This is a genomic window from Streptomyces sp. NPDC053665 (assembly GCF_055585285.1).
Genome location: NZ_JBVJKK010000002.1, coordinates 227484 through 283910, shown reverse-complemented (window position 1 = coordinate 283910; position 56427 = coordinate 227484). Strand labels below are relative to the sequence as shown.

Sequence of the window (56427 nt, the reverse complement as noted above, 5' to 3'; positions counted from 1 at the left end):
GCCTCCAGGTCGTGCTGCGAGTAGGTGCGGAACGCCACGTGCGTGTCCGTGCCCTCCACCCCGGGGATCTTGCTGATCCGGCCGGGGATGACCTCGGCCAGGTCCTCGTGCCGGCTCACCCGGACCATCGCGATCAGGTCGTAGGTGCCGGTGACCGAGAAGACCTCGCTGACGTTCTCCAGCGCCGCGATCGACTCCGCGATCTCGGGGATCCGGTCCACGCTGGTCTTGATGAGGACGATCGCGGTGATCACGGCTGGTTCTCTCCCTCGGGGGCCGGAGCAGGGGCGGTCCTCACTCTAGTCGGGCCGGTCGGACGGCCGTAGCGCACGGACGCGTAGCCGAAGCCCAGCCCGAATCCGATCAGGTGGGCCAGGTAGGCCACCCCGGGCCCGTCCGAGGCACGCCCCGCCGCCAGCCATTGCAGGCCCGCCCAGAACGGCAGCACGACCCACGCCGGGAAGCGCACCGGCAGGAAGAACAGGAACGGCAGGAGACTGGTCACCCGGGCCCGCGGGAACAGGTACAGGAACGCGCCGAGGACGGCGGAGATCGCCCCCGAGGCCCCGACCAGGGACTGCCCCGAGTCCGCGTTGGCGACGGCGTAGCCGAGCAGGGCCAGGCAGCCGCAGCCGGTGTAGAACAGCAGGAACTGCACGCGGCCCATGCGTTCCTCGGTCATCGCCCCGAAGACGTAGAGGAAGAGCATGTTGCCGAGCAGGTGCACCCAGCTGCCGTGGACGAACAGCGCGGTCACGGGGGTGAGGACCGAGCCGCCGGTATGGGCGGAGCCGTCGAACAGCTCCGCGGGGACCACCCCCCAGCGGCGGAAGTAGGCCCGCTGCGCCGCCAGCAGCTCGTCGCCCGTGCCGTACGCCGGATTCAGGCCCGAGCCGGGCCCGGCCAGGAAGACCAGGCAGCACAGGGCGATCAGCGAGTACGTCACCGGTGCCGACGCCCCTCCGGCCGCCCTGCCGGCCCGGACGAACGACGCACTCCACTTGCGGATCATGACTACAGAGCATGACGTAAGGGGACGCAGCCGGACAGACCGCCTCGCCGCCGTGGACACGTGGGCGGCGGGCACCCCCCAGGCCGTAGGGTTACGAGCCACACGCACCGGGGATGCCGGTGGCGTCACGGACACTAGAGGAAAGAGAACAGGTCACGATGACGGTTCCCCTGCCGACCGCCGGGACGCGCTGGCGCTGCACCCTCTGCGGCAACCTCACGCGGTTCGACGTCACCCGCTCGTCGAAGGTCGTCGAGTACGTCCACCTCGACCTGGCCGGAGAGCCGAAGGTCGAGGAGCGCGAGGTGCTCAGTGAGACCATCGAGTCGGTGCGCTGCCGCTGGTGCAACGCGGTGGACCAGGTGGAACTCGTGGACAGGCCGGGCGCCGGCTCCTGAGCATGGGGGTCCCCCCGCTCGGGCGAAGCCAGGAGTGGGGGAGGGTCCCGCACGGATTGGGGTGTGACGGATGGTGGAGACCACGGGCGGGGAGCCGGGCGACGGCGCCGCCGAGGTGCTCGACCGTCCGCTGCCCGACGGCGTGCGCCGCCGGGTCGTGCAGATCGTCGCCGACGGCTTCGGTTCGCTGACCGTCGGCGAGCTGCCCGCCCAGTTGCGGCAGTACGCCCGCTTCGCGCCCAACCGGCGGGCCAAGTTCGCCGGCAACGCCATGGCCTCGGCGCTGGAGACCGACCCGCTGTTCCGCCAGCGCATCGGGGAGAAGCTCAGGGAGACCCAGCCGGAGCTCACCGGCGCCCTCGACTCCGGCTCCCCGCCCCCGGCCGCGGACCCGCTCGACGTGGCGGCCGCGGCGTACGTACTGCGCCCGCCCGGCTGGGTGAAGCTGGTCGCGGCCGCCGGCGAGGAGGCCCAGCGGGCCGACGCCGAGCGGGCCGACGAGGAGAGCCGGGCCGAGCTGGAGCGGCTGCGCGCGGAACTCGACCGGGCCCGGGAGGCGACCCGGTCCGAGACCGAGCGGCTGCGCGCGGAGCTGGAGTCGGCCAGGAGGGAGGGCGAGGCGCTGCACCGCAAGCTGCGCGCCGCCCTCAGCGACGTCAAGCGCGGCGAGGCCGCCCTGCGCAAGGCGCACGGCGAGATCGAGGCCGCGCGCGCCGAGGGGCACGCCCAGGTCTCCGCCGCCGAGAGCGAGACCCGGCGGCTGAAGGCGCGGCTCGGCGAGACCGAGGCGGCCCTGGAGGCCGCCCGGCGGGCCGCGCGTGAGGGCCGCAGTGTGGAGGACATGCGGGTGCGGCTGCTGCTGGACACCCTGCTGGACGCCACCCAGGGGCTGCGCCGCGAGCTGGCCCTGCCGCCGGTGTCCGTCCGCCCGGCCGAGACGGTCGACGCGGTCGAGCCGGGCCGGATGACACCCAAGGACATCGCCGCCCGCGCCCTGTCGGAGAACGACCCGCAGGTCCTCGACCAGCTCCTCGCGCTGCCGCAGGCGCACCTCGTCGTCGACGGGTACAACGTCACCAAAACGGGTTATCCGCAGATGCCGCTGGAGAAGCAGCGCCTGAGGCTGCTGGGGCAGCTCTCCCAACTGGCCGCGCAGAGCGGCGCCGAGGTGACCTGCGTCTTCGACGGGGCCGAGCTGGCCGCGCCGGTGCTGCTCGCACCCCCGCGCGGGGTGCGGGTGCTGTTCTCGAAGCCGGGCGTCACCGCCGACGAGCTCATCCGGCAGCTGGTGCGCGCCGAACCCCCGGGCCGTCCCGTCATCGTGGCCTCCACCGACCGGGAGGTGGCCGACGGGGTCGCCCGCGCCGGTGCCCGGCCGGTGGCCTCGGCGATGCTCCTCAAGCGCCTTACGTGAGTCTGTAGGGCGTACGCCCGCATGCGCAACGTCCGGGCGTGATGCCCGAATTGGCGGGGCCTGTGGGCCACGGTGCGTCAAGCGCCTCTCACCGCCTGTGAGTCCAGGGGAAAAGATGGCTTACCGTGACGCGAATTTTCATCTGAGGATTTGAACTGATCACAGGAAGGTCACTAGGGTCGGCCCCAACCTCCGCTCGGGTGATCACTCATCGGGAGAGACGGCGGAGGGGCCAGAAGGAGCTTTTCACCCGTGGCGTCCCACCGTCGTCCGAAGCAGCCCAGCCGCGCACGTGTGACCGTGCTGACCACCGCCGCCGCCGCTGCCGTCGCCTTCAGCTCGCAGGCCGCCAACGCGGCCCCCAGTGAGAAGCCGAGCAAGGACGAGGTCAAGACCAAGGTCGACAAGCTCTACGAGGAGGCCGAGAAGGCCACCGAGAAGTACAACGGCGCCAAGGAGAGGCAGGAGAAGCTCCAGAAGGAGATCTCCACCATCCAGGACAGCGTCGCCCGCGGCCAGGAGGAGCTCAACGAGCTGCGCGACAGCCTCGGCCTCGCCGCCGCCTCCCAGTACCGCACCGGCACGATCGACCCGTCCGTCCAGCTGTTCCTCTCCGCGGACCCGGACGACTACCTCGACAAGGCCTCCACGCTCGACCAGTTGAGCAGCCAGCAGGTCGAGGCGCTGAAGAAGGTCCAGGACAAGCAGCGCGAACTCGCCCAGGAACGCGCCGAGGCCGCCGAGAAGCTCAAGGACCTCGCCTCCACCCGGACCGAACTCGGCAAGAAGAAGACGGAGGTGCAGGGCAAGCTCGCGGCCGCGCAGAAGCTGCTCAACAGCCTCACCGCCGCCGAGAAGGCCGCGCTGGCCGCCGAGGAGACCCGCGCCACCCGCGCCAGCGAGCGCGACGCCCTCGACGTCGACGTGCCGCCCGGCTCGGGCCGCGCCGCCGCCGCGTTCGCCTTCGCCCAGAGCCAGCTCGGCAAGCCCTACGTCTACGGCGCCACCGGCATGAGCTCCTTCGACTGCTCCGGCCTCACCTCCCGGGCCTACGCGGCGGCCGGCGTGCAGATCCCGCGCACCTCCGAGGCGCAGACCGGGGCCGGCACCAAGATCTACTCGGTCAGCCAGCTCAAGGTCGGCGACCTGGTGTTCTTCTTCAACGACCTGCACCACGTCGGCCTCTACGCGGGCAACGGGCAGATCATCCACGCCCCCCGCACCGGCACGGTCGTCCGCTACGAGTCGATGAACACCATCGGCGGCCCCTTCATGTTCGGCGTCCGGGTCTGACACCCGGACCGCGCGAACCGGTCCGGCTTCCCCCGGACCCGGAGATCATGTCCGCCGTTCGGGGGAATCCCGACAGCCCCGAGTGAGCCCACGCCCCGCCGGTGACCTGCGTCAGCGGCGGGGCGCCGCGCCGCGTACCCCCGGACGGTCGTTGGCGGTCACCCGCCGCGGGGCTACTGTCTGCCGCGTCCATTCCGCCAGCGGAAGGAGAGCGGCTTCCCGTGGGGTCCCATCGCCGCCTTGCACCGTCCCGGCCCGACCGGGGCGCCGGTGCCGCGTTCGGTCTGCTGTCCGTGGCGGCCGCCGCACTGACCACGGTCCCGGCCGCCGCCGCACCGCACGACGACACCCGGGCCACGGTGGACCGCCTCTTCGAGCAGGCGGAGCGGGCGACCGAGGCCTACAACGAGGCGGACGAGCGCGCCGACGCACTGCGCGAGGAGGTCGGCACCGCCCGGGACCGGATCGCCCGCCAGCAGCAGCGCATCAACTCCCTGCGCGAGTCGCTCGGTTCGCTGGCCGGGGCCCAGTACCGCTCGGGCGGAGTCGACCCGGCCGTCGAGCTGCTGTTCTCCGACGACCCGGACGACTACCTCGACAGGGCCGCCCGGCTCGACCGCCTCACCGCCCACCAGGCCGGTGAACTCAAGGAGTTGCAGGGCGCCTTGCGCGAACTCGCCCAGGACCGTGAGGAGACGGCGGACAAGCTCCGCGAACTGGAGCGCAGCCGCAAGGCCGTCGCCGCCCACAAGAGGACCGTCGAGCACAAGCTCGTCACCGCCCGGCGGCTGCTCGACTCCCTGTCCGACGGCCAACGCGAGGCCTACGACCGGGCCTCCCGCGCCGGCCGCACCGACCTGCCCGCCCCCGGCGGCGCCGCCGCCTCGGGCCGCGGGGCCGCTGCCGTCGCCGCCGCCCGCAGCGCCCTCGGCAAGCCCTACGTCTGGGGCGCCAACGGGCCCACCGGCTTCGACTGCTCGGGCCTGATGCAGTGGTCGTACGCGCAGGCCGGGGTGGCCCTGCCGCGCACCTCGCAGGCCCAGCGCTTCGCGGGCCGGCAGGTCCCGCTGTCCGAGGCGCGCCCCGGCGACCTGGTCGTCTACCGGTCCGACGCCAGCCACGTCGGGATGTACATGGGCAACGGCCAGGTGATCCACGCGCCCTACCCGGGAGCGCCCGTGCGCTACGACCCGGTCGGGATGATGCCGGTCTCCTCGGTGACCAGGGTCTGACCGGACCGGCCGGGCGCCCGTACGATCGGGAGGTGGCTGGTCGAAGGTCGGGGTCCGCGGTGCTGGTGCTCGTCCTGCTGCTCGTGGCCCTGGCCGGCTGCGGCGGGCCGTCCACCGCCGACAGCACCACCATCGACGTCCAGCGGCTGCTGGACCGCCGGGCCGCGGCCGTCCTGGACCGCGACGCACGGGCCTGGGCCCGCACCGGCACGGGAGGCGACTTCGGCCGGCTGCGCGCGGTGCCCCTGACCGCCTGGTCGTACCGCCTGACCGACCTGCGCCGCACGGGCGGCACGGCCACCGCCGACGCCGAGCTGCGCTACCGCCTCGCCGGGTACGACCGGGCACCGGTCACCGCCCGGCGCACCCTGCGGCTGAGCCGGGACGCGGACGGGGGATGGACCGTCGACGCCGAGCGGCCCGCCGAGAAGGCCGCGCAGCAGCTCTGGGACCAGGGGACCGTGCGGCTGGTCCGGGGCGAGCGCAGTCTCGTCCTGGGCGTCGGGCAGTCCGCCGGCGCGCTGCGCGACTTCGCCGGACTGGCCGACCGCGCGGTGCCGGCCGTGACGGACGCCTGGGGCGCGGACTGGAGCGGCCGGGTCGTCCTCCTGGTGCCGGGATCGCTGACGGCGATGGCGGGCCTGCTGGGCTCGCCCGCCTCCTCCTACCGGGGCATCGCGGCGGTCACCACCGGGGAGACCGGCGCCCCCGGCCGGTCCCCGGCCGACCGGATCATCGTCAACCCGGAGGCGTTCGCCCTCCTCGGCGGCCCCGGGGAGCAGGTCGTCGTCACCCACGAGACCACGCACGTCGCCACCCGCGCCCACACCGGTGCCGCCACCCCCCTGTGGCTGTCCGAGGGGTACGCCGACTGGGTCGGCTACCGCACGGCGGGCCGGGCCCCCGCCGAGGCCGCCCCGGAGCTGTCCCGGGCGGTGCGCCGGGGCGAGGTCCCGGCCGGACTCCCCTCGGACCGGGACTTCGGCTTCACGGGCGACGCGGGCCGGCTGGCCCGGTCCTACGAGAGCGGCTGGACGGCGTGCCTGATGATCGCGGGCCGCTGGGGAGAGGCCCGGCTGCGCGCCTTCTACCGGGCCGTCGGGGAGCACGGGACACGCGAGGGGGCGGTGGAGGGGGCGATGCGCGACGTCCTGGGCACGACGCCGCAGGCGTTCACCCGTGAGTGGCGGTCGTACCTGCGGGATCAGCTGGGCTGACCGGGCGGGAGCAGGTCGCCCGCCTCACGGCGCGCACCGGCGGGCTCCGGCTCGCCGGCCACCCCGGACGGGTCGCGGTCGCCGCGCGCGGAACCGGCGGGCACCCGGGCGGAAGCCGCCCCGGGGACCGTCGCGCGCCACAGGGCGCGCGCCGCGAGCAGCGTGGCGGCCACCAGCAGGCCGTTGCGCAGGAACAGCAGGGTCAGCCCCAGGGCGTTGCTCGCCACCACGTCGGCGAAGTACAGCGGGAACTCCAGCACCGTCACGAAGCACGCCAGCAGCACCAGCACCACGGGCAGGCGCATCCGGCTTCCGGGGAAGCACAGGCACACCGCCGCCAGACCGACCAGCCACACCATGTACTGCGGGCTGATCACCCGGCTCGTGGTGGTGAACATCAGCACGGCCACGAAGGCCGCGTCGGCGAGGGTGTGCTCCTCGAAGCGCCGGGCCAGCAGCCGCCACAGCACCAGCCAGCCGAAGGCCGCTCCGGTGAAGAACAGCGCCCCCGTGCTCACCTCGCTCACGTACGGGCCGAGGAACTCGATGGAGCCGTAGTTGAGCTTGATCTCGCCCTGCCAGCCGAAGTGCCGGGCGACGTGGAAGACCAGCGCGCCCAGCGACTCCACCTCCGTGCCCCGGTCCCGCTGGAAGGTCAGGAACGCGAACGGCCCCGGCATGGTCAGCAGGAACAGCGCCGACACCAGCAGGCCCGTGCCCAGGGCCGACACCCAGGCGCTGCGGCGGCGCGCGGCCAGCAGCAGCATCGCCGGCCACACCTTCAGCAGCGCGCCGAAGGCCGCCAGCACGCCGAGCGTCCTCGGGTGCCGGACACCCGCGAGCAGGGCGGCCACCGCGACGGCGGTGACCATAACGTCGTAGCGGGCGTAGACGGTCGGGCCGAGCAGCGGGACGCCGGCGACCCACACCCAGGCGCCGCGCGGGGACCGGCCCGGGCGGCGCCCGGCGTAGGCCAGCAGCACCAGGACGAGCAGGTCGGTGACGCAGACCAGGACGAAGAACGCCGTCGCGTAGTCGAGGAAGGGCAGCAGGCCGGGGGAGAGGATCGCCAGCGCGGCGGCCGGCGGGTACTGCCAGGTGACGTCCTCCAGCGGGAACGTTCCGCCGCGCAGCACGCCGTACCAGCCCTGGTAGATCACGTGCACGTCGCTGGTGACGTCCGGGCCGGGGAAGACGTACACCTTCAGCACCCACAGCAGCAGCAGCGTCCTCGTGAGACACCAGATCACCGGCAGCCATGCCAGGGACCGCCTCGCGCCCGTCGTCTCCACGTGATCCCTGTCCGTTCGGCTGCCGCGTCGAGGGGGCCGTGAGGGGCCCGCCGCCTGTGAGCGTGCCACACCCGCCGCGCCGGGGGGACCCGCGGGGCCGTTCGGTAGGGTCGGCGGCGTGCGCAAGACCCTGATCGTGACCAACGACTTCCCGCCCCGGCCCGGTGGCATCCAGGCGTTCCTGCACAACATGGCGCTGCGGCTGGACCCGCAACAGCTGGTCGTCTACGCCTCGACGTGGAAGCGCGGCAGCGAGGGGATCGAGGCGACCCGCGCCTTCGACGCCGAGCAGCCCTTCACCGTCGTACGCGACCGCACGACCATGCTGCTGCCGACGCCGGGGGCGACCCGGCGGGCCGTGGGACTGCTGCGCGAGCACGGGTGCACGTCGGTGTGGTTCGGCGCGGCCGCCCCGCTCGGCCTGATGGCCCCGGCCCTGCGCGAGGCGGGCGCCGAGCGGCTGGTGGCCACCACGCACGGGCACGAGGCCGGCTGGGCCCAACTGCCTGCCGCCCGGCAGCTGCTGCGCCGCATCGGCGACGCCACGGACACGCTGACCTACCTCGGCGAGTACACCCGCTCGCGGATCGCGACCGCGCTGACTCCGCAGGCCGCCGCGCGCATGGTGCAATTGCCGCCGGGCGTCGACGAGAAGACCTTCCACCCCGGGTCGGGCGGCGACGAGGTGCGCGCCCGGCTGGGTCTGACGGACCGGCCCGTGGTGGTCTGCGTCTCCCGGCTGGTGCGGCGCAAGGGCCAGGACACCCTGATCCGGGCCCTGCCCCGCATCCTGGCGGCCGAGCCGGACACCGTGCTGCTGATCGTCGGCGGCGGGCCCTACGAGAAGGACCTGCGGCGGCTGGCCCACGAGACGGGCGTCGCCGCCTCGGTCCGCTTCACCGGCTCCGTCCCCTGGTCCGAGCTGCCCGCGCACTACGGCGCCGGCGACGTCTTCGCCATGCCCTGCCGGACCCGGCGCGGCGGCCTCGACGTCGAGGGCCTCGGCATCGTCTACCTGGAGGCCTCGGCGACGGGCCTGCCGGTGGTGGCCGGGGACTCGGGCGGCGCCCCGGACGCGGTCCTCGACGGCGAGACCGGCTGGGTGGTGCGCGGCGGCTCCCCGGAGGACGCCGCCGACCGCATCGTCACGCTCCTCGGCGACGCGGAGCTGCGCCGCCGGATGGGCGAGCGGGGCCGGGCGTGGGTCGAGGAGAAGTGGCGCTGGGACCTGCTGGCGGAGCACCTCGAGCAGCTGCTGTAGAGGGTGCCCGCCCCGCGGGTGCCCGGCGTCACTTGGCGTAGATCGCCTCGATCTCGTGCGCGTAGTCCTTCGCCACCACGTTCCGCTTCAGCTTCAGCGAAGGCGTCAGGTGGCCCGACTCCTCCGTGAACTGGTGCGACAGGATGCGGAACTTGCGCACGGACTCCGCCTTGGACACCGCGGCGTTGCCGTCGTCGATCGCCGCCTGGATCGCGGCCAGCAGGTCCGGGTCCTCGCACAGCGACGCCGCCGTGGAACCGGCCGGCTTGCCGTGGTCGCTGCACCAACGGCCGAGGAACTCCTCGTCGATGGTGACCAGGGCGCCCACGAACGGCCGTCCGTCGCCCACCACCATGCACTCCGCGACCAGGGCGTGCGCCCGGATGCGGTCCTCGATCACGGCCGGGGCGACGTTCTTGCCGCCGGCGGTGACGATGATCTCCTTCTTGCGGCCGGTGATCCTGAGGTAGCCGTCCTCGTCGAGCGTGCCGATGTCACCGGTGTGGAACCAGCCGTCGGCCAGCGCCTCGGCGGTCGCGCCGGGGTTGTTCCAGTACTCCTTGAACAGGTGCTCGCCGTGCAGCAGCACCTCGCCGTCGTCGGCGATGCGGACCACCGAGCCGGGCAGCGGCTGGCCGACCGTGCCGATCTTCTGCCGGTCCCAGGGGTTGAACGCGGTGGCCGCGCACGACTCGGTCAGGCCGTAGCCCTCCAGGACCGTGAAGCCGATGCCGCGGAAGAAGTGCCCGAGCCGCTCGCCGAGCGGGGCGCCGCCGGAGATGGCGAACTCGCCCCGGCCGCCGAGGACCGCGCGCAGCTTGCTGTAGACGAGCTTGTCGAACGCCTTGTACTTGATCTTCAGACCGAAGGACGGGCCCGAGGGGGTGTCCAGCGCCCTGCTGTACGCGATCGCCGTGTCGGCGGCCTTGTCAAAGATCTTCCCCTTGCCGTCGGCCTGCGCCTTGGCGCGCGCCGAGTTGTAGACCTTCTCGAAGACGCGCGGCACGCCCAAGATCAGTGTCGGGCGGAACGCGGCCAGCTCGTCGGTGAGGTTCTTGATGTCCGGCACGCAGCCGAGCTTGATCGGCGCCATCATGGGCGCGATCTGCACCAGCCGGCCGAAGACGTGCGCGAGCGGCAGGAAGAGCAGCACCGAGCACTCGCCCGTGCGGAACAGCGGACGCAACCGCTCCACGATGTTGCCGCACTCGGCGAAGAAGCTGCGGTGGGTCAGCACGCAGCCCTTGGGGCGGCCGGTGGTGCCCGAGGTGTAGACGATGGTCGCCGGGTCGTCGGCCCGGGCGATCGAGCTGCGCTCCTCCACCGTCCGGTCCGTGACGTCCTGGCCGAGCCGGCCCAGCTCGTCGAGGCCGCCGCCCTCGATCTGCCACACGTGCTTGAGCGCCGGCAGGCGGTCGCGCACCGACTCGACGGCGGCGGTGTGGGCGTCGCTCTCCACGACGCAGGCGGTCGCGCCCGAGTCGCCGAGGATCCACTCCACCTGCTCGGGCGAGCTGGTCTCGTACACCGGCACGGTCACCGCGCCCGCGCTCCAGATGGCGAAGTCCAGCAGCGTCCACTCGTAGCGCGTGCGCGACATCAGGCCCACCCGGTCACCCGGCTGCACCCCGGCGGCGATGAGCCCCTTGGCCGCCCGGTGCACCTCGGCGAGGAACGCGGTGGCCGTGACGTCCTGCCAGCTGCCGCCTGCCTTGCGGGCGATCACGGCGACGTCCGGGTGCTGCGCGGCGTTTCTGCGGACGATGTCGGTCAGATTTCCGTCCGCAGGGACCTCGTACAAAGCCGGAAGGCTGAACTCGCGCAAGACTGCTGCTCCTCATAGGGCACCGGCGCCACGACGGTGTGTGCTGCGACGGTGCGGTCCAAGGCTCGGGCAGGTACTCAGGCATTCACATGTTGAAATGCAGAGCACGACTGGACTGCCCGGACGTTACCCGCCGGTATGGCTTCTCCGACAGGGGGTCCCATCGAGATGTTCGCTGCGTCACACGGTCGGGCGTTCCTTCGCGCACAGTAGTCCACCGCCAAAACGACTGGCCAGTAACCGCAGGTAGGACCGCCACTGTTCACAGGCGCAGCGCGCGACCTACCCTTGATCGTCATGGCACCCACACCAGCCGGACGCCCCACCACCCGCGTGCACGTGGTCAGCGACGTGCACGGCAACGCCCGCGACCTGGCCCGGGCCGGCGACGGCGCGGACGCCCTGATCTGCCTGGGCGACCTCGTCCTCTTCCTCGACTACGCCGACCACGCGCGCGGCATCTTCCCGGACCTGTTCGGCGTGGAGAACGCCGACCGCATCGTCGCCCTGCGCACCGCCCGGCGCTTCGAGGAGGCCCGCGCGTTCGGCGCCCGCCTGTGGGCCGGCGTCGGCGAGGACCGCGCCGCGGTGATCGAGCAGGCGGTGCGCAAGCAGTACGCCGAGATGTTCGCCGCGTTCCCCACCCCCACGTACGCGACCTACGGCAACGTCGACATCCCGTCCCTGTGGCCGGAGTACGCCGGCCCCGGCACGACCGTCCTGGACGGGCAGCGCGTGGAGATAGGCGGACGGGTCTTCGGCTTCGTCGGCGGCGGGCTGCGCACCCCGATGCGCACGCCCTACGAGATCAGCGACGAGGAGTACGCGGCGAAGATCGAGGCCGTGGGCGAGGTCGACGTGCTGTGCACGCACATCCCGCCGGAGGTCCCCGAACTGGTCTACGACACGGTCGCGCGCCGCTTCGAACGCGGCAGCCGGGCCCTGCTCGACGCCATCCGCCGCACCCGTCCGCGGTACTCCCTCTTCGGACACGTGCACCAGCCGCTGGTGCGACGGATGCGGATCGGGGCAACCGAATGTGTGAACGTCGGGCACTTCGCGGGGACCGGCACGCCCTGGGCGCTCCAGTGGTGAGGGCGCCCCAGGTCGGATGAGATCGGGCGGTCCCGTGCGCGGTAGCCTTCACGCTGCACACACGTGCGCACCACGATCCATACCGGCCCGCATCTGGAGGAGCCACGGCGATGGCGGAACACACCAGCTCGAGCATCACCATCGAGGCGGCCCCGGCCGACGTCATGGCGGTCATCGCCGACTTCGGCCGCTACCCGGACTGGACCGGTGAGGTGAAGGAGGCGGAGGTCCTCCAGACCGACGCGCAGGGCCGCGCCGAGCAGGTCCGCCTCGTCATGGACGCGGGCGCGATCAAGGACGACCAGGTCCTCGCCTACACCTGGACCGGGGACAACGAGGTGTCCTGGACCCTGGTGAAGTCCCAGATGCTGCGCTCCCTCGACGGCACCTACCTGCTGAAGCCGGCGGGGACGGGCGGCACGGAGGTCACGTACGCGCTGACCGTCGACGTCAAGATCCCCATGCTCGGCATGATCAAGCGCAAGGCGGAGAAGGTCATCATCGACCGCGCGCTGGCGGGGCTGAAGAAGCGGGTCGAATCGGCCTGATCGCCGCGGGCGCTCCCGCGAGGGGCTCGTCGCATTCCCGTCGTGGCCGCTCCCGCGCAGGTCCGACCCGGGTGTGCGGCGCTGAGGAAGCGGCCGTATCCGCCTGATCGCCGCGGGCGCTCCCGCCGCGCTCCCGTCGCGGCCGCTGCCGCCCGCGCGGCGGAGCCGCAGGTGCGACCGCGGTGCGGGGCGCTGAGGAAGCGGCCGGAGCCGCCTGATCGCCGCAGGCATTTCCGCCACGGTCCCGACGCGCTCCCGTCGTGGCCGCTCCTGCGCAGGTCCGACCCGGGTCGGCGGGTTAGGGAAGCGGCCGTATCCGCCTGATCGCCGCGGGCGCTCCCGTGACCGGCCCGCCGCGCTCCCGTCGTGGCCGCTCCCGGCCGCGCGGCGGACACCGCGGGCCCGGCCCCGGGTGTGCGGCGCCGGGGAAGCGGCCGTACCCGTGGAACCGGAGGTCCGCCGCGGAGTCCTCGCCCTGCGGTGGCAGGCGGACTCCGCTGCCGCGCCGGGCACGCCGGTGGTGGCCGGTAGCGTTCCGTTCCATGCGCACCCTCCTGATCACCGGCCCCGGCGGCAGCGGTCGTAGCACCCTCGCGGCCGCGACCGCCCTGGCCGCGGCGGCCGGGGGCACCCGCACCCTCCTCCTCGGCAGCGACCGCACCGACACCCTCGGTGCCGCCCTCGGCGTGCCGACCGGCCCGGCGCCCGTCGAAGCCGCCCCGCACCTCACCGTCCGGCGCCCCGACCCGGCCCGGGACTTCCGCCGGGACCTCACCGCCCTCCAGGACCGCGCCGCCTCCGCCCTCGACCTCCTCGGAGCCTCGCGTCTCGACCCCGAGGAGCTCACCCCCCTGCCCGGCGCGGAGGAGCTCGCCCTGCTGCGCGCCCTGCGCGACGCGGCGCTCGGCGAGGCGTACGACCTGCTCGTCGTCGACCTGCCGCCGGTCCCGCAGGCCCTCGCCCTGCTCGCCCTGCCCGAGGAACTCCGCCGCTACCTGCGCCGTCTGGTGCCGCCCGAGCGGCGGGCCGCCCGCGCCCTGCGCCCCGTCCTCGGCCGCCTCGCCGGCGTCCCCATGCCCGCCGAGTGGCTGTACGAGACGGCGGCCCGCTGGGACACCGAACTGGCCGCGGTAGAGGCCGTCCTCGCCGACCGGGAGACCGTCGTCCGCCTGGTCGCCGAGCCCGGCCCGGCCGGCTTCGACGCCCTGCGCACCGCCGGACTCGGACTCGCCCTGCGCGGACTGCGCACCGACGCCGTCGTCGCCAACCGCGTCCTGCCCGAGGCCTCGCCCGACACCTGGCTGGCCGGCCCGGTCGCCCAGCAGCGCAAGGCGCTGGAGGAGTGGCGGCAGGTCCACGACGTCCGCACCGTCGCGCACCTCGGCCGCGACCCGCGCGGCGCCGACGACCTCGCCGCGCTCGGCGCCCCGGGTGCCGGCGGCGCCGCTCCCGCCGTCGACTGGCCCGTGACCGACCGGCTCGCCGAGGACGGCGTGCTGGTCTGGCACCTCCCCCTGCCCGGCGCCGTCCGCGAGGAACTGGACCTGGTCCGGCGCGGCGACGAACTCGTGGTCACGGCGGGCGCGTTCCGCAGGATCGTCCCCCTGCCCTCCGCCCTGCGCCGCTGCACGGTCGACGGGGCCGCCCTGCGCGAGGGCGAGCTGCGCATCCGCTTCGCGCCCGACCCCCGGCTGTGGCCCCGGACCCGGTGAGGCGGCCGGCGCGGCCGGCGCGGCCGGACACGGTCCGTCCGGCCCGTGAACCCGGTACGGCCGTTCGGGTAACGTCGGAGGGACGAACCGTAGTCAGGAGTCCGTCATGAGCGAAGAGCAGCCCCCGTTCGACGGCGCGCGCGACGAGGCCGCGGACGAGGCGCGGGCGTTCGACGCCGACGCCTGGTCGAGGGCGTGCGCCGAGGACCTCGAAGCGGAGAAGGCCCGCCGCCGCACGCAGCACGGCACGCCCCCGGGCTCCGCGGCCGAGGAGCTGAAGAAGCTCGTCGACGCCGTCGCGGACAAGCTGTCGGGCGTCCGGTCCCCGCTGCTCGGCGCACTCGCGGGCCCGGCGGCCCAGCAGGCCGTCCGGCAGGTCGTCGAGCAGGCCCGGTCCGCCGTGGAACCGGTCATCGAGCGCAACCCGGACGTCTTCGACCACCTGGCCGCCGCCGGCAACGAACTGCTCGCCGCCTACCGCACCGCCGTCCAGGGCCAGGAGCGGCGCTGGACCGGCCGCGACGCCGAGGGCGACCCGCGTGACCAGGGCGAACGACCGGACCGCGGCGGCGACGACGGCCCCGGCGAGCGCATCGACCTGGACTGAGCCCCCCATTCCGGGAGCGAGCGGCCCCCCGGGAGCCGCCGCCGCGTCCTGCCCAGCCCGCGGACGACCGCCGACCGGGGGTCAGGGCCTCGGGTACCGTTGGCCGTAGCGGGGCTCGACCGAAACTGAGGGATTCATGGGACTCACCATCGGCGTCGACATCGGCGGCACGAAGATCGCGGCCGGCGTGGTCGATGAGGAAGGCAACATCCTCTCGACGCACACGGTGCCGACCCCGGGCACGCCCGAGGGCATCGTGGACGCCATCGCCTCGGCGGTGGACGGCGCGCGCGTCGGTCACGAGATCGTCGGCGTGGGCATCGGCGCCGCCGGATACGTCAACCGGCAGCGTTCCGAGGTCTACTTCGCGCCCAACATCGACTGGCGCAACGAGCCGCTCAAGGAGAAGGTCGAGGCCCGCGCGGGCCTCCCCGTGGTCGTCGAGAACGACGCGAACGCCGCTGCCTGGGGCGAGTACAAGTTCGGTGCGGGCAAGGGCCACCGCAACGTCATCTGCATCACGCTGGGCACCGGCCTGGGCGGCGGCATCATCATCGGCAACAAGCTGCGCCGCGGGCACTTCGGCGTGGCCGCCGAGTTCGGCCACATCCGCATGGTGCCGGACGGCCTGCTGTGCGGCTGCGGCTCCCAGGGCTGCTGGGAGCAGTACGCCTCGGGTCGCGCGCTCGTGCGGTACGCCAAGCAGCGCGCCAACGCCACCCCGGAGAACGCCGAGATACTGCTCGGGCTCGGCAACGGCACGCCCGACGGCATCGAGGGCAAGCACATCTCCATGGCCGCCCGCCAGGGCGACCGCGTGGCCGTCGACTCGTACCGCGAACTGGCCCGCTGGGTCGGTGCGGGACTCGCCGACCTCGCCTCCCTCTTCGACCCCTCGGCGTTCATCGTCGGCGGCGGTCTGTCCGACGAGGGCGAGCTGGTCCTGGGACCGATCCGCAAGTCCTACAAGCGCTGGCTCGTGGGCGGCAACTGGCGTCCCGTGGCCGAGGTCCGCGCGGCGGAACTGGGCAACAAGGCCGGCCTGGTGGGCGCGGCCGACCTGGCGAGGGAACCCGACCCGATCATGTGACGCCCTGCTTTTCGTCTTCGGGGGCGCGGGGGACTGCGCGACGAGCCACGAACAACCGGCACGCGCGCACGTACCCCGCGCCCCGCGCCATGAGGCGTAAATTGATCACATGCCGCTGCTCCCCAACTCCCGTACGGAACCCGACGGTTCCGCGGTCATCAGGGTCCTCAGCTATAACATCCGCTCCCTGCGCGACGACACGGACGCCCTCGTCCGCGTGCTCCGGGCGTGCGAGCCCGATCTCGTGCTCCTCCAGGAAGCCCCCCGCTTCTTCCGCTGGCGCAAGAAGCTCGCCCGGCTGGCCCGCGCCTGCGACCTGGTGATGGTCACCGGCGGCGCCACCACCACCGGACCGGCGATCCTCGGCTCGCTGCGGGTGGGCGTCGAACGCACCGAGGACGTCCTGCTGCCCCCCACTCCCGGACTGCACCGCCGCGGCTTCGCCACCGCCGTCGTCCGGATCGCCGGCACCCGCCTGGGCGTGCTCAGCTGCCACCTGTCCCTGCAGAAGGACGAGCGCTACGCGCAGTCCGGCATGCTGCTGGACCGGCTCGCCGGGATGGGCGTGGAGCACGCGATCGCCGGTGGCGACCTCAACGAACGGCCCGAGGGCCCGGCCTTCCGCCGCCTGGCCGGGCGGCTGACCGACTGCCGGGCGGCCGCGCCCTGGGGCGGTGAGCACACCTGGACCCCCCACGACCCCTACCAGCGCATCGACGCGATCTTCGCGACCGGCGGCATCGAGGTGCTCGGCTGCGGCGTGCCGTCGGCGCTGCCCGGGGTGACGGACGCAGACCTGAGGGCGGCCACGGACCACCTCCCGGTCCTGGCCGCCCTCAGGGTGCCCGCCGGCTAGACGACCGCCCCGCGCCCGGGGTCGTCGTCGTCCTCGTCGTCCGTGCGCATGCGGGCCACCAGCGTCGCGAAGCCGCCGAGGAAGCCGCCGATCCCCAGGGTGGCCAGCCACCAGGTCATCTCCCAGCCGAGCAGCACGGCGAGCAGCAGCAGCACCGGGCCGCCCAGCACGCCGAGCCAGGCGAACTTCGCCGTGGGGTCGGCGGTCGGCAGGGGAGGCGGCTCCGGCGGGACGAAGTGGCCCTCGTCGTCCTCGTCGAAGTCCTCCTCGGCGGGCTCGGGCACGCTGTAGTCGCGCGGGCCGACGCCGGGCGCGAAGGAGACCGAGCCGCCGAGCGGCTTGACCGGCTTCTCGGCGGGCCGGTCGCTCTCCTCCGGCTCGGCGGGCTTCACCGCCTCACCGGCGGCCCCGGCCGTCTCCACCCGGTCGTCGTTGGTGCCGGCCTCCAGCAGCGCCAGGTCCTCCACCGGCTTGAAGGGCTTCGCGCCGGGCGGGTCCGGCGGCTCCTCGCCGTACCCGGCGACGATCGCGGCCCACGCGGCGTCCTCGTCGAAGGGGACGCCCTTCTCGTCCGGCTCCCGGCCCTCGCGGTCGGAGTCGTTCTCAGCCACCTGCGGTCGTCCCTTCCTTGCCGAGACCGGACTCCTGGACGGGGCCGGACGCGAGCCGGCCGATGAACGCGAGGCTCTCCTCGTGGATCCGGTCCGCGTCATGGTCCAACGTGGCGACGTGGTAGCTCTGTTCCAGCAGGACCTCCCGCACGTCCGTCGACGAGATGCGGCCGAGGATGCGGGCCGAGTCGGCGGGCGGCACCACGTGGTCCTGCGGGCTGTGCAGCAGCAGCACCGGCTGGGTCACCTGGGGAAGCTCGCCGTCGACGATCCGGAAGAACTGCCTCAGGGAGTGCGCCGCGTGCAGCGGCACCCGGTCGTAGCCGAGCTCCCTGCCGTCCGGCTTGGCGATGTCGCTGGCGATGCCCTTCGTCGCCGGGACGAGATGGCGGACCACCGGCAGCGCGTGCGCGGCCAGCCCGTGCACCTTGTTCGCCGGGTTGACGACCATCACACCGCTCACGGCGTCGCCGTACTTGGCGGCCAGCCGCAGGGCCAGGGCGCCGCCCATCGACAGACCGGCGACGAAGACGTTCTCGCGGCGCTCGCACAGCAGGCGCAGGGCGCGGTCCACCTCGGCGTACCAGTCCTGCCAGCCGGTGATCCGCAGGTCCTCCCAGCGCGTGCCGTGCCCGGGCAGCAGCGGCAGGGAGACGGTCATGCCGTGCTCGGCGAGGTGCTCCGCCCAGGGGCGCAGCGACTGCGGTGATCCGGTGAAGCCGTGGCAGAGGAGGACGGCGACCTCCCCGCCCTCGTGGTGGAACGGCTCGGCTCCGGCGAGGACCGGCACCTTCGGCCTCCAGGTCGTGAGAAGGGACGGACACGATCACTGATGTCACGGAACGTCATGGAAGGGGTCGCATGGCGTTCGCGGGACCTTCACCGTACGCGACCGCACTGACACCGACCAGGGCCGTCGGCGCCTTCGACGGCACTCCGGGTTAAGGTCTGACCGATACCTACAGGAGGCACTCGGTTGTTGTACGGCGCGATGAAGGTCGCTGTTGGGGGACCGCTGAAGGTCGCCTTCAGGCCCTGGGTGGAAGGTCTGGAGCACATTCCCGCCGAGGGCCCCGCGATCCTGGCGAGCAACCACCTGTCCTTCTCGGACTCGTTCTTCCTGCCCGCGGTGCTGGACCGCAAGGTCACCTTCATCGCGAAGGCCGAGTACTTCACCACGCCCGGGGTCAAGGGCCGGCTGACGGCCGCCTTCTTCAAGGGCGTCGGCCAGCTGCCCGTGGACCGCTCCGGTGCGCGCGGCGCGGGCGAGGCCGCCATCCGGAGCGGCATCGAGGTGCTGGAGCGCGGCGAGCTGTTCGGGATCTACCCCGAGGGCACGCGCTCGCCCGACGGCCGGCTGTACCGGGGCAAGCCCGGCGGCCTCGCGCGCGTGGCCCTCGCGACCGGCGCGCCCGTCGTCCCCGTCGCCATGATCGACACGGAGAAGATCCAGCCGCCCGGCCAGGTGATGCCCAAGCTGATGCGGCCCGGCATCCGCATCGGCAAGCCCCTGGACTTCAGCCGCTACCAGGGCATGGAGCACGACCGGTTCGTGCTGCGCGCGGTGACCGACGAGGTCATGTACGAGATCATGAAGCTGTCCGGCCAGGAGTACGTCGACATGTACGCCACGGCCATGAAGCGGCAGCTCGCCGAGGCGGCGAAGGCGGAGAAGGAGGCCGGGAAGGCCGCCCGGGCCGCGCTCGCCAAGGCCGAGAAGGAACAGGCCGAGAAGGAAAAGCAGTCGGAGCAGCGCACCGAGCCCTAGCCGGGGCCCGGGCCGGGGGTGGGGGAGATGGCCAGGCGCGAGCGTGTCATGAGGATGTCGGTCGAGCAGCCGCTGTGGCGGGCGCTGACCGCCTACCGGGTGCTCACGATGCTGTACGCCATCGGCCTGTTCGCCACCGCCCACGACGAGTTCCCGCGCCCCTGGATCGCCGTCGGCTACTACGTGGTGCTGGCCGGGTGGACCCTGGCCACGCTGACCCGGGTCGCGAACGCGGCCCGCTGCACCCGGGGGTTCCTGGCCGCCGACCTGACCGTCGCCCTCACCGGCATCCTGCTCACGCCCGTGGCCGACGCGCACGAGAGGGTCCAGGCGGGCGGCCCGACCCTGCCGTCGATATGGACGGCGGGCGCCGTCCTGGCCTTCGCCCTCAAGGGCGGCTGGCGCTGGGCGGCCCTGGCCTCCTCCCTGGTGGCCGTGGCCAACCTGGCCGAGCGCGGCAGCCCGGCCCGCGACACCGTCCACAACGTCGTGCTGGTCATCATCGCGTCCGTCGCCATCGGCTACGTCGTCGAGGTGGCCCGCGCCTCCGAGCGCACCCTCGCCCGCGCCCTGGAGATCGAGGCCGCCACCCGCGAGCGGGAGCGCCTCGCCCGGGACATCCACGACAGCGTGCTGCAGGTGCTGGCGATGGTGCAGCGCCGGGGCGCGGTGATCGGCGGCGAGGCGGCCGAGCTGGGCCGCATGGCCGGCGAGCAGGAGGTCGCGCTGCGCACCCTCGTCTCGGGCGGGCTGGTGCCGGTCTCCCGCGTCTCGGAGGACGCCGCCGAGGGCGCGCTCGTCCGGGCCGTCGAGGAGGAGCCCGACGACGGGCCCGCCGATCTGCGCGCCCTGCTCGCGCCGTACGCCAGGGCCACCGTGAGCCTCGCCGAGCCCGGCGCCCCGGTGCTCCTCGCGCCCGCCGCCGCCCGGGAGGTCGCCGCGGCGGTCGGAGCCGCGCTGGACAACGTCCGGCGGCACGCGGGGGAGGACGCCCGCGCCTGGATCCTGGTCGAGGACGAACCCGACGAGGTGATCGTCACCGTCCGGGACGACGGGCCCGGCATCCCGGAGGGGCGGCTCGCCCAGGCCGAGGGCGAGGGGCGGCTCGGCGTCGCCCAGTCGATCCGCGGCCGGCTGCGCGACCTCGGCGGCAGCGCCGAGCTGATCTCGGTGCCGGGGCAGGGCACGGAAGTCGAGTTGAAGGTACCGAAGAGCGTGGCGGACACGCGGGGGAAGGCGGAGCGGCGATGACGTCGAGCACCGGGGACGGACGGGACCCGATCAAGGTGATGGTGGTCGACGACCACCCCATGTGGCGCGACGCCGTCGCCCGCGACCTGGCCGAGTCGGGCTTCGACGTGGTCGCCACCGCGGGCGACGGCGACCAGGCCGTGCGCCGCGCCCGGGCCGCCGCGCCCCAGGTCCTCGTCCTGGACCTGAACCTGCCCGGCAAGCCCGGCGTCCAGGTCTGCAAGGAGGTCGTGGCCGCCGACCCGGCCCTGCGCGTGCTGGTGCTGTCCGCGAGCGGCGAGCACGCCGACGTGCTGGAGGCGGTGAAGTCCGGCGCGACCGGCTACCTGCTGAAGTCGGCCTCCACCGAGGAACTGCAGGACGCGGTCCGCCGCACCGCGGCCGGCGACCCCGTCTTCACCCCGGGCCTGGCAGGTCTGGTCCTCGGCGAGTACCGCCGCCTGGCCTCGGAGCCCGCGCCCGCGCCCGACACCGACGAGTCGAAGGCGCCCCGGCTCACCGAGCGCGAGACCGAGGTGCTGCGCCTGGTCGCCAAGGGCCTGAGCTACAAGCAGATCGCCGAGCGCCTGGTCATCTCCCACCGCACGGTGCAGAACCACGTCCAGAACACCCTGGGCAAGCTCCAGCTGCACAACCGCGTGGAGCTGGTCCGGTACGCGATCGAACGCGGCCTCGACGACGAGTGACGCCCCCACCGGCCGGGACCCCGCGGGCCCGGCCGGTCCGTCACCCGGTTCGCGTCTCCGTCACACCGTCCGCGTCTCCGGCACACTCCGGGCCCTGCCGGGTGGCGTCACCGCGAGGGCGCGCCGGTGTCCCGCAGCTGCCCGATCAGCTCCCGGACGATCCGCGCCCCGTTCAGCGTCAGCACCGACTCGGGGTGGAACTGCACACCGGCGAAGCCCGGCCCGCGCAGGGCGTGCACCTCCCCGTTCGCGGCGCGGCACACCTCCACCCCGCGGGCCGCGAGCCCGGCCGCCGCCCCGTCGTCGCAGCGCGCGGTGAAGCTGTTGTAGAAACCGACCGTCTCGTGCCGTCCGAACAGCTCGATCTCCGTCTGCGCCCCCTGGTACGGCACGTCCTTGCGGACGATCTCCAGCCCCAGTTCGGCGGCGATCAGTTCGTGCCCGAGGCAGACACCGAGCACGCCGTGCCGCCCGGCGCGGACCACCTCGGCGGTCAGGGCGCGCAGCGACCGCATCTTCGGATCCGCAGGGTCGGACGGATCCCCCGGTCCAGGGCCCAGCACCACCGGTCCCTCGTGTCCCCGCACCGCCTCCCGCAGCCCGGGCTCGTCGTACCGCCGCACGGTCACCCGCAGTCCGCCCGAACGCAGCACGTGCGCGAGCATCGCCGTGAAGGTGTCCTCGCCGTCGACGACCAGGGCGTGCCCGGCCGGCTCCTGCGCGGGCTCCTGCATGCGCAGCCAGAAGGGCGCCAGGGACGCCCGCCGTCCGTCCAGCGCGGCCCGCACGCGCGGGTCGTCGGCCAGGCGGGGGCCGGAGTGCTCCGCGCGCGGCCGGGCGGGCCGTACGCCCAGCGCCGCCAGCACGCCCGCCGCCTTGGCGTGGGTCTCCGCGACCTCGCCCACCGGGTCCGAGCCGCGCACGAGGGTGGCGCCGACCGGCACCCGCAGGCGCCCGTCCGCGTCGATGTCGGCGGTGCGGATGAGGATGGGGGAGTCCAGGGTCTGGGCCCCGCCCGCGTCCCGGCCGATCAGGGCCAGCGCCCCGGCGTAGTACCCTCGCCCGCCGCTCTCGTGCCGCTCGATCACCCGGCAGGCGTTCTGCACCGGTGAGCCGGTGACGGTCGCCGCGAACATGGTCTCCCGCAGCACCTCCCGCACGTCCAGCGTCGACCTGCCGCGCAGCTCGTACTCCGTGTGGGCGAGATGTGCCATCTCCTTCAGCCGGGGTCCGACCACCACCCCGCCCCGGTCGCCGACGGTGCACATCATCTTGAGCTCCTCGTCGACGACCATCGACAGCTCCTCGATCTCCTTGCCGTCGGCGAGGAAGTCCAGCAGGTGCTCCGGGGTCGGGCCGCCGGCGGGATAGCGGTAGGTGCCGCTGATCGGGTTCATGACGACCGTGCCGCCGGACATCCGCACGTGCACCTCGGGACTGGCCCCGACCAGGGTGCGCCCACCCGTCTCCCACCGCCGCCCCTCCGCGGAAGGCCCTTCGGGCCCCTTCCGCTCTCCGGTGTGCACGACGAACGTCCAGTAGGCCCCTCGCTCGCCCTCCAGCAGCCGCCGGAAGAGCGCGAGGGCGTCCGCCCTGCCGAACCCGGGGATCTCGCCCTCGTAGGTCCGCCGGATGACGAAGTTGGCGCCTTCGCCGCGGCCGATCTCCTCCTCCAGCACCCGTCCGACGATCCGCGCGTACGCGGTCGTCGACGTCGAAGGCCCCGTCGCGGACCCGGACGTCGTGCGCGGGGAGCTGCTCCAGCGCCTCGGCCAGCGGGACGGTGTACGTCTCCTCGGGCGTGAGGGCCAGCAGGGGTGTGCCGTCGTCGCGGACGTCGAAGCCGCGCTCGCGGATCTGCCGGAACGGCACGAGCGCGAGGCTCTCGGCGGGCAGGTCGGCCAGCCGCTCATGGGCGGTGACGGGGCCGATCAGCACCTCGACCAGGTCGTGGTCGTGGCCCGGGGTGCGGCGGCGCAGCAGGGCGAACGGACGGGGGTCGTCCGGCAAGCCGAGCAGGTTCATGGTCCGTGCTCCTTCTCGGGGAACGTCAGAGGGAGAGGAACGGACCCCGGGAACACCGAAGGCCGCCCCTCGGGCGGCCTTCGCGAAGTCTGGGATACGCGCAGTCAGCGGGCCGCCGGATGAGCGGTCCACCACCAGGTCTGGATCGAGTGCGCGAACATGCCCCGCACCCTACCCCACGTCCGAGGGGTGTACCCCGTGTCTCATTTGCTGGTCACCGGTCGGGAGGCCCGTGCCGACCCCGTAGGGTTGAGTGCGTGACCGTGAACGCTAAGACCAGCGCGACTGCTGGCAACACCTGGCGAGACCTGCCCGCGGCGCAGCAGCCCGAGTACCCCGACACCGAGGCTCTGCGCGCAGTGATCGCGGACCTCGAGTCGTATCCGCCGCTCGTCTTCGCGGGCGAGTGCGACCAGCTGCGTGCCCGGATGGCGTCCGTCGCCAAGGGAGAGGCGTTCCTCCTCCAGGGCGGCGACTGCGCCGAGGCCTTCGACGCGGTGTCCGCGGACCACATCCGCAACAAGCTCAAGACGCTGCTGCAGATGGGCGCGGTGCTCACGTACGCGGCGTCCGTGCCCGTGGTGAAGGTCGGCCGCATCGCCGGCCAGTACTCCAAGCCGCGCTCCAAGCCGACCGAGACCCGCGACGGCGTGACCCTGCCGACCTACCGCGGTGACTCCGTCAACGGCTTCGACTTCACCGAAGAGGCCCGCGTCCCGGACCCCGAGCGGCTGAAGCGGATGTACCACGCCTCCGCCTCCACGCTGAACCTGGTGCGCGCCTTCACCACCGGCGGCTACGCCGACCTGCGCCAGGTGCACGCCTGGAACCAGGACTTCGTGAGGTCGTCCCCGTCGGGGCAGCGTTACGAGCAGCTGGCCCGCGAGATCGACCAGGCGCTCAACTTCATGCACGCCTGCGGGGCGGACCCGGAGGAGTTCAAGACGGTCGAGTTCTACGCCTCGCACGAGGCGCTGCTGCTCGACTACGAGTCGGCCCTGACCCGGGTCGACTCGCGCACGGGGCAGCTGTACGACGTCTCCGGCCACATGGTGTGGATCGGTGAGCGCACCCGGCAGCTGGACCACGCGCACATCGAGTTCGCCTCGAAGATCCGCAACCCCATCGGGATCAAGCTGGGCCCGACCACGACGGCCGAGGACGCGCTGCAGTACATCGAGCGCCTCGACCCGGAGCGGGAGCCGGGCCGGCTGACCTTCATCGTGCGCATGGGCGCCGACAAGGTCCGCGACAAGCTCCCCGAGCTGGTCGAGAAGGTCACCGCCTCCGGTGCCACCGTCGCCTGGGTGACCGACCCGATGCACGGCAACACCTTCGAGGCGGCCTCCGGGCACAAGACCCGCCGCTTCGACGACGTGCTCGACGAGGTGAAGGGCTTCTTCGAGGTCCACAAGGCGCTCGGCACCCACCCGGGCGGCATCCACGTGGAGCTCACCGGCGACGACGTGACCGAATGCGTGGGCGGCGGCGACGAGATCTTCGTCGACGACCTGCACCAGCGCTACGAGACGGCCTGCGACCCGCGGCTCAACCGCAGCCAGTCGCTGGACCTGGCGTTCCTCGTGGCGGAGATGTACCGGGACCAGTAGCGGTCCGCCTGCCCGTCACCGGGGCAAGCACTGGGGCGCGGATCACACGATCCGCGCCCCTCACTGCTTTCGTGCTCCCGGGACGGCGGGTAAGGTTAGGTTTGCCTCACCGATCACGGGGACGGCACTCAGATCCCGTCGGGAGGTGGACCGCGTGTACGTCTGCAGTTGCTTCGGCATCACCGAGCAGCAGGTCAAGCAGCACGCGGACGGCGGCGCCTGCACGCCCCGCCAGATAGCCTCCGCCTGCAAGGCGGGCACGGACTGCGGGTCGTGCGTCCGCCGGATCCAGGCGATCCTCGGCAGGGGCACCTGCCCGCGCCGCGACCTGGCCGACCGCGGTGAGCCGGTCCTGTCGGAACTGGAAGACGCCGCCTGACGGCAGGGCTCAGCTCGGCTGCTCGATCTGCTGCGCGAGGTACAGCGCCTCACCCAGCTTCTCGATGAGTTCCAGCTGGGTGTCCAGGTAGTCGATGTGGTGCTCCTCGTCGGCGAGGATGTCCTCGAAGATGTTCGCGGACGTGATGTCGCCCTTGGTGCGCATCACCTCGATGCCGCGCTTGAGGCGGTCGATCGCCTCGACCTCGACCTGCCGGTCCGCCTGGAACATCTCGGTGACCGTCTGGCCGACCCGTACGTGGAACAGCCGCTGGTAGTTGGGCAGGCCGTCCAGCATCAGGATCCGCTCGGTGATCCTGTCCGCGTGCTTCATCTCGTCGATGGACTCTTCACGCGTGTACTTGGCGAGCTTGGTCCAGCCCTTGTTGTCCTGGATCCGGTAGTGCAGCCAGTACTGGTTGATCGCCGTCAGCTCGCCGGTCAGCTGCTCGTTGAGAAATTCGAGGACCTCGGGGTCGCCCTGCATCGCAGAGGCTCCTTCCACGCGTGGGACTGGCACGTGCGCCGCATGATTCCACTGAGGGCGAAGATCGTCCAGTAAGTGTTCACTTAGTAAGTTAGGGCATGCTTAGTCCATTTCGTCCGCGTATGGGGTGGCCCCGGTCAGGGGCATCACCCCGGGTCTGTCAGGATGGAGTCATGGGTCAGCCGCTGGGACACGAATCGGGAGAAGGGCGCGATTCGGCAGGAGCGGCGCTGCCCCCGGGACAGCGCGTACAGCGCGGCTGGCCGGTCACGCACTACGGCCCCGTCCCCAAGTTCCGGCCCGAGCGCTGGGAGTTCCGGGTCTTCGGCGCCACCGCCGCCGGCGGCAAGCACTGCTGGACGCACGAGGAGTTCACGGCCCTGCCCCACACCACCGTGGTGGCCGACCTGCACTGCGTCACCAAGTTCAGCATGCTGGGCGCCGAGTGGGGCGGCATCCCCGCCCGCACGATCCTCGACCTCGCACCGCCCGCCGACGGCGTCACCCACGTGATGGTGTGGGCCGAGTACGGGTTCAGCTCCAACCTGCGGCTGGCCGACTTCGCCTCCGAGCAGAGCGTGTTCGCCACCCACAGGGACGGCGAGCTGCTCACCGCCGAGCACGGCTTCCCGGTCCGGCTGATCGTGCCCCACCTCTACGCCTGGAAGGGCCCCAAGTGGGTGCGCGGCGTGGAGTACATGACCGCCGACCGGCGCGGCTTCTGGGAGGAGCGCGGCTACCACAACATCGGCGACCCCTGGCGCGAGCAGCGCTACTCCTACCAGGAGGAACCGGGGGACGGCCCCGGGCTCTGAGACGCCCGGCGCCCGTCCGCGGGCTGTCGCGTCCGCGTCAGCCGTCGCGCAGCTTCTTCAGCCGCTCCACGTCCGCCGCGTGCCCCTGCTTGCCGCCCGGCGTCTCGATGACCAGCGGCACGCCCTCGGTCGCCGGATGGGTCATCAGCGCGCGGAACGGGTCCTCGCCGATGTGGCCGACACCGATGTTCTCGTGCCGGTCCTTGTGCGCGCCCGCGACGTCCTTGGAGTCGTTGGCGTGGATCAGCTTGAGCCGGCCCTCGCCGACCGTGTCCACCAGCAGGTCCAGCGTCCGGTGCATCCCGTCCGGGCCGGTCAGGTCGTGCCCCGCGGCGAACACGTGGCAGGTGTCCAGGCACACGCCCAGCTTCGGGTGGGCGTCCAGCGCCTCGAAGTACGGGCCGAAGTCCCAGGTCCGCGAGCACAGCGAGGCACCCTGGCCGGCGGTCGACTCCAGCAGCAGGAACGGGTCGTCCTCGTGGGTCAGTTCGTCCAGCAGCGGCAGCAGATGCTCCCGTACCTGCCGCAGCGCGACCGGCCGCTCCCGGCCACCGGTGGCGCTGCCCGTGTGGACCACCACGCCCCGCGCGCCGATCGCCCGCCCGCGCCGCAGCGAGTGCCGCAGCGACTCCACGGATCGCTCGACGGTCGCCTCGGTGTGCGAGCCGAAGTTGATCAGGTAGGGAGCGTGCACGTACGCCGGGATCCCGCCGGCCTCGCAGGCCGCGCGGAACGCCTCGTCCTGCTGGGGGTTCCCGGCCGGGGTGGCCCAGCCGCGGGGGTTGGCGACGAAGACCTGCACGGCCTCCGCCGCCAGTTCACGGGCGTACGACAGGCCGACGCGGTGGAGACCGCCGGCCACGGGGACATGGCCGCCCACGGGGTTGCGGGACGGGCCGGACAGCTGAGGAATCACCCGTTCAGGGTGTCATGCCCGCGGCCCCGTCCCGGCCGCGGGCCCCGCGCCCGCGGCCGTCACCTGATCTTGATCGTGATCGTCGAGCCCTTGGGCGCGCGCTCGCCGCCCTCGACGGACTGGCCCTCGACGGTGTCGCCGAACAGGCCGAGCAGCCCGCGGTCCTCGTCGACCTGGAAGCCCGCCTCCTCCAGCTCGCGGGTGGCGTCGTCGACGCTGTCGCCCACCACGTCCGGGACCTCGACCATCTCGGGCCCCTTGGACACCGTCAGCGTCACCGTGTCGCCCTCGGCCGCCCGGCCGCCGGCCTTCGGGCTCTGCCCGGCGACCTCGCCCTTGTCGAACTCGGCGGAGGTGACCTGCTTCTCGGCGACCTTCACCTTCAGGCCGGCCTCCTCCAGGTCCGCCTCGGCGTCGGCGAGGTCCTCGCCGGTGACGTCCGGGACGTCGACGGGGCTGCCCTTGCTGACGACGAGCGCCACCGCCGTGCCCGCGCGCACCTTGGTGCCGTCCGCCGGCTCGGCGGAGACGACCGCGCCACGCGGCACGTCCTCGCTGAACTTCCGCGTCACCATGCCGGGCTCCAGCCCGTCGTCCTTCAGCGAGGACCGCGCCTCGGCCAGCTTCCGGCCCGCCAGGGCGGGCACCCGCACGGTCGCGGGGCCGTCGGAGACGGTGATGCCCACCGAGTCGTTCCCCCGGATGCGCGTCCCGGTCCGGGGGTCGCTGCTGATGATCCGGCCCCGCTCGACCGTGTCGCTGTGGGCGTGCTCGACCTTGCCCAGCTCCAGCCCCGCGTCCCGCAACCGGTCCTCGGCCTGGTCCTGGGTCTTCGCCAGCAGCGGCGGGACCTCGGTGAACTGGCCGGAGTTGATGTACCAGACGCCCGTGCCCACGCCCAGCACGAGCAGGAGGGCCACGACGACCGCCAGCGGGCCGCGCGGCACCGCCCGGCGCCGTGACGGCGGGGGCGGCGGCGGGGACGCCAGACGGCTGGTGCGGTTCAGCTCCGCCTCGGGCACCGCGCCGTCCCGGCCGGAGGAGCCCGGGCGCGGTGTCGTCAGCGCACGCGGGATCACGCTCGTGCGGTCGTCGGCGTTGTCGTGCTCCGACGCCAGCGCCTGCGGCGGCACCGCGTCCAGCTGGTCGCCGGTGAGCCGGGCGCGTCCGTCACGGACCTGCGCGAGCAGGGCCACCGCGTCGTACGGGCGGACCTCCGCGGAGCGGGCCGTCGCCGAGGCGACCAGCTCGTCCAGCTCGTACGCCAGGCCCGGCACGGCGGCCGAGGGCGGCGGGACGTCCTCGTGCAGGTGCTTGTAGAGGATCACGGCGGGGGAGTCCCCGTCGTGCGGCTTGTCCCCGGTGAGCATCTCGTAGAGCATCACGCCGCACGCGTAGACGTCGACGCGGGGGTCGGCGGTGCCGCTCTCTATCTGCTCGGGAGCGAGGTACGACACCGTGCCGAGGACCGTGCCGGTGGTGTTGGTCACCGTGTCGACGGCCCTGACCAGGCCGAAGTCGGCGACCTTCACCCGGCCGTCGTCCCCGATCAGCACGTTCTCCGGCTTCATGTCGCGGTGCACGAACCCGGCCCGGTGGGCGGCCCCCAGGGCGGCCAGCACCGGCTCCAGGATGTCCAGGGCGGCACGCGGCTGCAGCGCCCCGCGCTCGCGCAGCACGTCCCGCAGGGTGCAGCCGGCCACGTACTCCATCGCGAGGTAGACGTAGGCGCCGTCGGTGCCCTGGTCGAAGACCTGCACCACGTTCGGGTGGGCCAGCCGGGCCACCGACTTCGCCTCGCGGATGAACCGCTCGACGAACGAGCCGTCGACCGCGAGCGAGGGGTGCATCACCTTGAGCGCGAGGACCCGGTCGAGACGGGTGTCCACGGCCCGGTAGACCGTGGCCATCCCGCCGACCGCGATCCGCGCGTCGATGCGGTACCGGCCGTCGAGCACCTGCCCGACCAAGGGGTCCTGAAGGGTCGTGTCCACGCAGGCGAGTGTACGAGCCGTGACCGACAGCCCCCGCCCCCCGGCCGTCCCCGGGGCGGGACTGCAGCGGACCTGTGACGTGGTCCCGCAAGGACGGACGTGCCTACCGGAACGCCGGACGCTCCGGGTCCAGCGCCGCCACGCCCTCGGCCGGCGAGGACGCCCGGGCGAAGTGCCGCCGCGGGATCCGGCCCGCCCGATGGGCCAGCCGGCCCGCCTCCACGGCGTGCCGCATCGCGTCGGCCATCAGCACCGGCTCCTGCGCCCGCGTCACCGCCGAGGCCAGCATCACGCCCGCGCACCCCAGCTCCATCGCCAGGGCCGCGTCCGAGGCCGTCCCGGCGCCCGCGTCGAGGATCACCGGCACGCGCGCGTGCTCCACGATCAGCTCGAAGTTGTGCGGGTTGCGGATGCCCAGCCCCGACCCGATCGGCGAGCCGAGCGGCATGATCGCCGCGCAGCCCACGTCCTCCAGCTTCCGCGCGAGCACCGGGTCGTCGTTGGTGTACGGCAGCACCGTGAAGCCGTCGTCGACCAGCGTCTCGGCCGCGTCCAGCAGCTCGATCGGGTCCGGCAGCAGGGTGCGCTCGTCGGCGATGACCTCCAGCTTGATCAGGTCCGTGCCCAGGGCCTCGCGGGCGAGGCGGGCGGTGAGGACGGCCTCGCCGGCGGTGAAGCAGCCCGCCGTGTTGGGCAGCACCCGGATGCCGAGCCGGTCGAGGACGGACAGCACCGAGCCGTGCACGGAGGCGTCCACGCGGCGCATCGCCACGGTCGTCAGCTCCGTGCCGGAGGCGACCAGGGAGCGCTCCAGCACGTCCAGGCTGGGCGCCCCGCCGGTCCCCATGATCAGGCGGGAGGTGAAGGACGTGCCTGCGAGGACGAACGGATCGTCGGCCATGGTCAGCCTCCTTGGACGGCGGTGAGGACTTCCACGCGGTCCCCCTCGGACAGGGGCGTGGCGGGCCACTGCGCGCGCGGGACGACGGTTTCGTTGAGGGCGGCGGCCACGCCCGAGGACGAGGTCGTGAGGGACGCCACGACCGTGTCGAGGGCCGTGCCGGGCCGGACGCGGCGGGGCTCGCCGTTGACGGAGATGTTCACGCGGGCTGCTCCTGGAGTGCGGTGACGGCGCGGAAGCGCTCCGGGGTGAAGGGGCGGGCCTCGGCGGGCAGTTCGCCCGTGGCCAGGGCGTGCGCCAGCACGTCGCCGGTCACCGGTGTGAGCAGCACGCCGTTGCGGTGGTGCCCGGTGGCCAGCAGCAGCCCGTCCAGGGCCGTCGGGCCGAGCAGCGGGGCGTTGTCCGGAGATCCGGGGCGCAGCCCGGCACGGGTCTCGGTGAGCGGCAGTTCGGTGATGCCCGGCACCAGCTCGTGGGCGTCGCGCAGCAGCTCGTAGACGCCGCCCGCGGTGACGGTGGTGTCCCAGCCCAGCTCCTCGCTGGTCGCCCCGATCACCAGCTCGCCGCTCTCGCGCGGCACCAGGTAGACGTGGCTGCCGCGCACGACCGCGCGCACGGTGCGGCTCAGGAACGGCCCGTGCCGCGCCGGCATGGTCAGCCGCACCACCTGGCCCTTCACGGGCCGCACCGGGGGCAGCACCTCGTCCGGGACGCCCGCGAGCCGCCCGCTGAGGCTGCCCGCGGCCAGCACCACCTGCCCCGCGCTCAGCACGGTCCCGTCGTCGGTGACCACACCCACGGCCCGGTCCCGCGCCACGGTGAGCCGCTCGGCCCACGCCCGGTGCAGGACCACCCCGGCCCGCTCACAGGCGGTGACCAGCGCCGCGGCGAGGCGCCGGGGGTCGATCTGGTGGTCGCCGTCGACCCGCAGCCCGCCGCGCACCCCCGGCGCGAGCATCGGCTCCAGCCGGCGGCACTCCCGCCCCGACAGCCACTGCGAGTCCAGCCCCGACTGCTGCTGGAGGGCGTGCAGCTCCCGCAGGTGCGCGCGGTCGTCGGCGTCGAGGGCCACGGCCAGGGTGCCGCTGCGGCGGTAGCCGAGGTCGTGCCCGGTCAGCTCGGTCAGCTCGGCCGCGAACTCCGGGTAGCGGCGGGCCGAGGCGAGGTTCAGCCCCAGCAGGGTCTGCTCGCCGTAGTGCAGTTCCGTGACGGCGGCCAGCATCCCGGCGGCGACCTGGGCGGCCCCGCCGCCGGGCTCGGGATCCACCACGGCCGTGGCGAACCCGCGCTGCGCGGCCCGCCAGGCCGTGACCAGGCCGATGATCCCGCCCCCGACGACGAGGACGTCTGATGTGGTGGACGTGCGCGACATGGGCGTCCAGCCCCTCCCTTCGCCGGCATGACCCGGATCAGGTTCGTACGGTCGGAGGCCGCCAGCCTCCCTCTCAGCCCGGTGCGCCCGGGCTCCCGCGAGTGCTCTACGTTGGCCACCCTAGCCCGACCCCGCACACCGCAGTAAGGGAGCCTTCCCCCATGGCCCGATCCCTCGACGGTCTCGTCCTCGCCCCGGTCGCCGACCAGGCATCCGGTCAGGTGGGGACCCGCACCCGGTTCCGCTACCACGAGCGGGACGGCGAGATCTGGGCCGACTACGCGGGCGGGGACGTCGTACGCGGGCATCTGGTGGGTATCCGGGAAGGTGACAGGCTCGACTTCCGCTACGTCCAGCTCAGACGGGACGGCACCACCGCCTCGGGGCACTGCGTCTCGACGGTCGTGGAGCTGCCCGACGGCCGGGTGCGGCTGGAGGAGACCTGGGAGTGGGAGTCCGGGCCGGGCAGCGGCACCAGCGTTGTGGAGCAGCTCACGGCGCAGGAGCACTGACTGACGGAACGTCAGGTGTCTATGGTGATCAGGTGAGCGAGCAGACGCAGGAACCAGGCCCGTCCGCGCCGCGGCGCGTGGTCGTGGCGGGCGCGGGCATGGCCGGGGTGCAGACCGCGGTCGCCCTGCGCGAACAGGGCTTCGCCGGCACCGTGAGCCTCATCGGTGCCGAGCCCCACCAGCCCTACGACCGCCCGCCGTTGTCCAAGGCCGTCCTGCTCGGCAAGGCCGAGGGCTCCGCCTTCGACGTGGACTTCGAGGCCCTGGGCATCGAACTGCGCCTCGGCTGCGAGGTGCTGGGCCTGCGCCCCGGCGACCACGAGCTGGACACCGAGGCCGGGCCCGTGCCTTACGACGTCCTGGTGGTCGCGACCGGCGCCGAGCCGGTCCGGCTGCCCGGCGCGCAGGGCGTGCCCGGCGTGCACCTGCTGCGCACCCTGGACGACGCCGAGCGGCTGCGGCCGGTGCTGGCCGCCCGGCACGAGATCGTGGTCGTGGGCGCGGGCTGGATCGGCGCGGAGTTCGCCACGGCCGCGCGCGAGGCGGGCTGCTCGGTGACCGTCGTGGAGGCCGCCGGCCGTCCCCTCGCCGACGCCCTGCCCGCCGAGGTCGCCGCGCCGATGGCCCGCTGGTACGCCGACGCGGGCGCCGTCCTGCGCACCCACGCGCGCGTGGCGCGGGTCGAGCCCGGCGCGGTGGTCCTGGACGACGGCTCGCGGCTGCCCGCGGAGGCGGTCGTCGTCGGGATCGGCGCCCGCCCCGCCACGGCCTGGCTGGCCGGGTCCGGCGTCGAGCTCGGCGCGCACGGCGAGATCGTCGCCGACGCGCACCTGCGCACCCGCGTGCCCGACGTGTACGCCGTCGGCGACTGCGCCTCCTTCCCCTCCGGCCGCTACGGCGAGCGCCTGCTGGTGCACCACTGGGACAACGCCCTTCAGGGGCCGCGCACGGTCGCCGCGAACATCGTCGGCGGGGCCTCGGGCGAGCCGCCCGCGGTGTACGACCCGGTGCCCTACTTCTGGTCCGAGCAGTTCGGCCGGTTCGTGCAGTACGCCGGGCACCACGCGGCCGCCGACGCGCTGCTGTGGCGGGGCGACCCCTCCGGCCCGGCCTGGACGGCGTGCTGGCTGCGGGACGAGCGGCTGGTCGCGCTGCTGGCGGTGGGCCGTCCTCGGGACCTGGCCCAGGGCCGCCGCCTGATCGAGTCGGGCACGCCGATGAACCGGGTGCTGCTGGCGGACCCGGCCCGGCCGATGAAGGCGGCCACGGCCTGAGGGCCGGGCCCGGGCGGAGCGGGCCGGGGCGCCTGCGTGGGCGGGGTCGGAGCGCCCGGGTGGACGGGGCGGGGCGCCCGGGTGGACCGGGCCGGTTTCCGACTGTCGGTGGCGGATGGCAGGCTTGTCACCGTGACCGAGATTGACGCAAAGATCGATGCTCTCGTCCCCGCCTGGCTCACCCTCCCCGACATCGCCGAGCAGTTCGGCGTCGAGGTGACGCGTGTGCGGCAGCTGGTCAAGGAGGGCCAGCTCATCGCCGTACGCCGCGGTGAGAACCGCGCGCTGCACGTCCCCGCCGCCTTCATCGACGGGGACAAGGTCGTCAAGGGCCTCACCGGGACCCTGACGCTCCTGCGGGACGACGGCTTCACGGACGAAGAGATGCTGGAGTGGCTCTTCACCCCCGACCCCAGCCTGCCCGGCACCCCGGCGCAGGCGCTCAGCGAGAACCGCGGCACGGAGGTGAAGCGCCGCGCGCAGGCGCTCGCGGTCTGACCCCGATCCGACGGGCCGGCCGTCCGGCCCCGCGCGAGCGGGGCCGGATCCGGACAGCCGCCCGGTGCGGGGCCGTGACCCTCGGGGTCACGGCCCGGGACCGCGCCGTGCCCGCGCACGGGCCCCTCTGAGGCTTCGGGCCCTGTCCCCGCACGGGCCGGGGCGGGCGGACCCGGGCCGGCTCCGCGTAAGGTGCCCGGGTCGGTCCCGCACGGGACGCGCACGCCCGGCCGGGACCCCGGCGGGCGGGGCCGCCCCCTGGGACGGGACCGCACCGGCCTGCACAGGCCTCCCGCCCTCGCGCGCCGGGCAGGCGCGCGGGTCCGCCCGCACCACCGGCCGGGCGCCGCGCCCGCGCCCACCCACGGCGTACGGGCGGGAGCAGTCCGCGCCGACCACCGGACCCCGGCGCCCGCCCGCTGCGCGCAGGCAGGCAGGCGGGTGGGGTCCGCGCCACCGACAACCGAGGGGGACTCGCATGACCGGCACCGCCGCCACCACCGCCCGGGCCCGGCTCGCCGACGCCCGGCTCTACCTCTGCACCGACGCCCGCAAGCGCCAGGGCGACCTTCCCGCGTTCCTGGACGCCGTCCTCGCCGGGGGCGTCGACATCGTGCAGCTGCGCGACAAGGGCATGGAGGCGGGCGAGGAGCTGGCGCACCTGGAGGTGTTCGCCGAGGCCTGCGCCCGGCACGGCAAGCTGCTCGCGGTCAACGACCGGGCGGACGTCGCCCACGCCGCCGGCGCCGACGTCCTGCACCTCGGCCAGGGCGACCTCCCGGTCCCCGCGGCCCGGGCCGTCCTCGGCGACGACGTCCTGATCGGCCGCTCCACCCACGCCGAGTCCGAGGCTGCCGCGGCCGCCCGGCAGGAGGGTGTGGACTACTTCTGCACCGGCCCGTGCTGGCCGACCCCCACCAAGCCCGGCCGGCACGCCCCCGGCCTGGACCTGGTCCGGTACACGGCCGGCCTCGGCACCGACCGCCCCTGGTTCGCCATCGGCGGCATCGACCTCGGCAACCTCGACCAGGTCCTGGACGCGGGCGCCCGGCGGGTCGTCGTCGTACGGGCGATCACCGAGGCCGGCGACCCGGGTGCCGCGGCGGCCGAGTTCGCCGGGCGCCTGCGCGAGCGCTGAACCGGCTGCCCGCCGCACGCGTCCTTCGCCTGAGCCGTCCTTCTGTCCAAGGAGTGGACAGAAGGATGGACAACAAGTGGACAAAAGGTGCAAAATCCCGTGCCCGGTTGGGGGACCGCCCACCCCTGGCTAACCTGCCGGTATGGCCCTCGGCACCGCATCCATCAGGTCGGACCACGCTCGCACCGTGCGCGACATGCTCGCGACCGGCAAGACGACGTACTCGTTCGAGTTCTACGCGCCCAAGACCCCGAAGGGCGAGCGGAACCTGTGGAACGCGCTGCGCCGGGTCGAGGCCGTGGCACCCGACTTCGTCTCCGTGACCTACGGCGCGGGCGGCTCGACCCGCGCCGGGACGGTCAAGGCGACCGAGGCGATCGCCTCTGACACCACCCTCACGCCGATCGCCCACCTCACCGCGGTCGACCACTCGGTGGCCGACCTGCGCAACATCATCGGCCAGTACGCGGACGCCGGGATCCGCAACATGCTCGCCCTGCGCGGCGACCCGCCCGGCGACCCCATGGGCGACTGGGTGCCGCACCCCCGAGGACTGGCCTACGCCTCCGAACTCGTCGAACTGATCAAGGCCTCCGGTGACTTCTGCGTGGGCGTGGCCGCCTTCCCGGCGATGCACCCGCGCTCCGCGGACTGGGAGACCGACGTCCGCCACTTCGTCGACAAGTGCCGCGCGGGCGCCGACTACGCCATCACCCAGATGTTCTTCCAGCCGGAGGACTACCTCCGGCTGCGCGACCGGGTCGCGGCGGCCGGCTGCGAGACCCCGATCATCCCCGAGGTCATGCCGATCGCCAGTGTGCGGACGCTGGAGCGCATCGGCTCCCTGACCAACGCCGCGTTCCCGGACGCCCTGAAAGAGCGGATCCTCACAGCACAAGACGATCCGGCCGCTGTACGCTCCATTGGGATCGAATTCGCCACGGAGTTCTGTGCGCGGCTGCTCGCCGAAGGCGTGCCCGGGCTGCACTTCATCACGCTCAACAACTCCACGGCGACCCTGGAAATCTACGAGAACCTGGGCCTGCACCACCCATCGCAGGCCTAGACCGTTCGCACCGATATACGACACACTGCGTAACGGCCACTGGGAGAGGGGCGTACATGGGCTGGGCGGTCCTCTACATCGCGTTCGGCATCGTCGCGCTGTGGCTGCTGGGCGAGGTGCTCCTGCAGTACAAGGCGCGGCTGCGCTGGCGGCTGCTGGCCTTCGTCGGATTCCTCGGCGTCGTCGTCGGTGTCCTGATCCCGTCGGTCGTGGTGATCGGACTGGGCGCGGCCGCGTTCGCGGTCGGGCAGACCTACGTCACCCTGTCGTTCCGCAGCGGCTTCGCGGCCGGCTGGGCGGTCAACGCGCCGGTGCTCGGCGGCAGCAAGCGCCGCCGCGGTGAGCGCGGACGCCAGGAGCCGACCCTGGAGGTCTCCGGCCTTGAGGCCGAGGGCGGCTACGGCGACGAAGACGCCGGGCGCAGCCGGGACACCGACGCCTACGGCCAGGACGACGACCACGACGACGTGTTCACCCCGGTGCGCCAGGGCCGCGCGGCCGACGACGCGCACACCGCCGTCTACGAGCCGCAGCCCATGCCCGACGACACCGGCACCTACGGCGTCTACGGCGACACCGGCTACCCGGGCCCGCCGCAGGACCAGTACGCGGCCCAGGGCGCCGACCAGTCCTACTCCTACGACTACTCGGGCTACGGCCAGCAGCAGGGCTACGACAGCACCGGCCAGCAGCAGTACGCCGCCTACTCCGACCCGTACATCGGCTCGTCGAACTACGCCGGTGCCTCCTACGACACCGGCTACGGCGACCAGCAGTACTACGGCCAGCAGGGCTACGGGCAGGACGCGTACTCGGGCAGCTACACCGGGGAGACACCGCCCGGCGGGGTGTGGGTGCCGCAGCAGCGCAGCACCGACGAGTACGGCCAGGAACTCCCGCCGGAGCAGCCCTATCCCTACCAGGGAGGCGGGCAGCAGCCGCAGGGGAACGGCTTCGACGAGCAGTACCGTTTCTGAGCGCAGTACCGATTCCCAAGTCCGCTCGGTGGCGGGTCACTGCGAGCCGCGGAACCCCGGTCCCTCCACGATCAGACCGGCCACCAGCGCTCCCGACATGCCCGCGTGCGGCAGCCCGCCGCCGGGGTGCGCCCAGCCGCCGACGGCGAACAGGCCCGGCAGGCCGGTGGTGTTGGACGGGTGCAGCAGCCGCCCGCCGGCCGCCGCCAGCGCCGGGCCCGGCACCGCACCGCCCTCGGCGCCCGTCGCGGCCACGATGTCGGCCGGGGTGCGCAGTTCCTGCCAGAGCAGCCGCTCGCGCAGCCCGGGTACGGCGTGTCCGGCCGCGGTCAGCATCCGTGCGGCCAGGTCGTCCCAGGAGCGGTCGGGCCGCGCGGGGACGGTCGTGGTGACGGTGACCGCCTCGTGGCCCTCCGGGGCCGCCCGCTCGTCGCCCGGCCGCAGAACCGTCACCGTCGGCTGCCCGGCCGGCTCGGCCGGGCCGAACAGGGCGTCCAACTCGGCCTGGCGGTCCGGGGCGTGCACCACCGTGCGGTGAGCCGTGCCCTCGGGGCGGCCGCCGCGCAGGGCGAGCAGGAGCGTCAGCCGCGCGGCCGCCGCCGGCTGCGGGCGCACCCCGCTCCCGCCGCGCACCGCCCGGCCCGCCGCCAGCCGGTCCAGCGTGCCGGGGGAGACCCCGGCCACCACGTGATCGGCCTCCACGGCCGTTCCGTCGGACAGTTCGATCCCCGCGACCCGGCCGTCCTTCTCCAGCACACCGGTGACCTCGGCACCGAAGTGGAACGCGACCCTGCGGGCCAGGCACCGCTCGTGCACCGCCCGCGCCAGCTCCCGCATCCCGCCGCGCACGTACCAGGTGCCGAACGCGTGCTCCATGTACGGCAGAACGGCCGCGCTCGCGGGCGCGGTCCGCGGGTCCAGACCGTGCATGAGGGCGTGGCTCTCCAGCAGCGCGGCCAGCCTGGGGTCGCGCAGTTCCCAGGCACCGACCTCGGCGAGGGTGCCGGCCCTGCGGGTGCGCAGCAGGCGCTTGTGCGGCACCGCCGGGTAGGGCTCGCGCTCGGCCAGCACCTGCCAGTCGGGCCACAGCGGCTCCTCCAGGAGCGGCCGCCGGGTCCGGTCCCAGGCCTCGCGCGCCCGGACCAGGAAGTCGCCCCAGCGCTGCCCGGCGCCCGCGCCGAGACCTTCGTCCAGGGCGGCGACCACACCGGCGCGGGAGGCGTTCGGCAGGGACACCTCGGTGCCGTCCGCGAACACGTGCCGTGACGACGGGTCCACCTGGACCAGGTCGACGCACGCCTCCAGCGGCTCCTTGCCGGTCTTGACGAACAGGTCCCGGTAGACGGCGGGCAGCGGCAGCAGACCGGGGCCCGTGTCGAAGGAGAACCCGTCGCGTGTGAAGCGGCGCAGCGCTCCGCCGTAGGTGTCCGTCCGCTCGTACACCGCCACCCGGTGGCCCGCGACGGCCAGCCGGGCGGCGGCCGCCATCGCGCCCATCCCGGCGCCGATCACCGCAATCCGTGCCATGCCAGGGACTTTATCCGCCCTGCTCCGGGGACTTCTGCCGGCCACCTGCGCGGACGGGAGCGGACGCGATCGTGCCCACCCGGCCAGGGGGGTTCCGGGGGCAGGTGCGCAGGGGTGAGTACCGGTACTCAGAGGGGGAGTTGAGTACGGGCGCGGATGGGAAGCCCCCTGCCGGGACGGGAGAGTGGAGACACGGAGAGGGGCACGGCTCCGGCACCGGCGACACGGGGCGCCGGAACGGAGCCGGCCCGCGATCCGCTCCTTCCGCCGGCGGAGCCGGCGGGAGCGAGGCACGGGGGAGCACGACCGGAGGATCCGGGCAGTCCGGATCATCCGGGAGCACCGGGGGCGACCGCAAAGGGGGTCCCGCGGGGGACACACGGGGGAGTACGGGGGAGTACGGGGGAGCACGGGGGAGCACGGAAGGCGCCGGTCCGGACCGGCCCGCGGGGGACGCGGCCGATCCGGACCGGCGCCTTCGTGCGCTGCGGCGTCACGGGATCACGGGGTTCACGGCGCCACCGCGCCACGGGGTCACGGGGTCACGAGGTCATGCGCGCCATGCGCCACGGCGTCACGCGCGCCACGGCGTCACGAGTGCCACGGGCGTCACGGCGCCATGCGTGCCACGGCGCCATGCGCGCCACGGGCGTCACGGCGCCCTGCGTGCCACGGGCGCCATGCGCGCCACGGCGTCACGGCGTCACGGCGCCATGCGTGCCACGGCGCCGTGCGTGCCACGGCGCCATGCGTGCCACGGATGACGTGCGCGCCACGGATGCCACGCATGCCAGTCGGCGCCCCGCGCGCCCCGCGCGGCCGCGCCCCGGCTTCGCCGGTCAGCGGCAGCCGCTCACGCGTCCCTGGAGCAGGCGCGACAGGGCCGCGTGCACGTCGTCCAGGGAGCGCTCCGGCTGGAACGACTTCCAGTCGAGGGCCGCCACCAGGACCATGCCGACCAGCGCCGCCGCCGTCAGCTGCACGTCGATCTCGTCGCTGAACTCGCCGTTGCCCACGCCCTCGCGCAGCACGTCCTCCACCACCGCGACGGCCTGCTGCCGGACCACCATCAGGGTCGACTGCCACGCCCGGTTGGTGCGCCACAGCTCCGCCACGTACAGCTGCGTGAAGGCCGGGTAGCGGTCGATGAAGACCAGTCCCGCGCGGATCATCGCGTCCAGGGCGTCGACCTTGCTGCCGCCCCGGCCCGCTGTCTGCTCGGCCGCGTCCCGCAGGGAGGCGGTGAGGAGGCCCACGCCGTGCCGCAGCAGTTCCTCGAACAGGACGGACTTGCTCGCGAAGTTGTAGTACACCGTGCCCTTCGCGACCCCGGCACGCTCGGCGATCTCGTCCACGGTCGTGGCGGAGAACCCCTGCTCGGCGATGAGCGTGACGGCCGCCTCGTAGAGCTTCTGCCGGGTGGCCTCGCGGCGCGTGCTGCCGCCCGACGCGGCACTGCTGCTTTCCATGGCCCTGATTGTCACAGGAACCTTTCCGGGAGAAGTGACGGAGGCACTCACAGGCTCAGCTCCGGGTGCAGCCGGTCCAGCGTCCACACCTGGCGCCTGCGGGCCGCCACGGCGGTCAGCGCGAGCGCGCCGGCGGTGAACGCGGTCAGCACCACGCACGCCTGCCACACCGGCCCGAGTCCGCCTCCCGTGATGAGCCGCCGCAGCGCCTCGACGACGTAGCTCATCGGCAGGTACGGGTGCAGCGCGTTGAAGAAGCCGGGGCTGGTCTGCACCGGGTACGTGCCGCCCGCCGAGGTCAGCTGCAGCATCAGCAGCGCCAGGACGAGGATCCGGCCCGCCGCCCCGAAGCGGGCGTTCAGCCACTGCACGATCGCCGCGAAGCACGCCGTCACGAGGAACAGGAAGGCCACCGTCCCGGCTGCCCGGACCATCTCCAGGCCGACGGCCCAGTGCAGCACCGACATCAGGGCGACCGTCTGGAGCACGCCGATCGCCACCACCGGCAGCCAGCCCGCCAGCGCGATCCGCCAGGCCGGGGCACCGGCCGCGAGGGCACGCCGGTTCATCGGCGTGATCAGCATGTACGCCACCATCGCGCCCACCCACAGCGACAGCGGGATGAAGTACGGGGCGAAGCCGGTGCCGTAGTTCGGCGCCTTGTGCAGGTCGTGGGAGGCCATGCGCACGGGGTCGGCCATGACCTCGGTGCGGCGGTCGCGGTCCTGCTTGTCGTAGTCGGGGATCTTCTCCGCCCCGTCGTGCAGGCCCCCGGCGAGCTTCCCGGAGCCGCCGACGAGCTGGTAGATGCCGCCGTTGAGGTCGTCCGCACCGGTCTTCAGCTTGCCGACGCCCTTGTCCAGGTCGGCGGCGCCGGTCTTGGCCTTGCCGAGCCCCGTGTGCAGCTTCTTCGCCCCCGCGGCGACCTTGGCCGCTCCGTCGTTCAGCTTGTTGATCTTCTTGACGGCGTCGTCGAGGTCCTCGGAGAGGTGCGGTGCGCGGTCGGCGAGCGCCTGGGACTGCTTCTGCAGGGTGGCCAGGTGCTTGTCCAGTCGGTCCAGGTCGCCGTCCTGGTCCGCGATCAGCGTGTTGAGGTCGTCCGCGATGAGGGTGACGTCGGCGGCGGCGTCCTTGGCCTTCTTCAGGTCGGCGCAGGCCGCGTCGGACAGCACCGGGTCGTCGCAGCGCCGGGCGTACACGTCGTTCAGCGTGCCGGAGGCGGCGCGGGCGTCCTTGGCGGCGGTGGGGGCTCGCTCCACCAGGGTGTCCAGGTGCTTGCGCATCACGCCCGAGAAGTCGGCGACCAGCCGGGCAGTGTCGCCGATGGCCTTCTCGTTGCCCTTGAGGAACGGACCCACCTTGCCGGCCGTGCCGTTGACCCGGTCGGCGAGCTGCTGCGTGCCGTCGGCGACACCCCGGGTGCCGTCCTCCACGGCACCGGCCCCCTTGGTGAGCTTCGTCAGGGCCGTGGACAGCTCGCCGCTGCCGTCCTTGGCGTCCTGCAGGCCGTCGGCGAGGTCCTTGGACCCCTTCTCTGCCTTGCCGATGCCGCCCTTGAGCCGGTCGGCACCCTTCGCCGCCTTCACGGTCTCGCCGTGGATGCCGGAGAACGACACGAAGATCTTGTCCAGGAAGTTCCGCGAGGTCTTCGTGGAGGCGGCCTGGCGCACCTCGCTGAAGACCGTCCGGGAGATCTGCCCGACGATGTAGTTGTTGGCGTCGTTCGTGCGGACCTGGAGGGCCCCGGTCTCCGGGGACTTGCCCGAGCTGGAGGCGATGCGCTCGCTGAAGTCGGCCGGCATGGTGAGCGACAGGTAGTAGGTGCCGTCCTCGACGCCCCGGCGGGCCTCCTCGGCGCTCACCTCGCGCCAGTCGAAGGTCTTGCTGTCGTGCAGCCGCTCCGTGATGTCGTCGCCCGCCGTGACCTTCTTCCCGTCGGCCGTCGCCCCCTTGTCGTCGTTCACCAGGGCCACCGGGATCCGGTCCAGCCGGCCGTACGGGTCCCAGAACGACCACAGGTACAACGCCCCGTACAGCAGCGGCAGGACGAGCAGCGCGACCAGTGCGGCGCGCGGCAGCTTCCCCCGGCCGAAGCGGCGCAGCTCAAGCGCGGCGAGTTTCGGCGAACGCATCGCCCGTCCCCTTCCCCTGGTCGGTCCGGCCGGTCTCGTCGGCGTGGCCGTCGTCGGCGGTACCAGTCTTCTCCGTGGTGCCGGTCTTCTCCGCGGTCTCGGTCTTCTCTGCGGTCTCGGTGGTCTCGGCGGACGGGCCGTTCCCCGCGGCCCGCCGGCCGGCGTCGTCGCTGTCGCTGTCGCTGTCGCCGGCGTCGTGGTCGCCGTCGCCCTCTCCGTCACCGTCGTGGTCCCGGTGCGTGGAGAGGCGGACGGCTCCCTCCGGTGCCTCGCTGCACACCGCCACCACCGTGGTCCCCGCCTCGGTGAGGGACCTCAACAAGTCCCACACCTGCGCCCGTTCGGGTCCGGCGAGCTTCAAGTCCGCGTCGTCGACGCCCAGGAGGCGGGGCCGGGCGATCAGTGCGAGGGCCACGGACAGCCGCAGCGCCTCCAGGCGCTCCAGGTCGCGCACCGCCGTGCGGGGCCCCTTCGGCAGTGCCTCGACGTCGAGCCCGGCGGCGTCCAGTGCCTCGTCGACGCGACGCCGCGACTCCGCCGCCCGCTCGCTGCGCGGACGCAGCAGCCCGCGCAGCGAGCCGCCGAACCGCCGCTGGAGCAGCGCCCGTTCGCGCAGGTGCTCGCCGACGGTCAGGGCCGGGTCGAGGTCGGTGACCCCCGGGACGTGTGCCAGTGCGCTGAAGCGGCGTATCGCCGACAACTGCTTCGGCAGCCTGGCCCCGCCGACCTCCGCCGTGCCCTCCGCGACCTTCATCCGCCCCGTCAGCGCCAGCAGCAGGCATGTGCGGCCGGACCCCGACGGGCCCTGCACCGCGACGAGCGATCCCGGCCCGGCGTCGACGGACACCCCGCGGACCGCCCAGCCCCGAGGCCCTTTCACCCCGAGGCCGTCGGCGACGATCCGCACCCCTCCCGTCCGTTCCCCCACGAGACTCCCCAATATTTGAACTGACTGGTCAGTGCAAAAACTACTCCGAACCTACGAGCGAGGCAAAACCGCAGGTCGGATCGGATTGTCAGTGCCATACCGCACGATGGGGGCATACGGCACTGACGTGCCGTCACACAGACGACAGGAGGTTCGTCATGGCCACCTACAACGCAGCAGCCGCCCGCCGGCGCCGCGCCACCGGCCCTGCCCCCTCACTGACCGGCCCGGCGAGCGATGTCCACCCCGTGCTGCGCAGGGCCTCGGCCCCGCCCGCCGCCCTCGACCTGCTCGCCCAGGCGCGCGCGGGTCTCGAAGAGGCCACCGTCCTGGAAACCCCCAACGAGCGCTACGCGACGGCCCATCTGGCCGCGCTGCGCACCGCCGCCGCCGTGCTCGCCGCCCGGGGCCGGCCCGAGACGTCTCCCCGGGCCCGGGCCAAGATCCGAAGCGCCTGGGAGGTGCTCCCGGAGATCGCGCCCGAACTGGCCGAGTGGAGCGCCCTCTTCGCCGCCGGCGCCCGGCGCCGCGCCCGTGCCGAGGCGGGCATCCAGGGCGCGGCCGGCGAGCGGGACGCCGACGACCTGATACGGGACGTGTCGATGTTCCTCCGCCTCGTGGAGCGCATGCTGGTCCTCCAGCCGGTGCTTCCGCAGCCCCGCGCGGACCAGGACCGCCCGGAGGGCCCGGACCGGGAGCGGGACATGCCGGACGCGGGCTGACGGACCCCGAGCCTCCGGGCAGGTCCGGGTGCTCGCCGCGCGGCCGTCCACGGACCGGGGCAGCGGGTCGTCCCACCCGAGGCAATAGGGTGGGGGACGCCTGAGGTCTTCCCCGCCCGCTCGTACGGCGCCGGGGGAGGCACCCCGTTCGCGCCGCCGTGCAAGAGGCGGTGCCGCGCCGAGGAGTCAACTGCCGTGCCGGACCCGATGCGCCCCCGCGCCTCACTCCGTACCGCCGTGGTCTGGGAGGTCCTCCAGGACGCCCTGGACCGCCGGGTCAAGGCCACGGGCCGGGAGTCGCTCGACGTCCTCGACACCGGGGGCGGCAGCGGCAACTTCGCGGTGCCCGCGGCCCGCCTCGGCCACCGGGTCACGGTCGTCGACCCCAGCCCCAACGCGCTGTTCGCCCTGGAGCGCCGCGCCGCCGAGGCGGACGTCGCCGACCGGGTCAAGGGCGTGCAGGGCGACGCCCACGGCCTCTTCGACGTCGCCGAGCGCGGTGGCTACGACGCGGTGCTGTGCCACGGCGTCCTGGAGTACGTCGACGACCCGGCCGAGGGCATCCGCAACGCCGTGGCCGCGCTGCGCTCCGGCGGCGTCCTGAGCCTGCTCGCCGCCGGTCTCGGCGGTGCCGTGCTCGCCCGGGCCCTCGCCGGGCACTTCAAGGAGGCCCGGCAGGCCCTCGACGACCCGAACGGACGATGGGGCTCGGGTGACCCCGTGCCGCGCCGGTTCACCGCCGAGCAGCTCACGGACCTGGTCGAGGGCGCGGGCCTGCGGGTCGCCTCCGTGCACGGCGTGCGGGTCTTCGCCGACCTGGTGCCGGGCGTCCTGGTGGACACCGAGCCCGGAGCGCTGGAGGCCCTGCTGAAGCTGGAGGAGGCCGCCGCCGGCCTCCCCGAGTTCCGGTCCGTCGCCACGCAGCTCCACGTCCTGGCGGAGTCGGCCGGGGCCGAAGAGCCCGCCGGGGGCGCGGGGACGGGCGATGCCGGTGGGGCCACCGGGACCGCCGGGAGCTGAGCAGCCTCCTGGGGCACCGCCGCTGATCAGCGGCGCTGCTGCGCATGGAGTACGCCACAGGCCCCCCGAATGGGGGCTTCGCGCCGTATGATCGAGGGAGACCGTTCCGGCATGACGGGTCGGCCGCCGGGGAATGGAAGCCTCAGCGAGCCGGATGTCCATGGCGGGTGCCGGTTGGCAATTGGCGCAGAGGGGCGGGTTTCACGGGGGCGATTCCCTGCCTATCCTGAAGGGACCCCCCGGGTCGCCCCGGCGACTGCACGATGAGGAGGACTCCGTGCCGCTCTCGGAGCACGAGCAGCGCATGCTCGAGCAGATGGAGCGAGCGCTGTACGCCGAAGATCCCAAGTTCGCGTCGGCGCTCGAGGGAAGCGGGCTGCGTACGTACACCCGGCGGCGGGTCTACCAGGCGGTCGCGGGCTTCCTCGTAGGTATTGCGCTCCTCATGGCCGGAATGGTCGCCAAGCAGGTGTGGCTCAGTGTCGTGGGCTTCCTCGTCATGCTGGGCTGTGCCGTGCTGGCGGTGACCGGATGGCGCAAGGCGCCCAAGCCGGGCGAACAGCAGGCCGCCGGTGCCGCCGGAGGGCCGCAGGCCCGCCGTCAGGGCCGTTCGCGGCGCTCCATGATGGACCGCATCGAGCAGCGCTGGCAGAAGCGCCGTGACGAGCAGGGCGGCCACTAGCCCCTCGACCGGCCCCTTCCGCGCCACGTGATCCCATGCGTCAGGGGGTGACCACCGACCCGGTGGTCACCCCCTGACGCATGTGCGCGCACCGGCAAAAGCGCGCCGGAACCCGGGCGCCGGAAGGCCGGGGCCGACCCGCGGCCCCGGCTGGATGCCCGCGCGGTGCCTCAGCCCTGCTGGCCCGACGCCTTCCGCCAGGTCGGCCGCAGCGCCAGGGCCCGTGCCCGCACGCCCGACCACCAGGCCGATGCCGCCCACACCACGCGGACCGTGGAGCGGGGGGCCACACGGGCGCGCAGCCTCGTGGAGCGGCCGGCCGCCGCGCCGAGGCCCGCCGCCGCGAGCCGGACGTCCTCCGTCAGCCCCGCCACCGGCCGGGGCCGCGGCGCGTAGAGGGCCTGCTCCACGGCGTCCTCCAGCCGGTGCACCGAGGCCGCCGCGGTGGCGTCGAGCCGGCCGAGCCGGACGATCCGGGCGGCCGCCTTGCGCGGGGTCCAGGACTCCTCCGGCACGATGCCGAAGTCCCACGCCGTGTCGGTCAGCTCCTGCCACAGGGCCAGCGTGTGCGGCACGGCGTCCGCCTCACCCCGCCCGTGGGCCCCGAGCCGGGCCGCCCGGGTCCGCATGCGCCACAGCATCGGCGCCAGTGGCAGGGCCAGGACCGCCAGACCGGCCAGCGTCCAGAGCGCGAGCGCGTACCACTTCGGGCCGTCGTCGCCGACGGGGAGCGCCGCCTGCGGCGACTCGCTCGCACAGCCGCCGTCCAGCTTCTTCTGCTCCGGCGTGCACTCCTCGCTGCGCGAAGGCGCCGCGGACGGTGCCGCGGACGCCGACTCCGACGGCCGCGCGGACTCCGGCACCGAGCTGTCCGGGGTGTCGGGCAGGGTGTACGACGGCATCGAGCCCCGGTTCGGCGTGGGCTCGAACCGGGTCCAGCCCACCCCCTCGAAGTACAGCTCGGGCCAGGCGTGCGCGTCCCGCAGCCCCACCGACACCGAACCGTCCGCCTGCGGGGAACCCGGCGCGAAGCCCACCGCGACCCGGGCCGGTATGCCCAGCGAGCGGGCCATCGCCGCCATGGCGAACGAGAAGTGCACGCAGAAGCCCTGCTTGTCGCGCAGGAAGCGGGCGATGGCCTGCGAGCCGCTGCCGACCTGCACCTGCGTGTCGTACTCGAAGCCGCCGGTCACGGCGAACCAGTCCTGCAGCTTGACGGCCTGGGCGTACGGGTCGGCCGCGCCCGCGGTGACCTTGCGGGCGGTGCGCGGCACCGACGACGGCAGGGATTCGGGCAGCTCGGTGAAGTCGCGCAGGACGTCCGCGGGCGGCGGACCGGCCGACGCCAGCTGCTTGGCCGTCGGCTGCACGTCGAGGCTCTCCACCTGGTAGGTCAGTCCGCGGGTGTTCTGCCCGTGGTCGCCGACCAGGGTCATGCCCTGCGGTTCGTAGCGCCAGTTGCCGCCGATCCGCACGCTGCTCGGCGGGTACGGCATCGGCAGCCAGTCCTGGGCGTACCAGTCCGCCGCCGAGATCGTGGTGGCGACCTCGGTGCGCTTCACGTCGGGGCTGAGGCCGGTCGGCGTGGGGAACGTGCCGTCCGGGACGGCCGTGATGGACCGGCGGGACGGCTTCCAGGTGGTGCCGTCGAAGTCGTCCAGCGACACGATCCGCAAGTACAGGTCGGTGACGTCCGGCATCTTCGTCCGCACGGACAGCACCTGCCGGTCCTCGTCCGCGTTCAGGTTGTCGCGCAGCGACACCAGGGGGTTCACGGCGGAGATCGTGCCCCCGCCGCCCGCACCGCCGCCCGCGCCCGTCCCCACCGAGTCCAGCAGGCCGCCGTTCATCGCCGGCAGGCCCAGCGGCACCACCAGGGCGATGCCCAGCGCGACCACGCCGATGCGCCGGCCCGTGCGGACCGGGGCGACGGTGCCCGTCTCCTCGGCTCCGGCGGTGCGCGTGGGCCCGCCGAAGACCCGGCCCCACTGGGAGAGCCGGTCCCGGCCCTCGGCGAGCAGCAGCATGAGGTAGCCGGCGGCCGCCAGCACGAACCACAGCCAGTCCGTGCCGCCGTCGGAGAGCCCCGCCGCGACCGAGTACAGCGCGAGCAGCGGAAGCCCGGCCGGGGCGGCGCTGCGGAAGGTCACCGCCAGGGTGTCCACCAGCAGGCCGATGATCAGCACTCCGCCGATGAGCATCAGCCGGATGCCGTCGGAGTCCAGCGGCGCCGGGATCGCGTAGCGCGCGATGTCGTCGCCGCCCTGCTGGAGCAGGACCGCGAAACGGTCCAGGGCCTGCGGGCCGGGGATCAGCCCGGCCAGGGCCTGCTCACGCGCGAACAGGAAGGTCAGCAGCACGACCGTGACGACGGCCTGGGCCGCCACCGTCAGCGGCCGGGGCAGCGGCACTCTGCGGGCCGCCGTGCCGACGGCCGCCTGCACGGCGAGCAGGAACGCCGCCTGCACGATCCATGTGGCCGGCTGGACCAGGGGCAGCAGCGCGCACGCGGCCAGCATCGTGGCCGCCCAGGCCCCCAGGGTCAGTCGTATCCGCCCGCTCATCGCGGTCCCTCCCCGCCGCTCGCGGCGGCCACGCCCCGGCGTTCCCGGTCCGCCTGCCGCCACAACCCGTCGAGGGAGGCGCCCCGCGGCACGCCCAGGGCCGTCCAGCCCGCCTCGCGCAGCATGCGCAGCCGCTTCCCGCTCATGTCCGACGGGCCGGGCACGTCACTCGGTTCCCGCACCCAGGTGCGGCTGTCCAGGACGAAGGCGACCGCCCCGGGGCTGCGCTGGCGCATCCGGCCCAGCACCGCGGCCTGCTCCTCGTCGAGGTCGCCGAGGAAGGCCACCAGCAGCCCCTCGTTGCCGCCGCGCAGCACGTCGTAGGCGCGGGACAGGCCCGCCCCGTCGGAGTGGTCGATCACCGCGAGGGTGTCCATCATCAGCCCGGCCGCGTCCGCGGACTCCTGGCTGACGCCGGCGAAGCCGTCACCGCCCTCGCCGGGCACCGTGCTGCCGGTGTCCGTCAGCAGCCGGACCGAGTAGCCCCGCTCCAGCATGTGCACCAGCACGGACGCGGCGCCCGTGACCGCCCACTCGAAGGCCGAGTCCGGTCCGGCGCCCCGGTAGGCGATGCCCCGGGTGTCGAGCAGCACCGTGCACCGGGCGCGCTGGGGCTGCTCCTCGCGGCGGACCATCAGCTCGCCGTAGCGGGCGGTGGAGCGCCAGTGCACCCGGCGCAGGTCGTCGCCGTAGCGGTAGCCGCGCGGGATCACGTCGTCCTCGCCGGCCAGGGCGAGGGAGCGCTGCCGTCCGTCGCCGTACCCCTGGGCCTCGCCGGCGAGCCGGACCGGTGTCAGGGGCTCCACCCGCGGGATGACCGTCAGCGTGTCGTACGACGAGAAGGAGCGGGTCAGCTCACACATGCCGAACGGGTCGGTCAGGCGCAGCTGGAGCGGGCCCAGCGGGTAGCGGCCGCGCAGGTCGGAGCGGACGCGGTAGGACACCTCGCGCCGGCCGCCGGCCTCCACCCGGTCGAGCACGAAACGGGGCCGGGGCCCGAGCACGTAGGGCACCCGGTCCTGGAGCATCAGCAGGCCGGTGGGCAGCCGCGAGACGTTGTCCATCCGCAGGTGCACCCGCGCCTCGCTGCCGGCCGGCACGCGTGCGGGGGAGAGGCGGCGGCTGCCCGCGACCCGGTAGCGGGTGCGGTAGAGCACCGCCGCGCACACCAGCGGCAGCACCGCCAGGAGCAGGCCCACCCGCAGCAGGTCCCCCTGCCCGAGCACGTAACTGCACACGGCGGCCGCGACTCCGGCGGCCAGGAACGAGCGTCCGCGGGTGGTCAGACCGGCCAGGGCGGTGCGGATGCCGCCCTTCTCACCCCGGTCGGCCACCGCCTGCCCCGTCCCCGCGGTGCTCATCACAGCCTCCGGGGCGGGTGCGAGGGGTAGGCCGGTGCGGCCCGGCCCACTGCGCCGTAGCCGCTCTGCTGCGACGCGGACGGGACCGGGGTGCCCTGCAGGATCTCCTCGACGACCTGCTCGGCGGTGCGGCGGTTGAGCTGGGCCTGGGCGGTGGGCAGCAGTCGGTGGGCCAGGACGGCTACGGCGAGGGCCTGCACGTCGTCCGGCAGGGCGTACTCACGGCCGCTCAGGGCCGCGGACGCCTTCGCCGCGCGCAGCAGGTGGAGCGTGGCGCGCGGGGAGGCGCCCAGTCTCAGGTCCGGGTGCGTGCGCGTGGCACCGACCAGTTCGACCGCGTAGCGCCGGACCGGCTCCGCGACGTGCACCCCGCGCACCGCCTCGATCAGCTTGAGGATCTCGTGCGCGTGCGCCACGGGCTGGAGGTCCTCCAGCGGGGAGACGCCGCCGTGCACGTCCAGCATCTGCAGTTCGGCCTCCGCGCTCGGGTAGCCGACCGAGACGCGGGCCATGAAGCGGTCGCGCTGGGCCTCCGGCAGCGGGTAGGTGCCCTCCATCTCGACCGGGTTCTGCGTCGCCACCACCATGAAGGGGCTGGGCAGCTCGTAGGTCTTGCCGTCGATGGTGACCTGGCGCTCCTCCATGGACTCCAGGAGCGCGGACTGGGTCTTGGGCGAGGCGCGGTTGATCTCGTCGCCGATCACCACCTGCGCGAAGATCGCGCCCGGCTTGAACTCGAAGTCGCGTCGCTGCTGGTCCCAGATGGACACGCCGGTGATGTCCGACGGCAGCAGGTCCGGCGTGAACTGGATGCGCCGCACCGAGCAGTCGATGGACCGCGCCAGCGCCTTGGCCAGCATGGTCTTGCCGACCCCCGGGACGTCCTCGATCAGCAGGTGTCCCTCGGCCAGCAGCACGGTCAGCGAGAGCCGTACGACCTCGGGCTTGCCCTCGATCACGCCTTCCACCGACTCCCGCACGCGCTCCACCACGGCGGTCAGATCAGTGAGGCTCGCTCGATCGTCATAGGTCGTCACCCGGCCCTCCTCGGCCTTTCCCGCTCTCCCAGGGAGCACGGGTTACCCCAATTTCCCGGGCCGGCGCCGCATGGACGCGGGCCGGCCCACCCCGAACCACGGGCATCACGCGCGCACAGCCCCGCGCGACGCCACTCCCGCATTCTTGCTGCCGTTACCGATTCGTGTCACTCGACTGTGGACAACTGGCCGCGATATGTCGGCCTTGAGGCCATTCGAACACGTGACTGACAGGATTTCGACAGCGGGCCGTTTCCGTGGTCCTGCGGTGGGCGGCCCACGTCACCGGGCCGCGGGTCCCGGTCAGGAGGCCGGGTCGACCTCGCGCAGCAGGCCGGTCCTCACGTCGAACACGAAACCGCGCACGTCGTCGGTGTGCGGCACGAACGGCGAGGTGCGCACGCGCTGCATCGACTGCCGCACGTCCTGGTCGACGTCCCGGAAGGACTCCACCGCCCACGCCGGACGCTGGCCGACCTCGGCCTCCAGCTCGTTGCGGAAGTCCTCGGTGAGGCTCTCCAGGCCGCAGCCGGTGTGGTGGATGAGGACCACGCTGCGCGTGCCCAGCTTGCGCTGGCTGATGGTGAGGGAACGGATCACGTCGTCGGTGACGACGCCGCCCGCGTTGCGGATGGTGTGGCAGTCGCCCAGCTGCAGGCCGAGGGCCTTGTGCAGGTCGAGGCGGGCGTCCATGCAGGCCACGACGGCGACGTTCAGGACGGGGCGTGCGTCCATTCCCGGGTCGGTGAAGGAGGCGGCGTAGCGGGCGTTCGCCTCGACGAGACGGTCCGTGACCGTGCCGCCACCGTTCGCGGCGTTCTCCGAACCCGTGGGAATCGATGCAGAAGTCGTCATAGTCATGACGTTACTGGTCGGACCCCCTGCGAACCTCCTGTGAGAGTGGACAAAAATTGTCAGTCGGACGGGGTTGTGAGGTATTGCACAGGCGTGCGCCGGCGGCTCCCGCGCCGGCGGCTGCGACGCGCAGGCCGGTTGATTGACCGCGAGACACCGTGGACTAAAGTGACGCGAAGCGGGAGGCGGGACCTCCTCGCTGCCATGACTTCCCCGGAGACCCCGGCGACGACCGGAGATCTCCCCGCGTGCGCGGCGCGTACGTACGGCTCGGCCTCCTCCCGCTCCCGGTCGGCTGACGCCCCCGGCGCCGCCGGATCTGAGAGGGCCCCTTGAGCCAGAGTCGACACGTCCCGGTGATGCTCCAGCGGTGCCTGGATCTGCTGGCACCCGCCCTGGAGGGCCCGGACGCGGTGGTCGTCGACTGCACCCTGGGTCTCGGCGGCCACAGCGAGGCCCTGCTGGAGCGGTTCCCCGGCGTCCGCCTCGTCGCCCTCGACCGCGACAAGGAGGCCCTGCGCCTGTCCGGCGAGCGCCTGGCACCCCACGGCGAGCGCGCCACCCTCGTGCACGCCGTCTACGACGAACTGCCCGAGGTGCTCGACCGGCTCGGCATCACGGCCGTGCAGGGCGTCCTGTTCGACCTGGGCGTGTCCTCCATGCAGCTCGACGAGGCCGACCGCGGCTTCGCCTACGCGCAGGACGCCCCCCTCGACATGCGCATGGACCAGACGACCGGGATGAGCGCTGCCGAGGTCCTCAACACCTACCCGCCGGGCGAACTCGTGCGCATCCTGCGGGCCTACGGCGAGGAGAAGCAGGCCAAGCGGATCGTCGCCGCGATCGTGCGCGAGCGCGAGAAGGAGCCGTTCACCACCAGCGCGCGGCTGGTCGAGCTGATCCGCGACGCCCTGCCCCAGGCCGCCAAGCGCACCGGCGGCAACCCGGCCAAGCGGACCTTCCAGGCCCTGCGCATCGAGGTCAACGGCGAACTGTCCGTCCTGGAGCGGGCGATCCCGGCCGCCGTGAAGGCCCTCGACGTGGGCGGCCGGATCGCCGTGCTGTCGTACCACTCGCTGGAGGACCGGCTGGTCAAGCAGGTCTTCGCGGCCGGCGCGGCCACCACCGCGCCGCCCGGGCTGCCCGTCGTGCCCGAGCGCTACCAGCCGCGGCTCAAGCTGCTGACCCGGGGTGCCGAACTCCCCACCGAGGAGGAGATCGCCGAGAACCGGCGTGCCGCTCCCGCGCGACTGCGCGGAGCACAGCGCATCAGGGCGGACGTCGAGTGAGCCGCGGCCGGCCGCCCCGGACCGAGGAGCGTGAGTGAGCAGCAAACCCGAACTGAAGGGCAGAGCGGCCCGTCTCGCGCGGCTCTTCCCGAACGGCCCGGGCCGGGCGGCCCGTACGCCCTTCGTCCTCCTGGTCGTCCTCCTCCTCGGCGGCGGACTCATCTGCCTGCTGGTGCTGAACTCCGCCCTGAGCGAAGGGGCGTTCAAGCTCGACGACCTCCAGCGCGAGACCAAGAGCCTCACCGACGAGGAGCAGGCCCTCCAGCGGGACATCGACGCCTACTCCGCGCCCGAGGCCCTCCAGCGCCGCGCCCGCGAACTCGGCATGGTCCCCGGCGGCGACCCCGCCTTCCTCGGCCCCGACGGCAAGGTGAAGGGCGTCCCGGGCCCCGCCTCCGGCGTCCGTCGCACCGACACCCGCATCCCCCCGGTCCTCGCCCCCGAGGCCATGACCGACGGCCCCACCCAGACCCCCGGCAGGTGACGGAAGTGTCCGACAGGGAACCGCCCCGCCGCCGCGTGCCCGGCCCCGCGCGGCCGGCCCGCCCCGACGCCCGGCGCCGCCCCGGTCCGGGCGCCCGCCCGGCCCGGCGGCCGTCACCGGGCCGCCGCCCGGCCCCCGCCAAGCAGCTCCTGCTCGGCAGCCCGCGGCCCCGCCTGCGCCTGGTGGGGCTCGCCCTCACCCTGGTCCTGACCGCCTTCGTGGTGCGGCTGTTCCAGGTGCAGGCCGTCGACGCGAGCACCTACGCCGCCAAGGCCGAGCAGAACCGCTACGTCGGGCAGGTGCTGGCCGCCGACCGCGGCGAGATCACCGACCGGTCCGGCGTGGCCCTGGCCACCAGCGAGGACGCCTACGACATCACCGCCGACCCCACGATGTTCGCCCCGGACATGCTGAAGATCGACGACGGGCCCGAGCAGGCGGCGGCCCTCCTCGCCCCGATCCTCGGGCAGGACCAGGAGGACCTGGTCGGCAAGCTCCGCCCGAAGAACGAGGCCCTGCGCTACGTCAAGCTCGCCTCCCGGCAGACCCCGCAGGTCTGGAAGCAGATCAAGGACCTGAAGTCCGCGCTCGCCAAGAAGGCCGAGACCGACAAGTCCGCGCGCAACGTCCTCGGCGGTGTCTTCTCGGTCGCCACCAGCAAGCGGGTGTACCCCAACGGCGACCTCGCCGCCGGGATACTGGGCTGGGTCAACTCCGAGGGCAAGCCCGGCGGCGGCATCGAACTGCAACTGGACAAGCGCCTGGCCGGCAAGGACGGCAAGATCCGCTACGCCCAGTCCGGCGGCCGGCTCGTCCCCACCGCGGGGGGCGCCACCGAGACCCCCGCCGTCCCGGGCAGCGACGTCGAGCTCACCATCGACCGGGACATCCAGTGGGCCGCTCAGAAGGCCATCAGCGACCAGGTGAAGGAGTCGGCGGCCGACCGCGGCTACGTCATCGTCCAGGACACCCGGACCGGGCAGATCCTCGCCATGGCGAACTCGCCCGGCTTCGACCCGAACGACCTGTCCGGGGCGGATCCCGCCGCCCTGGGCAACGCGGCCCTCCAGGACGCCTTCGAGCCCGGCTCCACGGCCAAGGTCATGTCGATGGCCGCCGTGCTGGAGGAGGGTGTGGCCACCCCGGCCACCCACGTCGTCGTGCCCAACCGGCTGCACCGCGGCGACCGGCTGTTCAAGGACGACATCGACCACCCCACCTGGTACCTGACGCTGAACGGCGTCCTCGCCAAGTCCAGCAACATCGGCACCATCCTGGCCACCGGCCAGCTCGGCAAAACCCAGGCCCGGTCCAACAAGGTCCTCTACGACTACCTGCGCAGGTTCGGCCTCGGCCACTACACCGGCCTGGGCTTCCCCGGCGAGACCCCGGGCATCCTCGCCCCGCCCGCCAAGTGGTCGACCTCGCAGCAGTACACGATCCCTTTCGGCCAGGGCGTGTCCATCAACGCGATGCAGGCGGCCTCCGTGTACTCGACCATCGCCAACGGCGGTGTACGCGTCGAGCCCACACTCGTGCGCGGCACCAGGGGACCCGACGGCCGCTACACCCCCGCCCCGAAGCCCGCGAAGACCCGGGTCGTCAGCGCGAAGACGGCCAGGACCCTCGCGCAGATGCTGGAGTCCGTGGTGGACGACCAGGAGGGCACCGGCACCAAGGCGCGCATCCCCGGGTACCGCGTCGCGGGCAAGACGGGCACCGCCAACCGCGTGGATCCGGCCACCGGCAAGTACCACGGCTACACCTCCTCGTTCGCCGGGTTCGCGCCCGCCGACAAGCCCCGCATCACCGTCTACTGCGCCATCCAGAACGCCACGCAGGGCAGCTACTTCGGCGGGCAGATCTGCGGGCCGGTCTACAAGCAGGTCATGGAGTTCGCACTGAAGTCCCTCCAGGTCCCGCCGACCGGCGCCCCGCCCGCGAAACTCCCCGTCACCTTCGAGCGCTGACCGGCCCCAGGCCCAGGTCAGCACGGAACACACCAGGAACCACCTCGTGACGACGATCACTCCCGGCCCCGGGAACCACCACGGCCCCGGCCCCTCGCTTCGCCCGGAGGCGGGTACGCCCGGTACGCTCACCGCCGTGCCACACGCTGATCAGTCCCAAACCACCCAGAAGGGCCATCCCGTGACATACCCCGGGCCGCCCAGGCCGGTGCAGGTGTCCGCCACACCTCTCGCGGAACTCGCCGGTCAGCTGGGTGCTCCCGCGCCGCGGGGCGCCGCCGAGGTCACGGGCATCACCCACGACTCGCGCGCCGTCCGTCCCGGAGACCTGTACGCCGCCCTGCCGGGCGCCCGGCTGCACGGGGCGGACTTCGTCACCCAGGCCGCGGGCCTCGGTGCCGCCGCCGTGCTGACCGACCCGACCGGCGCGGAGCGCGCCGCCGCGTCCGGACTGCCGGTCCTGGTCGTCGACGACCCGCGCGGACGGATGGGCGAACTGGCCGCCACGATCTACGGGCACCCCGGCCGGGACCTGCTCCAGATCGGCATCACCGGCACCTCCGGCAAGACCACCACCGCCTACCTCGTCGAGGGCGGGCTGAGGACGGTCCGCGCCACCGGCCTGATCGGCACCGTCGAGATGCGCATCGGCGACGAGCGCATCAAGTCCGAGCGCACCACCCCCGAAGCCACCGACCTGCAGGCCCTGTTCGCCGTCATGCGCGAGCGCGGTGTCGAGGCGGTCGCCATGGAGGTCTCCAGCCACGCCCTGGTCCTCGGCCGGGTCGACGGCTGCGTCTTCGACATCGGCGTCTTCACCAACCTCAGCCCGGAACACATGGAGTTCCACTCCGACATGGAGGACTACTTCCGGGCCAAGGCGCAGCTGTTCACGCCCGAACGCGGCAAGCTCGGCGTGGTCAACGTCGACGACGAGTACGGCCGCAGGCTGGCCAACGAGGCCACCGTCCCGGTCGTCACCTACTCCGCCGAGGGCCACCCCGACGCCGACTGGCGCGCCGAGGACGTCGAGATCGGCCGGCTGGACTCGACGTTCACCGTCGTCGGCCCCAAGGGGGAGCGGATCGCGGCCAGGTCGCCGCTGCCCGGCCCGTTCAACGTGGCCAACACCCTCGCCGCGATCGTCGCCCTGGCCGTTGCCGGGCTCGACCCGCAGGCCGCCGCCGACGGCGTCGCCGCCGTCCCGGGCGTGCCGGGCCGCCTGGAGCGCGTCGACGCCGGCCAGCCGTACCTCG

General features: G+C 73.6%; 52 protein-coding genes, 1 pseudogene and 1 riboswitch (2 of these 54 running past the window's edge). Of the genes and pseudogenes, 31 read left to right on the top strand and 22 right to left on the bottom strand.

Features of this window, described 5'->3' with window-relative positions:
* Positions 1-254, bottom strand: the 5' portion of a protein-coding gene (locus tag ACZ6ZN_RS08835; protein ID WP_376323652.1) for an Lrp/AsnC family transcriptional regulator. The gene continues 28 nt to the left of window position 1, outside the view; 254 of the gene's 282 nt are visible here — the first part of the coding sequence; it begins with the start codon at positions 252-254; the stop codon falls past the left edge of the window.
* The gene (locus tag ACZ6ZN_RS08830; RefSeq protein WP_451878519.1) at positions 251-1012 is read right to left on the bottom strand and encodes a rhomboid family intramembrane serine protease; all 762 of its coding nucleotides are present in this window, start codon (positions 1010-1012) and stop codon (positions 251-253) included. Before ACZ6ZN_RS08830 ends, ACZ6ZN_RS08835 begins: the two co-directional genes overlap by 4 nt.
* Positions 1013-1170: 158 nt before the next feature.
* Between ACZ6ZN_RS08830 and ACZ6ZN_RS08825 the strand changes: the two genes are divergently transcribed.
* From ACZ6ZN_RS08825 to ACZ6ZN_RS08805, 5 genes are all read left to right on the top strand, one after another.
* Positions 1171-1410 (top strand): hypothetical protein, encoded by a 240-nt coding sequence (locus ACZ6ZN_RS08825; protein ID WP_114251597.1) that lies wholly within the window; start codon positions 1171-1173, stop codon positions 1408-1410.
* Positions 1411-1480: 70 nt separating this feature from the next.
* On the top strand, positions 1481-2824 hold the full coding sequence (locus ACZ6ZN_RS08820; RefSeq protein ID WP_469644427.1) for an NYN domain-containing protein: 1344 nt from the start codon (positions 1481-1483) through the stop codon (positions 2822-2824).
* A 252-nt stretch (positions 2825-3076) separates the two neighbouring features.
* Positions 3077-4117 (top strand): C40 family peptidase, encoded by a 1041-nt coding sequence (locus ACZ6ZN_RS08815; protein ID WP_451878517.1) that lies wholly within the window; start codon positions 3077-3079, stop codon positions 4115-4117.
* A 221-nt stretch (positions 4118-4338) separates the two neighbouring features.
* Positions 4339-5349, top strand: a complete 1011-nt coding sequence (locus ACZ6ZN_RS08810) for a C40 family peptidase (protein WP_469644424.1) — start codon at positions 4339-4341, stop codon at positions 5347-5349.
* A gap of 32 nt (positions 5350-5381) precedes the next feature.
* Complete coding sequence (locus ACZ6ZN_RS08805; protein ID WP_469644421.1) at positions 5382-6566, top strand: hypothetical protein; 1185 nt, start codon at positions 5382-5384, stop codon at positions 6564-6566.
* Here ACZ6ZN_RS08805 and ACZ6ZN_RS08800 read toward each other — a convergent pair.
* On the bottom strand, positions 6554-7858 hold the full coding sequence (locus ACZ6ZN_RS08800) for a glycosyltransferase 87 family protein (protein ID WP_469644418.1): 1305 nt from the start codon (positions 7856-7858) through the stop codon (positions 6554-6556). The genes ACZ6ZN_RS08805 and ACZ6ZN_RS08800 overlap by 13 nt on opposite strands.
* Positions 7859-7976: 118 nt before the next feature.
* Here ACZ6ZN_RS08800 and ACZ6ZN_RS08795 point away from each other — a divergent pair, with 118 nt between their 5' ends.
* On the top strand, positions 7977-9119 hold the full coding sequence (locus ACZ6ZN_RS08795; RefSeq protein WP_398111181.1) for a glycosyltransferase family 4 protein: 1143 nt from the start codon (positions 7977-7979) through the stop codon (positions 9117-9119).
* A gap of 28 nt (positions 9120-9147) precedes the next feature.
* Here the strand turns inward: ACZ6ZN_RS08795 and ACZ6ZN_RS08790 are convergent, their stop codons facing one another.
* A complete protein-coding gene (locus tag ACZ6ZN_RS08790; protein ID WP_398111180.1) occupies positions 9148-10944 on the bottom strand; it encodes an AMP-dependent synthetase/ligase in 1797 nt (598 codons plus the stop codon).
* A gap of 297 nt (positions 10945-11241) precedes the next feature.
* Between ACZ6ZN_RS08790 and ACZ6ZN_RS08785 the strand changes: the two genes are divergently transcribed.
* The 6 genes from ACZ6ZN_RS08785 to ACZ6ZN_RS08760 all read left to right on the top strand — a co-directional run bounded on the left by ACZ6ZN_RS08785 (position 11242) and on the right by ACZ6ZN_RS08760 (position 16852).
* Entirely contained in the window at positions 11242-12039 is a 798-nt protein-coding gene (locus ACZ6ZN_RS08785; RefSeq protein WP_451878512.1) for a metallophosphoesterase family protein, read from the top strand.
* Between the two features lie 110 nt (positions 12040-12149).
* Entirely contained in the window at positions 12150-12587 is a 438-nt protein-coding gene (locus ACZ6ZN_RS08780) for an SRPBCC family protein (protein ID WP_398111178.1), read from the top strand.
* Positions 12588-13129: 542 nt separating this feature from the next.
* Positions 13130-14299 carry an ArsA family ATPase gene (locus ACZ6ZN_RS08775; RefSeq protein WP_469644412.1) on the top strand — a complete coding sequence of 390 codons (1170 nt, stop codon included), beginning with the start codon at positions 13130-13132 and terminating at the stop codon, positions 14297-14299.
* Positions 14300-14405: 106 nt separating this feature from the next.
* Complete coding sequence (locus ACZ6ZN_RS08770; protein ID WP_451878510.1) at positions 14406-14906, top strand: DUF5304 domain-containing protein; 501 nt, start codon at positions 14406-14408, stop codon at positions 14904-14906.
* Positions 14907-15042: 136 nt separating this feature from the next.
* Entirely contained in the window at positions 15043-15996 is a 954-nt protein-coding gene (locus ACZ6ZN_RS08765; RefSeq protein ID WP_451878509.1) for an ROK family glucokinase, read from the top strand.
* A 109-nt stretch (positions 15997-16105) separates the two neighbouring features.
* Positions 16106-16852 carry an endonuclease/exonuclease/phosphatase family protein gene (locus ACZ6ZN_RS08760; RefSeq protein WP_469644408.1) on the top strand — a complete coding sequence of 249 codons (747 nt, stop codon included), beginning with the start codon at positions 16106-16108 and terminating at the stop codon, positions 16850-16852.
* Here ACZ6ZN_RS08760 and ACZ6ZN_RS08755 read toward each other — a convergent pair.
* Together ACZ6ZN_RS08755 and ACZ6ZN_RS08750 are read right to left on the bottom strand one after the other, a co-directional pair.
* Entirely contained in the window at positions 16849-17463 is a 615-nt protein-coding gene (locus ACZ6ZN_RS08755; RefSeq protein ID WP_398111172.1) for a hypothetical protein, read from the bottom strand. The genes ACZ6ZN_RS08760 and ACZ6ZN_RS08755 overlap by 4 nt on opposite strands.
* Positions 17456-18253, bottom strand: a complete 798-nt coding sequence (locus tag ACZ6ZN_RS08750; RefSeq protein ID WP_469644405.1) for an alpha/beta hydrolase — start codon at positions 18251-18253, stop codon at positions 17456-17458. The genes ACZ6ZN_RS08755 and ACZ6ZN_RS08750 overlap by 8 nt, the downstream gene beginning before the upstream one ends.
* 201 nt (positions 18254-18454) lie before the next feature.
* Between ACZ6ZN_RS08750 and ACZ6ZN_RS08745 the strand changes: the two genes are divergently transcribed.
* From ACZ6ZN_RS08745 to ACZ6ZN_RS08735, 3 genes are read left to right on the top strand one after another with little or no spacing between them, the layout of a single operon-like run.
* Entirely contained in the window at positions 18455-19231 is a 777-nt protein-coding gene (locus ACZ6ZN_RS08745; protein ID WP_369196174.1) for a lysophospholipid acyltransferase family protein, read from the top strand.
* Positions 19232-19258: 27 nt separating this feature from the next.
* On the top strand, positions 19259-20482 hold the full coding sequence (macS, locus tag ACZ6ZN_RS08740) for a MacS family sensor histidine kinase (protein ID WP_398111169.1): 1224 nt from the start codon (positions 19259-19261) through the stop codon (positions 20480-20482).
* A complete protein-coding gene (locus ACZ6ZN_RS08735; RefSeq protein WP_469644402.1) occupies positions 20479-21168 on the top strand; it encodes a response regulator in 690 nt (229 codons plus the stop codon). The genes macS and ACZ6ZN_RS08735 overlap by 4 nt, the downstream gene beginning before the upstream one ends.
* 107 nt (positions 21169-21275) lie before the next feature.
* Here ACZ6ZN_RS08735 and ACZ6ZN_RS08730 read toward each other — a convergent pair.
* Together ACZ6ZN_RS08730 and ACZ6ZN_RS08725 are read right to left on the bottom strand one after the other, a co-directional pair.
* A pseudogene (locus tag ACZ6ZN_RS08730) lies at positions 21276-23193 on the bottom strand (anthranilate synthase family protein).
* 104 nt (positions 23194-23297) lie between these two features.
* The gene (locus tag ACZ6ZN_RS08725) at positions 23298-23354 is read right to left on the bottom strand and encodes a trp operon leader peptide (RefSeq protein ID WP_078602827.1); all 57 of its coding nucleotides are present in this window, start codon (positions 23352-23354) and stop codon (positions 23298-23300) included.
* A gap of 96 nt (positions 23355-23450) precedes the next feature.
* Between ACZ6ZN_RS08725 and ACZ6ZN_RS08720 the strand changes: the two genes are divergently transcribed.
* Positions 23451-24803: a class II 3-deoxy-7-phosphoheptulonate synthase gene (locus ACZ6ZN_RS08720; RefSeq protein WP_398111166.1), complete on the top strand. Its 1353-nt coding sequence runs from the start codon at positions 23451-23453 to the stop codon at positions 24801-24803.
* Between the two features lie 145 nt (positions 24804-24948).
* Positions 24949-25182 (top strand): (2Fe-2S)-binding protein, encoded by a 234-nt coding sequence (locus ACZ6ZN_RS08715; RefSeq protein ID WP_398111165.1) that lies wholly within the window; start codon positions 24949-24951, stop codon positions 25180-25182.
* A 9-nt stretch (positions 25183-25191) separates the two neighbouring features.
* On the opposite strand, the gene bfr is transcribed toward ACZ6ZN_RS08715, so the two are convergent.
* A complete protein-coding gene (gene bfr, locus ACZ6ZN_RS08710; RefSeq protein ID WP_398111164.1) occupies positions 25192-25668 on the bottom strand; it encodes a bacterioferritin in 477 nt (158 codons plus the stop codon).
* Positions 25669-25841: 173 nt separating this feature from the next.
* Between bfr and ACZ6ZN_RS08705 the strand changes: the two genes are divergently transcribed.
* The gene (locus tag ACZ6ZN_RS08705) at positions 25842-26483 is read left to right on the top strand and encodes a sulfite oxidase-like oxidoreductase (protein WP_469644398.1); all 642 of its coding nucleotides are present in this window, start codon (positions 25842-25844) and stop codon (positions 26481-26483) included.
* A 37-nt stretch (positions 26484-26520) separates the two neighbouring features.
* On the opposite strand, the gene ACZ6ZN_RS08700 is transcribed toward ACZ6ZN_RS08705, so the two are convergent.
* The 5 genes from ACZ6ZN_RS08700 to thiO form a co-directional block, all read right to left on the bottom strand.
* Positions 26521-27399 (bottom strand): deoxyribonuclease IV, encoded by an 879-nt coding sequence (locus ACZ6ZN_RS08700; protein ID WP_469644395.1) that lies wholly within the window; start codon positions 27397-27399, stop codon positions 26521-26523.
* A gap of 59 nt (positions 27400-27458) precedes the next feature.
* Positions 27459-29393 carry a Stk1 family PASTA domain-containing Ser/Thr kinase gene (gene pknB / locus ACZ6ZN_RS08695; protein ID WP_469644393.1) on the bottom strand — a complete coding sequence of 645 codons (1935 nt, stop codon included), beginning with the start codon at positions 29391-29393 and terminating at the stop codon, positions 27459-27461.
* A 103-nt stretch (positions 29394-29496) separates the two neighbouring features.
* Complete coding sequence (locus ACZ6ZN_RS08690; RefSeq protein WP_451878504.1) at positions 29497-30294, bottom strand: thiazole synthase; 798 nt, start codon at positions 30292-30294, stop codon at positions 29497-29499.
* Between the two features lie 2 nt (positions 30295-30296).
* Positions 30297-30497, bottom strand: a complete 201-nt coding sequence (thiS, locus tag ACZ6ZN_RS08685; protein WP_398111159.1) for a sulfur carrier protein ThiS — start codon at positions 30495-30497, stop codon at positions 30297-30299.
* The gene (gene thiO, locus ACZ6ZN_RS08680) at positions 30494-31666 is read right to left on the bottom strand and encodes a glycine oxidase ThiO (RefSeq protein WP_469644390.1); all 1173 of its coding nucleotides are present in this window, start codon (positions 31664-31666) and stop codon (positions 30494-30496) included. The genes thiS and thiO overlap by 4 nt, the downstream gene beginning before the upstream one ends.
* Positions 31664-31775, bottom strand: a riboswitch (TPP riboswitch). It overlaps the preceding gene by 3 nt.
* Before the next feature lie 52 nt (positions 31776-31827).
* Here thiO and ACZ6ZN_RS08675 point away from each other — a divergent pair.
* From ACZ6ZN_RS08675 to ACZ6ZN_RS08650, 6 genes are all read left to right on the top strand, one after another.
* A complete protein-coding gene (locus tag ACZ6ZN_RS08675; RefSeq protein ID WP_469644387.1) occupies positions 31828-32178 on the top strand; it encodes an avidin-fold protein in 351 nt (116 codons plus the stop codon).
* A gap of 32 nt (positions 32179-32210) precedes the next feature.
* Positions 32211-33452, top strand: a complete 1242-nt coding sequence (locus ACZ6ZN_RS08670) for an NAD(P)/FAD-dependent oxidoreductase (protein ID WP_469644386.1) — start codon at positions 32211-32213, stop codon at positions 33450-33452.
* Positions 33453-33584: 132 nt separating this feature from the next.
* Positions 33585-33950, top strand: coding sequence for an Rv2175c family DNA-binding protein (locus ACZ6ZN_RS08665; RefSeq protein WP_369196198.1), 366 nt, complete (start codon positions 33585-33587; stop codon positions 33948-33950).
* Positions 33951-34428: 478 nt separating this feature from the next.
* Entirely contained in the window at positions 34429-35088 is a 660-nt protein-coding gene (gene thiE, locus ACZ6ZN_RS08660) for a thiamine phosphate synthase (protein WP_469644384.1), read from the top strand.
* 142 nt (positions 35089-35230) lie between these two features.
* Positions 35231-36154: a methylenetetrahydrofolate reductase [NAD(P)H] gene (metF, locus tag ACZ6ZN_RS08655; RefSeq protein WP_398111153.1), complete on the top strand. Its 924-nt coding sequence runs from the start codon at positions 35231-35233 to the stop codon at positions 36152-36154.
* A gap of 56 nt (positions 36155-36210) precedes the next feature.
* Positions 36211-37131, top strand: a complete 921-nt coding sequence (locus ACZ6ZN_RS08650; protein ID WP_398111152.1) for an SCO2102 family sporulation regulator — start codon at positions 36211-36213, stop codon at positions 37129-37131.
* Positions 37132-37167: 36 nt separating this feature from the next.
* On the opposite strand, the gene ACZ6ZN_RS08645 is transcribed toward ACZ6ZN_RS08650, so the two are convergent.
* From ACZ6ZN_RS08645 to ACZ6ZN_RS08630, 4 genes are all read right to left on the bottom strand, one after another.
* Positions 37168-38658, bottom strand: a complete 1491-nt coding sequence (locus ACZ6ZN_RS08645) for a phytoene desaturase family protein (RefSeq protein ID WP_469644382.1) — start codon at positions 38656-38658, stop codon at positions 37168-37170.
* A gap of 839 nt (positions 38659-39497) precedes the next feature.
* Entirely contained in the window at positions 39498-40127 is a 630-nt protein-coding gene (locus ACZ6ZN_RS08640) for a TetR/AcrR family transcriptional regulator (protein WP_398112056.1), read from the bottom strand.
* A gap of 47 nt (positions 40128-40174) precedes the next feature.
* Positions 40175-42259, bottom strand: a complete 2085-nt coding sequence (locus ACZ6ZN_RS08635) for a YhgE/Pip family protein (RefSeq protein ID WP_469644379.1) — start codon at positions 42257-42259, stop codon at positions 40175-40177.
* Positions 42231-43187, bottom strand: coding sequence for an ATP-binding cassette domain-containing protein (locus ACZ6ZN_RS08630; protein WP_469644377.1), 957 nt, complete (start codon positions 43185-43187; stop codon positions 42231-42233). The genes ACZ6ZN_RS08635 and ACZ6ZN_RS08630 overlap by 29 nt, the downstream gene beginning before the upstream one ends.
* Positions 43188-43345: 158 nt before the next feature.
* Here ACZ6ZN_RS08630 and ACZ6ZN_RS08625 point away from each other — a divergent pair, with 158 nt between their 5' ends.
* The 3 genes from ACZ6ZN_RS08625 to ACZ6ZN_RS08615 all read left to right on the top strand — a co-directional run bounded on the left by ACZ6ZN_RS08625 (position 43346) and on the right by ACZ6ZN_RS08615 (position 45611).
* A complete protein-coding gene (locus ACZ6ZN_RS08625; protein WP_398112053.1) occupies positions 43346-43909 on the top strand; it encodes an SAV_6107 family HEPN domain-containing protein in 564 nt (187 codons plus the stop codon).
* A gap of 195 nt (positions 43910-44104) precedes the next feature.
* Entirely contained in the window at positions 44105-44929 is an 825-nt protein-coding gene (locus ACZ6ZN_RS08620; RefSeq protein WP_451878493.1) for a methyltransferase, read from the top strand.
* Between the two features lie 277 nt (positions 44930-45206).
* Entirely contained in the window at positions 45207-45611 is a 405-nt protein-coding gene (locus ACZ6ZN_RS08615) for a DUF3040 domain-containing protein (protein WP_376323727.1), read from the top strand.
* Positions 45612-45781: 170 nt separating this feature from the next.
* Here the strand turns inward: ACZ6ZN_RS08615 and ACZ6ZN_RS08610 are convergent, their stop codons facing one another.
* The 4 genes from ACZ6ZN_RS08610 to ACZ6ZN_RS08595 all read right to left on the bottom strand — a co-directional run bounded on the left by ACZ6ZN_RS08610 (position 45782) and on the right by ACZ6ZN_RS08595 (position 51428).
* Positions 45782-48175: a transglutaminase TgpA family protein gene (locus ACZ6ZN_RS08610; protein WP_469644372.1), complete on the bottom strand. Its 2394-nt coding sequence runs from the start codon at positions 48173-48175 to the stop codon at positions 45782-45784.
* A complete protein-coding gene (locus ACZ6ZN_RS08605; RefSeq protein ID WP_469644370.1) occupies positions 48172-49536 on the bottom strand; it encodes a DUF58 domain-containing protein in 1365 nt (454 codons plus the stop codon). The genes ACZ6ZN_RS08610 and ACZ6ZN_RS08605 overlap by 4 nt, the downstream gene beginning before the upstream one ends.
* On the bottom strand, positions 49536-50573 hold the full coding sequence (locus ACZ6ZN_RS08600; RefSeq protein WP_451878490.1) for an AAA family ATPase: 1038 nt from the start codon (positions 50571-50573) through the stop codon (positions 49536-49538). The genes ACZ6ZN_RS08605 and ACZ6ZN_RS08600 overlap by 1 nt, the downstream gene beginning before the upstream one ends.
* A gap of 303 nt (positions 50574-50876) precedes the next feature.
* Positions 50877-51428: a beta-class carbonic anhydrase gene (locus tag ACZ6ZN_RS08595; RefSeq protein ID WP_451878489.1), complete on the bottom strand. Its 552-nt coding sequence runs from the start codon at positions 51426-51428 to the stop codon at positions 50877-50879.
* 332 nt (positions 51429-51760) lie between these two features.
* On the opposite strand from ACZ6ZN_RS08595, the gene rsmH reads away from it, so the two are divergent.
* From rsmH to ACZ6ZN_RS08575, 4 genes are all read left to right on the top strand, one after another.
* Positions 51761-52717, top strand: a complete 957-nt coding sequence (rsmH, locus tag ACZ6ZN_RS08590) for a 16S rRNA (cytosine(1402)-N(4))-methyltransferase RsmH (RefSeq protein WP_398112046.1) — start codon at positions 51761-51763, stop codon at positions 52715-52717.
* Between the two features lie 34 nt (positions 52718-52751).
* The gene (ftsL, locus tag ACZ6ZN_RS08585) at positions 52752-53201 is read left to right on the top strand and encodes a cell division protein FtsL (protein ID WP_451878488.1); all 450 of its coding nucleotides are present in this window, start codon (positions 52752-52754) and stop codon (positions 53199-53201) included.
* 5 nt (positions 53202-53206) lie between these two features.
* Positions 53207-55171 (top strand): peptidoglycan D,D-transpeptidase FtsI family protein, encoded by a 1965-nt coding sequence (locus tag ACZ6ZN_RS08580; protein ID WP_469644365.1) that lies wholly within the window; start codon positions 53207-53209, stop codon positions 55169-55171.
* A gap of 181 nt (positions 55172-55352) precedes the next feature.
* On the top strand, positions 55353-56427 hold the 5' portion of the coding sequence (locus tag ACZ6ZN_RS08575) for a UDP-N-acetylmuramoyl-L-alanyl-D-glutamate--2,6-diaminopimelate ligase (RefSeq protein WP_398112043.1). The gene runs 446 nt beyond the window's last position; the window shows 1075 of its 1521 coding nt (coding positions 1-1075); it begins with the start codon at positions 55353-55355; the stop codon falls past the right edge of the window.

Coding starts and splice junctions, on each gene's coding strand:
- ACZ6ZN_RS08780 (WP_398111178.1), top strand. CDS start 12,150: ATGGCGGAACACACCAGCTCGAGCATCACCATCGAGGCGGCCCCGGCC.
- ACZ6ZN_RS08610 (WP_469644372.1), bottom strand. CDS start 48,175: ATGAGCGGGCGGATACGACTGACCCTGGGGGCCTGGGCGGCCACGATG.
- thiO (WP_469644390.1), bottom strand. CDS start 31,666: ATGTCGCGCACGTCCACCACATCAGACGTCCTCGTCGTCGGGGGCGGG.
- ACZ6ZN_RS08760 (WP_469644408.1), top strand. CDS start 16,106: ATGCCGCTGCTCCCCAACTCCCGTACGGAACCCGACGGTTCCGCGGTC.
- ACZ6ZN_RS08775 (WP_469644412.1), top strand. CDS start 13,130: ATGCGCACCCTCCTGATCACCGGCCCCGGCGGCAGCGGTCGTAGCACC.
- ACZ6ZN_RS08825 (WP_114251597.1), top strand. CDS start 1,171: ATGACGGTTCCCCTGCCGACCGCCGGGACGCGCTGGCGCTGCACCCTC.
- ACZ6ZN_RS08625 (WP_398112053.1), top strand. CDS start 43,346: ATGGCCACCTACAACGCAGCAGCCGCCCGCCGGCGCCGCGCCACCGGC.
- ACZ6ZN_RS08770 (WP_451878510.1), top strand. CDS start 14,406: ATGAGCGAAGAGCAGCCCCCGTTCGACGGCGCGCGCGACGAGGCCGCG.
- ACZ6ZN_RS08650 (WP_398111152.1), top strand. CDS start 36,211: ATGGGCTGGGCGGTCCTCTACATCGCGTTCGGCATCGTCGCGCTGTGG.
- ACZ6ZN_RS08830 (WP_451878519.1), bottom strand. CDS start 1,012: ATGATCCGCAAGTGGAGTGCGTCGTTCGTCCGGGCCGGCAGGGCGGCC.
- ACZ6ZN_RS08605 (WP_469644370.1), bottom strand. CDS start 49,536: ATGAGCACCGCGGGGACGGGGCAGGCGGTGGCCGACCGGGGTGAGAAG.
- ACZ6ZN_RS08820 (WP_469644427.1), top strand. CDS start 1,481: ATGGTGGAGACCACGGGCGGGGAGCCGGGCGACGGCGCCGCCGAGGTG.
- ACZ6ZN_RS08785 (WP_451878512.1), top strand. CDS start 11,242: ATGGCACCCACACCAGCCGGACGCCCCACCACCCGCGTGCACGTGGTC.
- ACZ6ZN_RS08645 (WP_469644382.1), bottom strand. CDS start 38,658: ATGGCACGGATTGCGGTGATCGGCGCCGGGATGGGCGCGATGGCGGCC.
- ACZ6ZN_RS08745 (WP_369196174.1), top strand. CDS start 18,455: ATGAAGGTCGCTGTTGGGGGACCGCTGAAGGTCGCCTTCAGGCCCTGG.
- macS (WP_398111169.1), top strand. CDS start 19,259: ATGGCCAGGCGCGAGCGTGTCATGAGGATGTCGGTCGAGCAGCCGCTG.
- ACZ6ZN_RS08690 (WP_451878504.1), bottom strand. CDS start 30,294: ATGGCCGACGATCCGTTCGTCCTCGCAGGCACGTCCTTCACCTCCCGC.
- thiE (WP_469644384.1), top strand. CDS start 34,429: ATGACCGGCACCGCCGCCACCACCGCCCGGGCCCGGCTCGCCGACGCC.
- bfr (WP_398111164.1), bottom strand. CDS start 25,668: ATGCAGGGCGACCCCGAGGTCCTCGAATTTCTCAACGAGCAGCTGACC.
- ACZ6ZN_RS08675 (WP_469644387.1), top strand. CDS start 31,828: ATGGCCCGATCCCTCGACGGTCTCGTCCTCGCCCCGGTCGCCGACCAG.
- ACZ6ZN_RS08705 (WP_469644398.1), top strand. CDS start 25,842: ATGGGTCAGCCGCTGGGACACGAATCGGGAGAAGGGCGCGATTCGGCA.
- ACZ6ZN_RS08595 (WP_451878489.1), bottom strand. CDS start 51,428: ATGACGACTTCTGCATCGATTCCCACGGGTTCGGAGAACGCCGCGAAC.
- ACZ6ZN_RS08640 (WP_398112056.1), bottom strand. CDS start 40,127: ATGGAAAGCAGCAGTGCCGCGTCGGGCGGCAGCACGCGCCGCGAGGCC.
- ACZ6ZN_RS08635 (WP_469644379.1), bottom strand. CDS start 42,259: ATGCGTTCGCCGAAACTCGCCGCGCTTGAGCTGCGCCGCTTCGGCCGG.
- metF (WP_398111153.1), top strand. CDS start 35,231: ATGGCCCTCGGCACCGCATCCATCAGGTCGGACCACGCTCGCACCGTG.
- ACZ6ZN_RS08735 (WP_469644402.1), top strand. CDS start 20,479: ATGACGTCGAGCACCGGGGACGGACGGGACCCGATCAAGGTGATGGTG.
- ACZ6ZN_RS08765 (WP_451878509.1), top strand. CDS start 15,043: ATGGGACTCACCATCGGCGTCGACATCGGCGGCACGAAGATCGCGGCC.